39 protein-coding genes and 23 pseudogenes (2 of these 62 cut by a window edge) are annotated in these 57,671 nt (G+C 66.6%); 28 read left to right on the top strand and 34 right to left on the bottom strand.

Annotated elements, in window-relative coordinates:
* Nucleotides 1-742 (top strand): annotated as a pseudogene (locus tag T428_RS28375) (competence/damage-inducible protein A); its annotated part reaches 507 nt to the left of the window's first position; the annotation flags it as partial.
* Nucleotides 743-745: 3 nt separating this feature from the next.
* On the opposite strand, the gene T428_RS0115145 reads toward T428_RS28375, so the two are convergent.
* Nucleotides 746-2,017: an MFS transporter gene (locus T428_RS0115145; RefSeq protein ID WP_425412041.1), complete on the bottom strand. Its 1,272-nt coding sequence runs from the start codon at nt 2,015-2,017 to the stop codon at nt 746-748.
* A 56-nt stretch (nt 2,018-2,073) separates the two neighbouring features.
* Here T428_RS0115145 and T428_RS28370 point away from each other — a divergent pair.
* Nucleotides 2,074-3,140 (top strand): annotated as a pseudogene (locus T428_RS28370) (amidohydrolase family protein).
* A 78-nt stretch (nt 3,141-3,218) separates the two neighbouring features.
* A pseudogene (locus T428_RS32065) lies at nt 3,219-3,609 on the top strand (phage holin family protein).
* Between the two features lie 4 nt (nt 3,610-3,613).
* Here T428_RS32065 and T428_RS28365 read toward each other — a convergent pair.
* Both T428_RS28365 and T428_RS35470 read right to left on the bottom strand, forming a co-directional pair.
* A complete protein-coding gene (locus tag T428_RS28365) occupies nt 3,614-4,087 on the bottom strand; it encodes an enoyl-CoA hydratase-related protein (RefSeq protein ID WP_281173872.1) in 474 nt (157 codons plus the stop codon).
* Nucleotides 4,084-4,395: an enoyl-CoA hydratase/isomerase family protein gene (locus tag T428_RS35470; RefSeq protein WP_281173871.1), complete on the bottom strand. Its 312-nt coding sequence runs from the start codon at nt 4,393-4,395 to the stop codon at nt 4,084-4,086. Before T428_RS35470 ends, T428_RS28365 begins: the two co-directional genes overlap by 4 nt.
* Before the next feature lie 268 nt (nt 4,396-4,663).
* On the opposite strand from T428_RS35470, the gene T428_RS0115125 reads away from it, so the two are divergent.
* Nucleotides 4,664-5,068, top strand: coding sequence for an anti-sigma factor antagonist (locus T428_RS0115125; protein ID WP_036468158.1), 405 nt, complete (start codon nt 4,664-4,666; stop codon nt 5,066-5,068).
* Here T428_RS0115125 and T428_RS0115120 read toward each other — a convergent pair.
* The 3 genes and pseudogenes from T428_RS0115120 to T428_RS28360 all read right to left on the bottom strand — a co-directional run bounded on the left by T428_RS0115120 (nt 5,052) and on the right by T428_RS28360 (nt 8,574).
* Nucleotides 5,052-6,017 (bottom strand): FAD-dependent oxidoreductase, encoded by a 966-nt coding sequence (locus T428_RS0115120; RefSeq protein ID WP_025737152.1) that lies wholly within the window; start codon nt 6,015-6,017, stop codon nt 5,052-5,054. The genes T428_RS0115125 and T428_RS0115120 overlap by 17 nt on opposite strands.
* A gap of 19 nt (nt 6,018-6,036) precedes the next feature.
* The gene (locus T428_RS0115115) at nt 6,037-6,594 is read right to left on the bottom strand and encodes an Rv1352/Rv1906c domain-containing protein (protein ID WP_025737151.1); all 558 of its coding nucleotides are present in this window, start codon (nt 6,592-6,594) and stop codon (nt 6,037-6,039) included.
* A 28-nt stretch (nt 6,595-6,622) separates the two neighbouring features.
* Nucleotides 6,623-8,574, bottom strand: a pseudogene (locus T428_RS28360) (flavin-containing monooxygenase).
* Between the two features lie 243 nt (nt 8,575-8,817).
* Here T428_RS28360 and pstS point away from each other — a divergent pair.
* The 3 genes and pseudogenes from pstS (at nt 8,818) to T428_RS28350 (ending at nt 11,784) form a co-directional block, all read left to right on the top strand.
* Nucleotides 8,818-9,929: pseudogene (gene pstS, locus T428_RS28355) on the top strand (phosphate ABC transporter substrate-binding protein PstS).
* Nucleotides 9,930-10,046: 117 nt separating this feature from the next.
* Nucleotides 10,047-10,541, top strand: coding sequence for a hypothetical protein (locus T428_RS0115100; protein WP_025737150.1), 495 nt, complete (start codon nt 10,047-10,049; stop codon nt 10,539-10,541).
* A 117-nt stretch (nt 10,542-10,658) separates the two neighbouring features.
* A pseudogene (locus tag T428_RS28350) lies at nt 10,659-11,784 on the top strand (nitronate monooxygenase).
* A gap of 17 nt (nt 11,785-11,801) precedes the next feature.
* On the opposite strand, the gene T428_RS0115090 reads toward T428_RS28350, so the two are convergent.
* From T428_RS0115090 to T428_RS28345, 3 genes and pseudogenes are all read right to left on the bottom strand, one after another.
* Nucleotides 11,802-11,996: an Rv1893 family protein gene (locus T428_RS0115090; RefSeq protein WP_025737149.1), complete on the bottom strand. Its 195-nt coding sequence runs from the start codon at nt 11,994-11,996 to the stop codon at nt 11,802-11,804.
* Nucleotides 11,997-12,041: 45 nt separating this feature from the next.
* The gene (locus T428_RS0115085; RefSeq protein ID WP_025737148.1) at nt 12,042-12,344 is read right to left on the bottom strand and encodes a hypothetical protein; all 303 of its coding nucleotides are present in this window, start codon (nt 12,342-12,344) and stop codon (nt 12,042-12,044) included.
* Between the two features lie 5 nt (nt 12,345-12,349).
* A pseudogene (locus T428_RS28345) lies at nt 12,350-12,734 on the bottom strand (hypothetical protein).
* Between the two features lie 299 nt (nt 12,735-13,033).
* Between T428_RS28345 and T428_RS28340 the strand changes: the two are divergent.
* From T428_RS28340 to T428_RS0115065, 3 genes and pseudogenes are all read left to right on the top strand, one after another.
* Nucleotides 13,034-14,255 (top strand): annotated as a pseudogene (locus tag T428_RS28340) (cytochrome P450).
* 45 nt (nt 14,256-14,300) lie between these two features.
* Entirely contained in the window at nt 14,301-14,840 is a 540-nt protein-coding gene (locus tag T428_RS0115070; protein ID WP_036468156.1) for a YceI family protein, read from the top strand.
* A gap of 91 nt (nt 14,841-14,931) precedes the next feature.
* A complete protein-coding gene (locus tag T428_RS0115065; RefSeq protein ID WP_025737146.1) occupies nt 14,932-15,861 on the top strand; it encodes an SAM-dependent methyltransferase in 930 nt (309 codons plus the stop codon).
* A gap of 22 nt (nt 15,862-15,883) precedes the next feature.
* On the opposite strand, the pseudogene T428_RS35785 reads toward T428_RS0115065, so the two are convergent.
* Nucleotides 15,884-16,930, bottom strand: a pseudogene (locus T428_RS35785) (DUF7159 family protein).
* 603 nt (nt 16,931-17,533) lie between these two features.
* Between T428_RS35785 and T428_RS0115055 the strand changes: the two are divergent.
* From T428_RS0115055 to T428_RS28325, 4 genes and pseudogenes are all read left to right on the top strand, one after another.
* Nucleotides 17,534-18,523: an esterase family protein gene (locus T428_RS0115055; RefSeq protein ID WP_025737145.1), complete on the top strand. Its 990-nt coding sequence runs from the start codon at nt 17,534-17,536 to the stop codon at nt 18,521-18,523.
* An 83-nt stretch (nt 18,524-18,606) separates the two neighbouring features.
* Nucleotides 18,607-19,152, top strand: a pseudogene (locus T428_RS28330) (chorismate mutase).
* A 95-nt stretch (nt 19,153-19,247) separates the two neighbouring features.
* Nucleotides 19,248-19,658, top strand: a complete 411-nt coding sequence (gene rpfC, locus T428_RS0115045; RefSeq protein ID WP_036468106.1) for a resuscitation-promoting factor RpfC — start codon at nt 19,248-19,250, stop codon at nt 19,656-19,658.
* A 37-nt stretch (nt 19,659-19,695) separates the two neighbouring features.
* Nucleotides 19,696-19,941 (top strand): annotated as a pseudogene (locus tag T428_RS28325) (SRPBCC family protein); the annotation flags it as partial.
* A gap of 2,109 nt (nt 19,942-22,050) precedes the next feature.
* Here T428_RS28325 and T428_RS32055 read toward each other — a convergent pair.
* Together T428_RS32055 and T428_RS33645 are read right to left on the bottom strand one after the other, a co-directional pair.
* Nucleotides 22,051-22,635, bottom strand: a complete 585-nt coding sequence (locus T428_RS32055) for an adenylate/guanylate cyclase domain-containing protein (protein WP_245604939.1) — start codon at nt 22,633-22,635, stop codon at nt 22,051-22,053.
* The gene (locus tag T428_RS33645; RefSeq protein ID WP_025737142.1) at nt 22,635-23,300 is read right to left on the bottom strand and encodes a GAF domain-containing protein; all 666 of its coding nucleotides are present in this window, start codon (nt 23,298-23,300) and stop codon (nt 22,635-22,637) included. The genes T428_RS32055 and T428_RS33645 overlap by 1 nt, the downstream gene beginning before the upstream one ends.
* Nucleotides 23,301-23,602: 302 nt before the next feature.
* Between T428_RS33645 and T428_RS31245 the strand changes: the two genes are divergently transcribed.
* Nucleotides 23,603-24,151, top strand: a complete 549-nt coding sequence (locus T428_RS31245) for a hypothetical protein (protein ID WP_025737141.1) — start codon at nt 23,603-23,605, stop codon at nt 24,149-24,151.
* Nucleotides 24,152-24,290: 139 nt separating this feature from the next.
* Here T428_RS31245 and T428_RS0115015 read toward each other — a convergent pair whose 3' ends face one another.
* The 7 genes and pseudogenes from T428_RS0115015 to bfr all read right to left on the bottom strand — a co-directional run bounded on the left by T428_RS0115015 (nt 24,291) and on the right by bfr (nt 31,231).
* Nucleotides 24,291-24,725, bottom strand: coding sequence for an SRPBCC family protein (locus T428_RS0115015; protein WP_025737140.1), 435 nt, complete (start codon nt 24,723-24,725; stop codon nt 24,291-24,293).
* Nucleotides 24,725-25,560, bottom strand: a pseudogene (locus T428_RS28315) (lysophospholipid acyltransferase family protein). The gene T428_RS0115015 and the pseudogene T428_RS28315 overlap by 1 nt, the downstream one beginning before the upstream one ends.
* 94 nt (nt 25,561-25,654) lie before the next feature.
* Nucleotides 25,655-26,784: pseudogene (locus T428_RS28310) on the bottom strand (amidohydrolase family protein).
* Nucleotides 26,772-28,036, bottom strand: a pseudogene (locus T428_RS28305) (type I glutamate--ammonia ligase). Before T428_RS28305 ends, T428_RS28310 begins: the two co-directional pseudogenes overlap by 13 nt.
* Before the next feature lie 13 nt (nt 28,037-28,049).
* Nucleotides 28,050-28,544, bottom strand: a complete 495-nt coding sequence (locus T428_RS0114995; RefSeq protein WP_025737139.1) for a carboxymuconolactone decarboxylase family protein — start codon at nt 28,542-28,544, stop codon at nt 28,050-28,052.
* Nucleotides 28,545-28,586: 42 nt separating this feature from the next.
* Nucleotides 28,587-30,565: pseudogene (locus T428_RS28300) on the bottom strand (MDR family MFS transporter).
* 177 nt (nt 30,566-30,742) lie between these two features.
* Nucleotides 30,743-31,231 (bottom strand): bacterioferritin, encoded by a 489-nt coding sequence (gene bfr / locus T428_RS0114985; RefSeq protein WP_025737138.1) that lies wholly within the window; start codon nt 31,229-31,231, stop codon nt 30,743-30,745.
* 219 nt (nt 31,232-31,450) lie between these two features.
* On the opposite strand from bfr, the gene T428_RS0114980 reads away from it, so the two are divergent.
* Nucleotides 31,451-31,660: a (2Fe-2S)-binding protein gene (locus tag T428_RS0114980; protein ID WP_025737137.1), complete on the top strand. Its 210-nt coding sequence runs from the start codon at nt 31,451-31,453 to the stop codon at nt 31,658-31,660.
* Between the two features lie 40 nt (nt 31,661-31,700).
* On the opposite strand, the pseudogene T428_RS28295 reads toward T428_RS0114980, so the two are convergent.
* From T428_RS28295 to T428_RS28290, 4 genes and pseudogenes are all read right to left on the bottom strand, one after another.
* Nucleotides 31,701-32,457: pseudogene (locus T428_RS28295) on the bottom strand (enoyl-CoA hydratase/isomerase family protein).
* A 37-nt stretch (nt 32,458-32,494) separates the two neighbouring features.
* The gene (locus T428_RS0114970; RefSeq protein ID WP_025737136.1) at nt 32,495-32,938 is read right to left on the bottom strand and encodes a TIGR03618 family F420-dependent PPOX class oxidoreductase; all 444 of its coding nucleotides are present in this window, start codon (nt 32,936-32,938) and stop codon (nt 32,495-32,497) included.
* A gap of 9 nt (nt 32,939-32,947) precedes the next feature.
* Entirely contained in the window at nt 32,948-33,649 is a 702-nt protein-coding gene (locus T428_RS0114965) for a hypothetical protein (protein WP_025737135.1), read from the bottom strand.
* A gap of 27 nt (nt 33,650-33,676) precedes the next feature.
* Nucleotides 33,677-34,606, bottom strand: a pseudogene (locus tag T428_RS28290) (hydrogen peroxide-inducible genes activator).
* A 110-nt stretch (nt 34,607-34,716) separates the two neighbouring features.
* Here T428_RS28290 and T428_RS0114955 point away from each other — a divergent pair.
* From T428_RS0114955 to T428_RS0114945, 3 genes and pseudogenes are all read left to right on the top strand, one after another.
* The gene (locus T428_RS0114955; protein ID WP_025737134.1) at nt 34,717-35,304 is read left to right on the top strand and encodes a peroxiredoxin; all 588 of its coding nucleotides are present in this window, start codon (nt 34,717-34,719) and stop codon (nt 35,302-35,304) included.
* Between the two features lie 14 nt (nt 35,305-35,318).
* A pseudogene (locus T428_RS28285) lies at nt 35,319-35,867 on the top strand (alkyl hydroperoxide reductase).
* Nucleotides 35,868-35,888: 21 nt separating this feature from the next.
* Nucleotides 35,889-37,202, top strand: coding sequence for an alpha-amylase family glycosyl hydrolase (locus T428_RS0114945; RefSeq protein ID WP_025737133.1), 1,314 nt, complete (start codon nt 35,889-35,891; stop codon nt 37,200-37,202).
* Here the strand turns inward: T428_RS0114945 and T428_RS0114940 are convergent.
* The gene (locus T428_RS0114940; protein WP_036468104.1) at nt 37,199-37,654 is read right to left on the bottom strand and encodes a DUF1810 domain-containing protein; all 456 of its coding nucleotides are present in this window, start codon (nt 37,652-37,654) and stop codon (nt 37,199-37,201) included. The two genes, T428_RS0114945 and T428_RS0114940, sit on opposite strands and share 4 nt — an antisense overlap.
* Between T428_RS0114940 and T428_RS0114935 the strand changes: the two genes are divergently transcribed.
* The 3 genes and pseudogenes from T428_RS0114935 to T428_RS32050 form a co-directional block, all read left to right on the top strand.
* Nucleotides 37,653-38,888 (top strand): alpha-hydroxy acid oxidase, encoded by a 1,236-nt coding sequence (locus T428_RS0114935; protein WP_025737131.1) that lies wholly within the window; start codon nt 37,653-37,655, stop codon nt 38,886-38,888. The genes T428_RS0114940 and T428_RS0114935 overlap by 2 nt on opposite strands.
* A 122-nt stretch (nt 38,889-39,010) precedes the next feature.
* Nucleotides 39,011-39,559: a CGNR zinc finger domain-containing protein gene (locus tag T428_RS0114930; RefSeq protein ID WP_025737130.1), complete on the top strand. Its 549-nt coding sequence runs from the start codon at nt 39,011-39,013 to the stop codon at nt 39,557-39,559.
* Between the two features lie 122 nt (nt 39,560-39,681).
* Nucleotides 39,682-39,954 (top strand): annotated as a pseudogene (locus T428_RS32050) (DUF72 domain-containing protein); the annotation flags it as partial.
* Here T428_RS32050 and T428_RS32045 read toward each other — a convergent pair.
* From T428_RS32045 to T428_RS28270, 3 pseudogenes are all read right to left on the bottom strand, one after another.
* Nucleotides 39,927-40,933 (bottom strand): annotated as a pseudogene (locus tag T428_RS32045) (NAD-dependent epimerase/dehydratase family protein); the annotation flags it as partial. The pseudogenes T428_RS32050 and T428_RS32045 overlap by 28 nt on opposite strands.
* A gap of 110 nt (nt 40,934-41,043) precedes the next feature.
* A pseudogene (locus tag T428_RS32040) lies at nt 41,044-42,527 on the bottom strand (acetyl-CoA acetyltransferase).
* A 10-nt stretch (nt 42,528-42,537) separates the two neighbouring features.
* Nucleotides 42,538-44,929, bottom strand: a pseudogene (locus tag T428_RS28270) (CaiB/BaiF CoA-transferase family protein).
* Nucleotides 44,930-45,047: 118 nt separating this feature from the next.
* Between T428_RS28270 and T428_RS0114905 the strand changes: the two are divergent.
* The 4 genes and pseudogenes from T428_RS0114905 (at nt 45,048) to T428_RS0114875 (ending at nt 49,998) form a co-directional block, all read left to right on the top strand.
* On the top strand, nt 45,048-45,944 hold the full coding sequence (locus tag T428_RS0114905; protein ID WP_025737126.1) for an undecaprenyl-diphosphate phosphatase: 897 nt from the start codon (nt 45,048-45,050) through the stop codon (nt 45,942-45,944).
* A gap of 48 nt (nt 45,945-45,992) precedes the next feature.
* A complete protein-coding gene (locus tag T428_RS0114900) occupies nt 45,993-46,841 on the top strand; it encodes an SDR family oxidoreductase (RefSeq protein WP_025737125.1) in 849 nt (282 codons plus the stop codon).
* Between the two features lie 46 nt (nt 46,842-46,887).
* Nucleotides 46,888-49,187: pseudogene (locus T428_RS28265) on the top strand (phosphoketolase family protein).
* Nucleotides 49,188-49,224: 37 nt separating this feature from the next.
* On the top strand, nt 49,225-49,998 hold the full coding sequence (locus tag T428_RS0114875) for a CPBP family intramembrane glutamic endopeptidase (protein WP_025737120.1): 774 nt from the start codon (nt 49,225-49,227) through the stop codon (nt 49,996-49,998).
* On the opposite strand, the gene T428_RS0114870 is transcribed toward T428_RS0114875, so the two are convergent.
* The 7 genes from T428_RS0114870 to modA all read right to left on the bottom strand — a co-directional run bounded on the left by T428_RS0114870 (nt 49,995) and on the right by modA (nt 55,707).
* Nucleotides 49,995-51,029 carry a zinc-binding alcohol dehydrogenase family protein gene (locus T428_RS0114870; protein WP_025737119.1) on the bottom strand — a complete coding sequence of 345 codons (1,035 nt, stop codon included), beginning with the start codon at nt 51,027-51,029 and terminating at the stop codon, nt 49,995-49,997. The genes T428_RS0114875 and T428_RS0114870 overlap by 4 nt on opposite strands.
* A gap of 54 nt (nt 51,030-51,083) precedes the next feature.
* A complete protein-coding gene (locus tag T428_RS0114865; protein ID WP_025737118.1) occupies nt 51,084-51,362 on the bottom strand; it encodes a GlsB/YeaQ/YmgE family stress response membrane protein in 279 nt (92 codons plus the stop codon).
* Nucleotides 51,363-51,527: 165 nt separating this feature from the next.
* Nucleotides 51,528-51,827, bottom strand: coding sequence for a GlsB/YeaQ/YmgE family stress response membrane protein (locus T428_RS0114860; protein ID WP_025737116.1), 300 nt, complete (start codon nt 51,825-51,827; stop codon nt 51,528-51,530).
* 77 nt (nt 51,828-51,904) lie between these two features.
* Nucleotides 51,905-52,894, bottom strand: a complete 990-nt coding sequence (locus T428_RS0114855; protein ID WP_025737115.1) for an alanine and proline-rich secreted protein Apa — start codon at nt 52,892-52,894, stop codon at nt 51,905-51,907.
* A gap of 108 nt (nt 52,895-53,002) precedes the next feature.
* Nucleotides 53,003-54,121, bottom strand: coding sequence for a sulfate/molybdate ABC transporter ATP-binding protein (locus tag T428_RS0114850; RefSeq protein ID WP_025737114.1), 1,119 nt, complete (start codon nt 54,119-54,121; stop codon nt 53,003-53,005).
* A 3-nt stretch (nt 54,122-54,124) separates the two neighbouring features.
* Nucleotides 54,125-54,919, bottom strand: a complete 795-nt coding sequence (locus T428_RS0114845; protein ID WP_025737113.1) for an ABC transporter permease — start codon at nt 54,917-54,919, stop codon at nt 54,125-54,127.
* Between the two features lie 2 nt (nt 54,920-54,921).
* Entirely contained in the window at nt 54,922-55,707 is a 786-nt protein-coding gene (gene modA, locus T428_RS0114840; protein ID WP_025737112.1) for a molybdate ABC transporter substrate-binding protein, read from the bottom strand.
* 256 nt (nt 55,708-55,963) lie between these two features.
* Between modA and T428_RS0114835 the strand changes: the two genes are divergently transcribed.
* Entirely contained in the window at nt 55,964-56,641 is a 678-nt protein-coding gene (locus T428_RS0114835; RefSeq protein WP_025737111.1) for an SDR family oxidoreductase, read from the top strand.
* Between the two features lie 274 nt (nt 56,642-56,915).
* On the top strand, nt 56,916-57,671 hold the 5' portion of the coding sequence (locus tag T428_RS0114830; RefSeq protein WP_025737110.1) for an NAD(P)/FAD-dependent oxidoreductase. 633 nt of this gene lie beyond the right edge of the window; only the first 756 of its 1,389 coding nucleotides appear in the window; its start codon is at nt 56,916-56,918; the stop codon falls past the right edge of the window.

Below are 57,671 nucleotides of genomic sequence, written 5' to 3'. Positions count from 1 at the left end.
ACAAGGCCATCGAGACGCCCGCGGCGCAGCAGGCGATCGCGGGCCGAACGATCTACCGCCAGGAGACCATCCGGATGTTCGGGCTGCCCGAGTCCGGGCTGGCCGAAACGCTGCGTGACGCACAGCATGCCGTCGCCAGATTCTCCTCGCTGGAGATCACCACCTGCCTGCGGCGGGGCGAGATCGAAATGGTGACCCGCTACGAGCCGGAGGCGGCGCCGGCCTACGCCCAGCTGACCCGGCTGCTGCGCGACCGGCACGCTGCGCAGCTGTACTCCGAAGACGGATCCAGGTGGACGACCTCGTCGCGCGGTTACTGTCCGGGCGCCGGATCGCGACCGCGGAGTCCTGCACCGCGGGGCTGGTGGCCGCCCGGCTGACCGACCGGCCCGGATCGTCGGCCTACGTGATGGGCGGCGTGGTCAGCTACTCCAACGACGCGAAGATCCAGCTGCTCGGCGTCGACGCGGCGCTCATCGAGGCGCACGGCGCGGTGTCCGAGCCGGTGGCCGAGGCGATGGCGGCCGGCGCCCTGCAGCGCTTCGGCGCCGACACCGCCGTGGCGATCACCGGTATCGCCGGACCCGGCGGGGGAACGCCGGACAAGCCGGTGGGGACGGTCTGCTTCACCGTGCGGCTCGCCGAGGGTCGCACGGATACCCGGACCCTGCGGCTGCCGGGTAATCGCTCCGATGTCCGTGAGCGGTCGGCGACGGTCGCGATGCACATGCTGCGTCGCTCTAGCTCACTTGACTTCCGTTGGGAGAAAAGCGGTTTCGGTGGTACCGAAGCGAATACCGGTGGCATCCTTGCCGATCAGCGTCAGTATCGCCACGGTCAGCAGCACCGGCACGATCGTGGCGGTCAGCGCGAACGGATAGCCGTGGGACTCGGCCAGCGCCTCCTGGATCGGCAGGTTGAACGCGGCGAGCAGACTTCCCAGCTGATAGGTCACGCCGGGATAGAGGCCGCGGATGGCGTCGGGCGACATCTCGGTCAGGTGCGCCGGGATCACGCCCCAGGCGCCCTGCACGCAGACCTGCATCAAAAACGAACCCAGACACAGCATCGCCGCGGTCCGCGAGTAGGCGAACATCGGGACGATCGGCAGCGCCAGGATCGCACAGAACACCACGGTGTTGCGGCGGCTGAACCGTTGCGACATGGAACCGAAGAACAGGCCCTCGACGATGGCACCGATGTTGTAGACCACCACGATCCATTTGACCGTCACGCTGTCCAGGCCCGCGCCGTGATTGGCCGTCGAACCCAGGAACGTCGGGTAGACGTCCTGGGTGCCGTGGCTCATCCAGTTGAAGGCGGTCATCAGCAGCACCAGGTAGAAGAACCGGCGCACGATCTTGCCGTCGCGCAGCACGTCGGTGACTTTGGTGTTGGTGAGCTTCATCTGATCCTGGGCGGCTTCCCACACCTCGGATTCCTGCACCTGGTAGCGGATGATCAGGCTGATCAGGGCCGGGATGATCGACAGGCCGAACAACCAGCGCCACGACCACCCCATCCAGTCCATCACCACCAGCGATCCGATGCTGGCCAGCAGATAACCGAAGGCGTAGCCCTCCTGCAGCAGACCGGAGAAAAAGCCTCGCCGCTCGACCGGCACCTTCTCCATCGCCAGCGCGGCGCCCAGCCCCCATTCACCGCCCATGCCAAGGCCGTACAGCAATCGCAGGATCACCAGGATGGTGAAGTGGGGCGCGAACGCGCACAGGAAGCCGACGACGGAGTAGAAGATCACGTCCACCATCAGCGGCGTTCGGCGGCCGACCCGGTCGGCCCACAGCCCGAACAACAAGGCGCCCACGGGGCGCATGACCAGAGTCGCCGTCGTGATAAACGCGACCTCGGCCTTGCTGTGGTGGAAAGTCTTTGCGATGTCGGCGTAGACGAACACGACGATGAAGTAATCGAAGGCGTCCATCGTCCAGCCCAACATCGCGGCAAGGAACGAATTTCGCTGGTCGGCGCTGATCCGTTGAGTTGTCACGTCAAGCATCGTGGCGCACCGCGAGCCGTTTGACCATCCAACACGTGCGAGTAGATTGCGATCACATGCGCATCATCGATGCCGATGGACATGTCGCCGAAAATTCCTCGCTGGCGATCGAAGCGATCAAGCGGTGGCCCGACCACGTAAAGCCCAGCACCGACCGGCGGCTACGGCTGATGATCGAGGGCCGCAACTATCCGGAGGATCGCGGCCCGGGCGCCGGGTGTCCGCCCGAACACGGGATCAGCAAGTCGCCCAACATCAACTGCTCGTCGGCCGACGGTGTGCTGGGGGACGCCGACCGCGATCACATCGACACGATGGTGCTGTATCCGAGCCTGGGGCTCTGCGCGCCCAGCCTCGAAGACCCGGAATTCGCGGCCGGTTTCGCGCGGCTGTACAGCCGGTGGATCGCCGACTACTGCGCCTCGTCGGGTGGCCGGTTGCGCGGCGTGGCCGTGACACCGATCGAGCACGGCCAGCGGGCCATCGACGTGATGACCGACGCCAAGGAGCTCGGGCTGGTGGCGAGGCTGGTCCCGCCGGCGCTGAAGACCCGAAACCTGGACCACCCCAATCTCGACGCGTTTTACGCCGCCGCGGTGGAACTGAACATGCCACTGGGCATCACGGCGCCCCGGGGATTCACCTGCCCAAGATCGGCGTGGACCGCTTCACCAACTACATCCAGGTGCACTGCATCAGCTTTCCGTTCGACCAGATGACGGCGATGACCGCGATGGTCTCGTGCGGGGTCTTCGAGCGCCACCCTGGGTTGTGAGTCGCCTTCCTCGAGGCGGGCGCCGGCTGGGTCCCGTTCTTCATCTCCCGCCTGCACGAGCACTACGAGAAACGCGGGGATTGGGTCGAGCGCGGCTGGCGCCGCGACCCGCACGAATACCTCAAGGCGAGCAACATCTTCGTGACGTGTGAGCCCGAAGAACCGATCCTGCCCGGCGTGATCGACGTGCTGGGCGCCGACTTCATCATGTTCGCCAGCGACTACCCGCATTGGGACGGGGAGTGGCCGGAGAGCACCAAGCACCTGCGCACCCGGGCCGACATCAGCGAAGCGGCGCGGGAGAAGATCGCGGGGCGCAACGCGCAATGCTTTTACGCACTGAACTGAGCTCCCCGCCCGCCGAACGGGCCTGCCCCCCAGTCAATTCGATGCCGACGGCGACCGCGGGTGGCAGGATCTTCGGGCATGGGCCCTTTTCTGCTACGCGCCGCATTGACCGGTTTTGCCCTCTGGATCGTCACCCAGTTCGTGCACGGGCTGAGCTTCGTCGGCGGCCAGACTCCGCTGGAGCGAATCGGCATCATCTTCGCGGTGGCCGTGATCTTCGGACTGGTCAACGCGTTCATCAAGCCAATCGTTCAGTTCTTGTCGATTCCGCTGTACATCCTGACCCTTGGTCTCTTCCACATCGTCGTCAACGCGTTGATGCGCTCGAATCACCGAACACACCACGCACTGGGGGCTGGCGATCGACCACTTCTGGTGGACGGCGATCTGGGCCGCGATCCTGTTGTCGATCGTGAGCTGGCTGCTGTCCCTGGTGGTCCGCGACGTCGACCGGCACGCGCGCCGCTGATCGATCAGCGCGCCTGCCACCGCGGCGGGCGTTTTTCGGCGAATGCGCGCGGCCCCTCCTTGGCGTCCTCGGTTGCGAAAACCCGATCGCTGTGCCGAGTTTCGTTGTCGTATGCCGACTCGAGATCGAGCGTCAGCCCCTCGACGGCGGACTGCTTGGTCGCAAAGACCGCCAACGGCGCGTTGGCCGCGATCCGCTCCGCATAGTCGTAGGCGGTGTCCATCAACTGCTGCGCCGGGACTACCTGGTTCAGCAGCCCCATTTGCCGGGCTCGCTCGGCGTTCACCATGTCGGCGGTCAACAACAGTTCCATCGCCAGGGCGTAGGGGATCTGGCGTGGCAGCCGCACCGTGCTGCCCCCGCCGGCGAAGAGCCCGTGTTTGGGTTCCATCACCGCGAATCGCGCTTCGGGCACAGCGACGCGAATGTCGGTGCAGCCCAATATTTCAAAGCCACCGGCGATACACGTACCATTCACCGCGGCAACGATCGGCTTGTAGATCGGGAAACGGTGCAGGACGGCATGGATGGCGTCGAGGGCATCCCATCCCTCGGGTTTGGGAACGTCGCCGGTGAGTTCGGGAATGAATTTCTCAGATCGGCGCCGGTGCAGAAATCCTGCCCGACGCCGGTGACCACGGCAACCCAGGCGCCGTCGTCGTCACGGAAGTCGGCCCATGCGTGAGCCAAATCGCGGAAATGTTCCATATCCAGCGAGTTGCGCGTCTCGGGCCGGTTGATCGTAATGGTGGCAATATGAGCGTTAAGCGCATAATCGATGCTCACGGGTGTTCCACCGTTTCGGTTCGTCGTTGCTACCGTCACTGAAATAGTAAAAGTTTCAGTGACCTTCGCCCGCCAGCCAGGCGCAGGCAAACTGGCCGATTTACGCAATTTCACTCGGTAAATCGCAATTGCACATACGCTTAGCAACGACGTGAAAACCGACGGGGATCGGTTTGACCACAACCCTGCCGACCTTAATTGGAACAAGGACGGCGTCGCCCGATACAGCCCACGACGACGGGATGTCGCAGAGATGGACGATGCCTCAATGGGAATCGCACGGCCCGACAACGGGTCGTATCTTGGCCATGCGCCAAGCGGCCTGCGCACGGTCACCAGGCGCACCGGTTCCTCGGTAGTCGTCCACGTCGGCGGTGACATCGACGCCAGCAACGAGACCGCGTGGCAAGATGTGCTGAGCCGCGGCGCCGCCGAAACAGTCGCACCCGGTCCGTTCGTGGTCGACGTGTGCGACCTCGATTTCATGGGGTCGTGCGGCTACGCCGCGCTGGCGCACGAGGCGGCGGAATGTCGCAGTCGCGGCGTCACACTGCGACTGGTGACCAGCCAGCCCATCGTGGCCCGAACCATCGCCGCGTGCGGACTGCATCCGTTGCTGCCGACGTACGCGACCGTCCAGATGGCGCTCTCGCCGGTCAGCGATCAGGGCTGACCAGCCGCACCACGTCGCGCGCGCAACCCCAGGACAACGTCACGCCATTGCCCCCATGCCCGTAGTTGTGGATGCAGCGCGCCGCCCCGAGCGGCTCGACTTCCAGCCGCACCGACGGACGATCGGGTCGCAGCCCGGTAATCGTCTCGATCACCTCGGCCTCGGCAAGCCGCGGCTCGATCTGGCGGCAGCGCGCCAGGATGCGCTCGGTGATGTCCGGCTCCACGGTGGTGTCCCAACGATCCGGGATGCTGATCCCGCCACACACCACCCGGTGCGGATGCGGGAAGTAGCAAACCCATTCCAGGCCACTGTTGATCTCTAGAAACAGTTGCCGCAGACCAGGATTGGCGAGCACGACATGCTGGCCGAACAGGGGCCGCACCGTGTCGTCGCGCGCCAGCGCCCGGGCGCCGAGGCCGGAACAGTTGATCACGATCGGCGCCGCCTCGGCGGCCTCGGTCAGCGACTGCACGGGGTGCTCCTCGATCTCGCTGCCGGCCGCGGCGAGCCGGCGCGTGAGGTAGCCGAGGTAGTGCGGCATGTCGATCATCGGCAGCGTCGCGCGAAATCCGGTCCGATAGCCCTGCGGCAATTCGGCCGGTTCGGCCGGCCGCAACTCGGGGATCAGCTGTGCCGCCGACGACATCGCCTCGGCCGCGGTCAATTCGCCGACGCTGAGCGCCGGCGCCAGCTGCACCCCGGTGTCGGGATCGGCGGCGAGGTCGCGAAACACTCCCAGCGAATATTCGGTCCAGGCCAGGGTTTTGGTGGCCCGTTCGTCCGGTCGCGGTGGAGCCCAGACCGCGCCGGCCACTACCGACGTGGTCTGCGCGGGCATCGCGGCGGTCCACACCCGCACCGGCCACCCGGCTTCGGCCAGACACAGGGCCGAGGTCAGTCCGCTGACTCCGGCACCGACGACGACGATCTGCTGCGCGCTGGTCACGACGCCACGCTAGCCGTCGTCAGGTGCCGGGGACGCGCATTCCGTTGGGGCCGAGCAGACCGTTGAGAGTGCCCAGGGTGCCCTGCAATTGGGCCCCCACGACCGGATCGGGGACGGTCGCGGGCACCGGGGCATCCGGGGTCAGCTGCCAGGGCTGGCAACCGTCGGTCTTGAACGCCTTGTCGGTGGGTTCGATCTTGACCACCTGGGGCTTTTTGGTGAGCGAGTTGTCGATCAGCGCGCCGTCCGGGTTGGCCGTCCGCTTCCAGTAACAGGTGCCGTCGCCCACCGGGCCGCCGCTGCTGTAGATGCCCGGCACGATGTCGGTGCCCACCGCGTACAGGCCGTCTTTGTCCATGACGGTCTTCGGCGCGCCCCCGGGCGGTGTGGGTGAGGGTGATGCCGACGGCGACGCCGCGGGAGCCGGTGCGGGCGGCGCTGACTGGCTTGGCGAAGGCCCGGGTGCCGGACCGCGGGTATCGTCGGGATCGGCACTGGCAACGACGGCCGACGCCGCCCAGCCGCCGATCATCAGGCTCGCCGCAACCAACCTCGCCGCGATCGGTACTCCACCCATAGCCATCGAGGGTACTGGGGTCGAGAACCTAATTCACGTCGCTGACGCCTAGGGGAGCCAGACTGCGGTGTCGCACAATAAAATCAGACCAATCGGGCTCCCGGACCGCGGCCCAGTACTCGTTGAGGCGCCACGGGCTGACGGTGTGGATCTCCCCGTCGGCGTTCTTGAAGTAGGAGTGTTTGACGGCGGGATGCGACCACACCATTTTCTTGATCTGGGTCTGCGTCCGTTGGTGCCAGTCGATCGCTGCGTCGGGCTTGGGCTCGATCGAATGCACCTCGGCGTCGGCCAGCCGCGCCAGGCACTGGTCGATGTAGCGCATCTGCAGTTCGGATTGGAAGATCAGGCTGCCGCCGTGCGCGAGGTGGGCTCCGGGCCCGTAGATGATGAAGAAGTTGGGGAAATCCGGAACCGTGATGCCCAGGTAGGCATACGGACGGCTTCCCCACATCTGGTGCAGGTCAATTCCGTTGCGGCCAGTCACTTTTAACGGCCACAGCACGTCGGTGTGCCGGAATCCGGTGGCGTAGACGACGATATCGGCCCGGTGCTTTACACCGTCTTCGGTGACGATCCCGCGCGGGGTGATCCTGTGGATCGGCGTGCGGACCAGTTCGACGTTGTCGCGCTGCAGGGTCTTGAGCCAGCTGCCGTTGTCCTGCAGGGTTCGTTTGCCGCAGGCGGGATAGTCGGGTATCACCTTGGCCAACAGTTCGTCGTCGTCGATCTGGCTGGTGATCCACTGCGAGAACATCATGGCGGCGGCGGCATTGACGTCGCTGACCGCGTCGTCGCCCGTGTAGTTCGGGTCGCCTTCGGCGGCGTCTAGGCCCTTGTCCGATCCGGGCCATAGCACCAGAAACCGGTACCACCGTCCGTAGAACGGCAGGTTGGTCATCGCCCAGCGCACGCCGTCGCCGACTTCGTCGGTACATCGCGTTCGGAAACATCCACTGGGCGGTGCGCTGGAACACGGTGAGGTGCTCGACGTCTTCGGCAATGGCAGGCGCGATCTGGAACCCGCTGGCACCCGCGCCGATCAGGGCGACCCGCATACCGCTGATGTCGACCGAGTGATCCCAGGCCGCGGAGTGAAAGGCCGGCCCCGCGAAGCTTGCGGCGCCGTCGAATTCGGGGATCTGCGGCCGATTGAGCTGCCCGACCGCGGTGATCAGCGCGGGCCCGAAGCGTGCTGGGCTGTCCGTCGGCAGCGCGCAGCGAGACGCTCCAGATGCCCTCGTCGTCATTCCACTCGGCGGCCAGAACCTCGGTGTTCCAGCGGATGTACTCGGCCAGGTTGTGCTTGTTCATCACTTTGGTGAAGTAGTGCTGCAGTTCGTCCTGCTCGGCGAAGAAGTGTGTCCACTCGTTGTTGGGTTCGAAGCTGTAGCAATAGAAGTGGTTGGCCACATTCACTCGGGCACCGGGATAGCTGTTCTCCCAACATGTTCCGCCCGGGTCGGCGTTCTTCTCCACGATGGTGAATTCGATGTTGGCTTGTCGCAGCCGAATACCGGCCAACAGGCCCGATTCCCCGCATCCGATCACGAGCACCGGCAGCTCGGCGGCCCGCTCGGGCGGTATCGCGGCGGGCCGGCGCGGGTCGGTTCCGTCAAGGTCCAGTTCCTCGGCGACCAAGGACTGGTAGTCGTCGGGAACGTGCTCGCAGGCCGCCCAGTCGATCATTTCCCGGATGAGCTCGGGGCTCAGCGGCTCCGGCTCGGGGCAGCCGCGGTCGCGATACTCGGTGATGACCGCCAGCGCCTCGGCGCGGGCGCGGGCCTTGTCTTCCTCGGACATGAACCCCTGCACCTCGTTGAGGAAGATGCCCATCTGCTTGTAGTCGCGGATGAACCGCGGGTCGCCGGTGATGTGGACGAGCGACAGCAGCAACGTGGGGATGCTGACATCCTGCAGGGCCGCCGCGATTTCGGCCGTCGACGTGGTGAAAGGGCGCCCGGAGTAGGGGCTGCGCATCGAGCCGATCCTTTCGGTGGACGAGAACCCTATTACGCTACTCATCGTTTCGTAATTGGCAGCACTACGCTACCCGCTGGCGGCGGAGCGGATCAAGAGTCGTCACCGCATCGTCCGCCGATGGCAAATTTTCCCGGGTACATCGCTTGTTAATATTTGCCTCGTGACTGCCTGAGCTGGCTGGTTAGAGCACCGCGGACGCGCGGCGCCTATCCCGTTTCGTCGCGACAGATAGGAACGGAATTGAAGCGCAACCGATTTGACGCCGCGTTAAGTGTCGCGGTCAGCGGTGTACTGCTGTTATCGGGATGCGGCGGCGACGAAAATACCGCCGCGAATTCGACAACCGCGACGTCGCCGGTGACGGTGAATTGCGGCGGGAAGGCGACGCTGAAGGCGAGCGGGTCGACGGCGCAGGCCAACGCGATGACTCGGTTCATCAAGGCGTTCGAACAAGCCTGCCCCGGCCAGCCCCTGGACTACACCGCGAATGGCTCGGGTGCGGGGATCAGTGAATTCATCGGCAACCTAACCGATTTCGGCGGCTCGGACTCACCACTGGCCGGCAATGAGTACGCCGCGGCCCAGCAGCGTTGCGGCGCGCCTGACAGCCTGCGACGGTGTGGTGACCGGGCCGATCGCGATCACCTACAACGTCAAGGGCCTGAATTCGCTGATTCTCGATGCCCAGACGGCCGCGAAGATCTTCAAAGGGGCCATTACGACGTGGAACGATCCAGCGATTCAAGCGCTCAACAAGGGTGTGACGCTGGCCGCCGAGCCAATTCGCGTCGTGTTCCGCAGTGACCTGTCCGGGACCACGGATAACTTCCAGAGGTACCTCGATGCGGCATCCGGGGGCGTGTGGGGCAAAGGCTCCGGGAAGGCTTTCAACGGTGGGGTCGGCGAGGGCGCCAAGGGCAACGACGGCACCTCGTCGGCGGTGAAGGCCACCGAAGGGGCGGTCACCTAACAACGAGTGGTCGTTCGCCGAGGCGAAGAATTTGAACATGGCCAAGATCGTCACCCCGGCCGGTCCGGACCCGGTGGCGATCAGCACCGACTCGGTGAGCAAGACGATTGCGGGCGCCGCCGTGATCGGCCGGAACAACGACATGGTGCTCGACACCGTGTCGTTCTACAACCCCACGCAGTCGGGCGCCTATCCGATCGTGATGGCGACGTACGAGAGCGTCTGCTCGAAGTATGCGGATCCCCAGATCGGCACGGCTGTGCGCGCATTTTTGGAAAGCGCGCTCGGCGCCGGCCAGCACGGCTTGGCGGACAACGGTTACATACCGATTCCCACCGAACGGAAGTCGTGGTTGTTGGCTTCGGTCAACGCCGTCGCGTGATACTCGCCGGCCGCCGGCCTGCTGGGAAACAATAAAGCGACTCGTTGTCCGCGAGCAGTCACCGGGTCGACCGCGTGAGTCGGCGATTGCCCAGCGCTGAAGCGGAGGTGGATGCCCATGGCTCCCCTACTCACGGCCTGCAGCGGGTTCCTCTTCGCCGTGCTGTGGATGGATTTGATGTTCGACGTACAGGTTCGCGCCCATCGGTCCGCGGGCGACGAACTGCCCGAGCCGGTGCTCGCCTCCATCACGGCGTATTACCACCGCGCCACCACCGCATCGCGACCGATGAGCCGGCTGATCGCTCTGGTCATGCTGATCCTGTTGGGAGCGTTGGGGTTTCAGGCCACCCTCGGGCGCGATCCCGTATGGCTACTGGTGCTCTCGGCCGGGCGGGCCGGGATCCCGATGATGCTGGCGCTGACGCAGACGGTGCCCGACGCGATTCGGCTGGGGCATCGCTGCGATAACGTGGCCGAGCAAAGCCACCTGGCGCGATCGGTCTGTCGCGACCACCTCGTCTGCGCGGGGTGCATCCTTGCCTTCCTGGTGCTGTGGGTTGCCCGCACGGCCTTCCTGGTGCTGTGGGTTGCCCGCACGCTGGTGGTCTGACCGCACCGGGCAACGCGTCGTAGTCGTGAGGCGCTGATCGGGGGCCGCCGGCCACGTCATGGGCGCGGGTACTAAACTAGAACACGTTCCAATTCGGCCAGCATCCCAGGAATTGTAATGCACACCCCTATTTGCGACGAACTCGGCATCGAGTTCCCGATCTTCGCCTTCACGCACTGTCGCGACGTAGTGGTGGCGGTCAGCAAGGCCGGGGGGTGCTCGGCGCGGTAGGAGCTTCACCCCCGAGCAGTTGGAGATCGAGCTCAACTGGATTGACGAGAACATCGGCGACCATCCGTACGGCGTCGACATCGTGATCCCGAACAAGTACGAGGGCATGGACTCGAACCTGTCGGCCGAAGAGCTTGCCGAGACGCTGCGCAAGATGGTTCCCCAGGAACATCTGGACTCGGCAAGAAGATCCTGGCCGACCACGGCGTGCCGGTCGAGGACAGCGACGGCGACACCCTGCAGCTGCTCGGCTGGACCGAGGCGACGGCCACGCCCCAGGTCGAGGTGGCGCTCAAGCACCCGAAGGTGAAGATGATCGCCAACGCGCTGGGCACCCCGCCGGCGGACATGATCAAGCACATCCACGAGGCCGGACTCAAGGTCGCCGCGCTGTGCGGCTCCCCATCGCAGGCGCGCAAGCACGCCGACGCCGGCGTCGACATCGTCATCGCCCAGGGCGGCGAGGCGGGCGGACACTGCGGCGAGGTCGGCTCGATTCGTGCTGTGGCTGCAGGTCGTCAAGGAGGTGGCCCCAATTCCCGTGCTCGGCGCCGGCGGCATCGGCAGCGGCCAGCAGATCGCCGCGGCGTTGGCGCTGGGCTGCCAGGGCGCGTGGACCGGCTCGCAATGGCTGATGGTCGAGGAATCGTCCAACACCCCGGTGCAGCAGCAGGCCTACGTCAAGGCCGGCAGCTGCGACACCGTGCGCAGCCGCTCGTTCACGGGCAAGCCCGTCCGCATGCTGCGCAACGACTGGACCGAGGCATGGGAGAAACCGGAGAACCCGAAGCCGCTGGGGATGCCGTTGCAGTACATGGTTTCCGGCATGGCCGTGCGCGCCACGAACCGCTACCCCAACGAATCCGTTGACGTGGCGTTCAACCCCGTCGGTCAGGTCGTCGGGCAGTTCACCAAGGTGGAGAAGACGTCGACGGTGATCGAGCGCTGGGTGCAGGAGTACTTGGAGGCGACGAACACGCTCGATCAGCTGAACGAGGCCGCCAGCGTCTGACGGCGACTACGCGTCGGCTAGTCCTCTGCCACGTCGTACTTACCGCCGCCGGTAAAGACCTCCCTGGTTCTTTCCACGGCGTGAGTCGCGATGTCGATCGAATTCTCGACGATGCCGCTGACCCCGCCCTTGAGGTCGCCGCGGATGATGTCGCCGGCGTTGGTCGCGATGTCCTTGACCGCGTCCACGGCGTCTCTGGGGTTGACCGCCACCGGAGTCTCCTATCGTTGCCGGGCTTTGATGTCGACTCTAGAGGGTCAGTAATTCACCAGGGAGCGCCAATAGTCCTCGGGGATCTCAGCGCCGGAGCGCAGGATTCGCGCCAGCCCGACGGCCATCGCGATGCCGAGCAGTCCCAGCCACAGCCCCGCCAATCCGATCACCGCCCAGAGGGCGGCGGTGACCGCGGGCCACGGCGACAAGATCGCGAGCAGCGGGGCGAAGAAGAAGCCGGCCCCGATGTACCACGCCGAGCCGGCCCGGTCGGATGCCAGCACGAATCGCAGCCAACGGGGAATCGGGCTTTCACTTGGCCGTCGTGCCGGCCGACGTTCGCGCACGGTCGTTATCCCGACGGCGGAAAGAACCCCGCGCCGGTAACCAGCCCTCCTGCCATCCTTGCTCGCCCAGGCAGAGCATGGGCAGTCCGCGCTCCGACTGGGCCGCGGACACTTGGCCCCGGCCTGCTGGACGCCGTAGAGCGGATACGAGATCACCCAGTAGCCCGTGGTGGCCGCCGGGAACTGGTTAGGCGGCGGGAAATGGCACGCTTCGGCCTGGCCGCTGGGGCCGCGCCCGAAGATGAAGCGTTCGTAGTTGTCGCACGGTTCGCCCAGCGAGGCCTGAGAGTTCATGTTCGGGACGTCGCCCTCGTAGCCGGCCGCCGCACTGGGCGCCACGCCGACGGCGCCGGACGTAACCGCAGCGACGACGAGTACCTCGCGGATCATGTGCCTCCCACCCTTCCGTTGCGGCCACTCCGCTCGTTGTGCCCGGTGACCTGGACAAAAGCATATCGATTGTGGTCCAGGCCACAAGTCCGGGGCAACCATCCGTCGGCGCCGAATCCGCCGCCGGGGCCCGCGCCAAACCGTCCGAACGCCCGGACGGCGCCGCCAAACCTCATCGCTGCTGAACATGTTGCAATTCGGTCGGTCGATGTTGTGTCAGTCCTTCCCAACGGTGGTGTTGCAGTGGTTTATTTGGCACTAGACATACGACTAGAATACTTCGTATCGAGGAGTGGGCCTTGTCAACTAACGAGACGACCACCAAGCCGATCCCGAACCTGCCTCCGGGCTTCGATTTCACCGATCCGGACATCCACGCCGAGCGCCTGCCGGTGGAGGAACTGGCCGAGCTACGGCGCACGGCGCCGATCTGGTGGAACGAGCAGCCCGACGGCTGCGGCGGATTCGACGACGGTGGCTTCTGGGTGGCGTCCAAGCACAAGGACGTCAAAGAGGTTTCGTTGCGCAGCGACGTATTCTCCAGCCTCGAGAACACCACGCTGCCCCGCTACAAGGACGGCACCGTCCAACAGCAGCGGGAAACCGGCAAGTTCGTGTTGCTCAACATGGACGCACCGCAGCACACCCGGCTGCGCAAGATCATCTCCCGGGGTTTCACTCCCCGGGCCGTCGAGCGGTTGCGCGACGACCTCAACGTGCGGGCCCGCCAGATCGTCGCGGCGGCCGCCGCGGAGGGTTCCGGCGACTTTGTCGAGCAGGTCTCTTGCGAGCTTCCGCTGCAGGCCATCGCCGGGCTGCTCGGGGGTGCCCCAGGAGGACCGGATGAAGCTGTTCCACTGGTCCAACGAGATGGTGGGTGACCAGGACCCCGAGTTCGCACGCAACGACGCGATGGGCGCCTCGGTCGAACTGATCACCTACGCGATGCAGCTGGCCGCCGACCGCGCGCAAAACCCCGGCGAAGACATCGTCACCAAACTGATCGAGGCCGACATCGACGGGCACAAGCTCTCCGACGACGAGTTCGGCTTCTTCGTCATCCTGCTGGCGGTGGCCGGCAACGAGACCACCAGGAACTCCATCACCCAGGGCATGATGGCCTTCACCGACTTTCCCGATCAGTGGGAGCTGTACAAGGCCGAACGCCCGGCCACCACCGCCGACGAGATCGTCCGCTGGGCCACCCCGTCACCTCGTTCCAGCGCACCGCCCTGGAGGACTACGAGCTGTCCGGCGTGCGGATCAAAAAGGGGCAGCGGTTTCAACATCCTGCGCAACCCCAACCCGCACGTGGGATTCGGCGGCACCGGGGCGCATTACTGCATCGGGGCCAACCTGGCCCGCATGACGATCGACCTGATGTTCAACGCGAGCGCCGACGCCATGCCCGACCTGAAATCCGCCGGTACACCGCAGCGGTTGCGGTCCGGCTGGCTCAACGGAATCAAGCACTGGCAGGTGGACTACCAGACCAACGGAAAGTGTCCTGTCGCCCACTGAGACCCGCGCCCACGGGATCGTGAATACAGTCGGTCCGTGACCGACTTGTGGACCCTGGACGCCGCCGACGGCGAACTGCTTCTGCGTACCGGTGTCAAGGGCCGGGCCGCCCGGATGGGCCATCGCCTCACGATCGCGATGACACGCTGGCGGGCCACCGTGCGATGGGCCGGCACGCATCCGGCCGCGGCCGAACTCACCGTCGAGGTGGATTCGTTCGAGGTGGTCGGCAGCCAGGGTGGCGTCAAAGGGCTCTCGGGTCCCGAGAAGGCGCTGGTGCGCTCGAACGCGTTGAGTTCGTTGGGTGCCGATCGCTGCCCGGAAATCCGCTGCACCGCCGACGACATCGAAGAAAGCGAAAACGGCTACCGGTTGCGTGGCACGTTGCAGATTCGGGGCAAACAGCGCGAGCACGTAATCGACTTGCACACCGAGGATCTCGGCGAATCCTGGCAACTGTCCGCCGAATCCACGGTTCGGCAGTCCGAGTACGGCATCAAGCCGTACTCGCTGCTGATGGGCTCGGTGCAGGTCGCAGACGAGGTGGCGCTGTCTTTCACCGCGGTTCACGCCAAGGACGATTGATCTCCACTGGCGGTACTGGCCGGCGCGGGTATCCTCGATCAGGATTCATTAACGCCGCTAAGTATCTATTGCCCCGTCGAAAGGGAACGAAATGCCTCGTACGGAAGACGATTCGTGGGACCTGGCGACCAGCGTCGGTGCGACCGCCACCATGGTGGCCGCCGGCCGGGCCGCCGCCACGAAGGCCGACAAGCCGCTGATCCACGACCCCTTCGCCGAGCCGCTGGTGCGGGCGGTGGGAATCGAATTCCTCGCGCGTTGGGTCAACGGGGATATCACGGCGGCCGACATCGACTCCGCCGACGAGGCGTGGGGATTGCAGCGGATGGCCGACCTGATGAGCGTCCGGACGCCGTACTTCGACGCGTTTTTCCGGGATGCGATGGACGCGGGCATCCGCCAGGCGGTGATCCTGGCGTCGGGACTGGACGCGCGGGCGTTCCGGCTGTCTTGGCCGGCCGGGACGACGATGTTCGAGATCGACCAGCCCGAAGTGATCCAGTTCAAGAACTCCACGCTGGCCGATCTGGGTGCGCAGCCGACGACGGAGCTGCGCGCGGTGCCGATCGACCTGCGACACGATTGGCCAACGGCGTTGCGCGAAAAGGGTTTTGACCCTTCGGCACCCAGCGCATGGATCGCCGAGGGGCTGCTTGCGTTCCTGCCCCCGGATGCGCAGGATCGCTTGCTGGACAACATCACCGGGCTCAGCACCCGAGGAAGTCGGCTTGCCGCCGAGATCTTCGGCAACAAGCCGGACGAAAACGGTGAGCCGGCACCGGATTTGATTGCGATCGCCGGCGAGCGTTGGCGCGCACACGGATTCGACGTCGAACTCGCCGACCTGCGCTACGACGTCGAGCGCAACGATGTTGCCGCATACCTGGGTCGGCACGGCTGGCAGACGGAAACAAAGACGCTCAACGAATTGTTCGCCGCCAACGGTCTTCCTGAAATACCTGCGAGCGCAGGCAGTTTGGCCGACGGCACGTACTACTGCACTGCGATCAAGCAGTCCTAGACAGCGGGGGCGTTGCAGCCGCTCAAGGTTGCGTCTCCGGGTCACCGGTGTCGCCCGGGATGTGTTCGAACACTCTCGTCAGGTACGGTTGCGGACCGTTCGGGTCGGACGGCTGCTCGGTCGGCGCGCTCTGCTCCGGTGCGCCGGCGTTCGAAACCGGTTCGCCGGTGGCGGCCGGCCGTGGTTCGGCCACCGGTGGTGCGACCGCGGGCGTTTTGGCTTCGGCGATCTGGGGTGTCTGGGCGTGCTCGACGTGCTTGCTCCGGGCGTGTCCCGCGTCGGGAGCGAGCTGGATCCCCAGGGTAACCGCCAGCGACGAGACGAACGTGATCGCACCGGCGGCCAACGCGGTCACGGCCCCCGCGTAGGACAGGTGTCCGGGCCGACGCGGCGACGGGGCGGCCGCGGGCTCGCCGACTTCAGGGATCAATTCCTCGTCGGTGAAATCGGTGCTGCGTGCCGACGTCAGCGCCGCGTCCCGCGCGACCGTCACCTGGGCCATGGTCTGCGCGAAAACCGGTACCGGCAAAGCCTTTTCGAGCTGCCAGCAGAATCCGTCGATGTCGCTGTCGGCGCCGACGACAACCACGCCGCCCGGACGGCAGCCGCTGCGGTCGAACATTCCGGTCAGCGAGGAACGCGGCCCGTCGAAGCCGCCGTTGATGCGCTTGACGACCGTTTGGGTGTCACCATCGTGCGTGTCTCGTATCCGACGACGGGTGCGATCGTCCGCGCCAAAGTCTCGACCGCCTCGAGCAAGCGAACCGGCACCACATTGTCGAACCCGGCGTCGGTCAATGCCTCCAACAGCAGCGCGGCCTGGGCGGCCGCCTCGTCGGTCCAGGTCACCCCGACAACGCGCAGATGATGATCGCCGGCGGTGGTCTGCGCGTCGACCCGCAAGACCTCATTGTGCCACCTGCTCAGCGGTGCTCACGGCGGCTATGCCGTCCTCGGCGTAAAGCGCCGTTTCCTGGTGGTCCAGGATGGTGCCGTCTGTGCCGTGTCCCTCGGCGAGGACCCACCCGAAGGTGGCCGGCGTCAGTGATAGCCCTAGTACCGTGTCCAAAATTCGCACCTCAATCGTCTCCGGAATCCGCGGCCCCGCCGAGGCACCGCGCACCATAAAAGTCCGCGGTGCGGTGAATCGAGAGGGCCGGACAGGACCGGGTTAGCGTTCGGTCTCCATCGGCTTGCTCCGAGAGAGCCTACGCGGTCCCGAAGGGTTCGGCCGCACCGATCTCGTATCCCGGAGAAACGCGCACGTTCCCCACATCGGCCCGGAAATCGAACTAATTGTCAACCGTGTCAAGTAAGGCGACCGTGGGTCATCGGACGCGGTCCGCCGTCGTACCACGCGGCAATGCCACTAAGCGCCGAACCGATTGACCGGCATCATAGGGCGTGTCGAAATCGGCGGACCGCCCTCAATTGACAACGTTTGTAGCCCACGTTGTCCCACGCCACTGTCCGGGCGCGTTCCTGTCGCCGCAAGGGCTGCCCAAGCGGGCAGCAGCGGTCCCGATCGGTTATCGCACTCACGTTATTTTCGGGTGGCGGCCGAAACAAAACTGGGATGACAACGCGTCCCAATCGACATTTGAGCTATTCACACGGTAAATTCTGCCGAGGGCACCACGCGACGACATACGACCGAACAAGGGGCGCAGGTATGACAGACGTGAGCGAGAAGATCCGCGCCTGGGGGCGTCGGCTCGTGGTCGGTGCGGCAGTGGCTGTGACCCTGCCGGGTCTGATCAGTCTTGCCGGCGGCGCGGCGACCGCGAGTGCGTTCTCGCGGCCCGGCTTGCCCGTCGAATACCTCCAAGTGCCGTCGGCCGGGATGGGCCGCAGCATCAAGGTCCAATTCCAGAGCGGCGGCGACGGCTCACCCGCGGTGTACCTGCTCGACGGTCTGCGGGCCCAGGACGACTACAACGGCTGGGACATCAACACGCCGGCGTTCGATTGGTACTACAAGTCCGGCCTGTCGGTAGTGATGCCGGTCGGTGGGCAGTCCAGCTTCTACACCGACTGGTACCGCCCGGCGTGTGGAAAGGCGGGCTGCTCGACCTACAAGTGGGAGACGTTCCTGACCAGCGAGCTGCCCGGATATCTGTCCTCGCAGAAGGGCGTCAAGGCCAACGGCAGCGCCGCGGTGGGGATCTCGATGGCGGGCGCCTCGGCGATGAACCTGGCGATCCACCACCCCGACCAGTTCATCTACGCCGGTTCGCTGTCCGGCTACCTCAGCCCGTCCACCGGCCAGGGCTGGATCGGTCTGGCGATGGGCGATGCCGGGGGCTACAAGAAGGAAGACATGTGGGGCCCGGACAACGACCCCGCGTGGCAGCGCAACGACCCGTTGGTCAACGTCGGTCAACTCGTCGCCAATAACACCCGGCTCTGGGTGTACTGCGGCAACGGCACTCCGAACGAACTGGGCGGTGCCAACTTGCCGGCCATCTTCCTTGAGAGCAACTTCATGGCCGGCGTCAACAAGAAGTTCCAGGACGCCTACAACGCCGCGGGCGGCCACAACGCCGTCTTCAACTTACCCGCCTACGGCACCCACAGCTGGGAGTACTGGGGCGCACAACTCATCGCGATGAAGCCCGACCTGCAAAGCAGCTTGGGCGCTCGCCCCGGAGGCGGCGGATAATCGCGGGGGCTCGTGGAACTTCGCTACTGCGCTTGACGACAATCGTCAGGCGCAGTAGCCCGTTAAGGGCATTTCTCACCGCGCTGCCGGCCGCCACCTTGCTGGCAACACCGACGCGAGCCGACACCGGTGCACTGACCGAGCTGGTCGATGCCGCCGCGCAGCGATTGCAAGTCGCCGAGGCGGTCGCCGCCTACAAATGGAATGCGCACGCTGCCATCGAGGATCCCGATCGCGTGCAGCAACAACTGGCCAAATTGAGCGCCGACGCCGTCGGCGAACACATCGACCCGAACTACGTCACCCGAGTATTCGGCGACTAGATCAACGCCACCGAAGCGATCGAGCACACCCGGTTCGCGCAATGGAAACTCGACCCGTCGAGTGCGCCCGCCAACGCACCCGAGCTGTCGGTGTCACGGTCGATGATCGACGGCCTCAACCAGACGATGCTGAACCAGATGGTGGTCCACTGGGATCTCCTGCACTCGCCGGGATGCGTCCCGCTGCTCGCCGCGGCGAAAGCCGCCGTCACCCGTGCTCGCGCGTTGGACCGGCTCTACCAACAAGCGCTGGCGCTGGCGACACAGTCCTATTGCGCTCAACTTCTCGCCGCCGGCGGGCGGTAATCCCGATTTCATTGCCATAGAAATGCCATAAATTTCTTATCTCGTGAATCAATCAAAACGGTAACGCTTTCTGCACACATGCCGAATTGCTTGACATGGGAAACTTGGGGAAGCCTCTCGTGAAGTACGCCGTCGTCGGCGGGTTCATCGCGGCGACGCTTGGCCCGGCGACCGCCGAAGCCGGCGCGGCGCCCACACCCAACTGGGACGCGATCGCGCAGTGCGAGTCGGGCGGCAACTGGCACGCCAACACCGGAAACGGCGCCTACGGCGGGCTGCAATTCAAGCCGGCCACCTGGGCAGCATACGGCGGCGTCGGCAATCCCGCCGCGAACTCGCGTGAGCAGCAAATCGCGGTTGCCAACCGGCTTTTCGCCGACCAGGGTGTGGAGCCCTGGCCAAAGTGCGGTGCCGCGTCCGGCCTTCCGATCGCGTGGTACTCGCACCCGGCGCAGGGCATCAAGGAGATCATCAACGGCCTCATCCAGGCGGCCGTCCCGCACTGATGATCAAATCGAACGCGGCCTAGGTTCACGCCCGGGTATGTGTTTGGATCGGGCCATGGAAGGTTCGGCGACAGTACATATGGTGGCACCTGCGGACAAGATCTGGAACCTGATTTCAGACGTTCGCAATACCGGAAAATTCTCGCCGGAGGTTTTTGAAGCCGAGTGGCTGGGTGATGCGACCGGCCCAGCCCTCGGTGCCAAATTCCGCTGCCACGTCAAGAGAAACGAGATCGGGCTGGTTCATTGGACGACGTGCAAAGTCACCGCATGCGAGGCCAACCTGATTCGCGGGAAGACCCGCGGCGCCTCGGGCCTGATCTGAAACGTCGCCCTTTCTCGTCGACGCATCGACTTAAGAGGCCATCAACGGCGCCATTCCGCCGTGCCCGTCCCAACCGACGAGGGCACGGAGGGTGTTTGCTGCGTGCGTAATGCGGGGCGCGCCTGCGGGTCACCGTCGCTGCGCTCGGCGACCGCCGTGGTTGCTCGCGGACACCCGGTCCGGCAACCTGTCTTGACCACAGTGTGCACCGATTCGGGGTCGGCAGGCGGTGCGGATCGCCGCCATGCCAGCTACCACCCGCGCGAGGTAGGGAATGGCGGTTATCGTTTCCGATGCCGCTGCCACTCGGGTTTTGTCTGGCCCGGGTAAGACGGCATCGCTTCATGCCATGCGCATCCAGCAAAGTCGATATCGCACGGATCCCAGGCCTTGGCTCCCGTCATGGCCGCCAGCTGCTCGCTGGTGCGTTCGCCGAACTCGTTCTAGATCTCGTCCGAATTCCACGATGCGCATTGTTTTTTCGGAAACGAAAATTTGCGCCAAGACTCATTGTTTCGTGATCGGCGGCCGGATAACAGTGCATGTCAAAGCGATTTCTAGGCGGCCGGGGGGCACGGATATCGGTCAGCTCACCAACACGGGCAGATTACTTCTTGGTAAAGCTGGCATGACTAGTGGGTCTCGGGTTACTATCGACACCGGCCGAATCGGGTCTGAATGCGATGGTGGGCGGCGCTCATCACCATATCGATGTAAGCCCCGCCCCCATTGCCGGCGGCCGGCCGAAGCCACTGTCGAATACGTCCGTGACGGCGATGGCAAGGTCATCCGCCGGCGAGTGTGCGACATCAACTGTCGATACGGCGACTTGCCCGGGCAGTGAAATTCCCCCGCACTGGGGCTAGCCATCGTGCTCGCCACGAGAATCGGCGCGGAAAGCTGTCGCGACGACCCGTCGTCACATCGCCCAGCGGCTCACCGTAGGCGCGAAGTGGGCTCCTCGCGGCCACGCGCATACGGGGTAGGCACCCGGCTTTCGGCGGCGCCGGGCCTGCATCCCGTTGCGCCAGCCCATTTCCCGGTGATCTTGATTTGAAATGCATTGCGCTGCAATGCATTTACATACGACATACCAGTTCCCCGAGAGCCTGCCCGGAACCGTATCGATTGAATGCGAGTCGCAAAAAAACTTTCCGGAGATTTCGGGAAAATGCTCGTGATCAAGCTCTTTCGCGTCGTATTGTACGTGTGTCTCGGGCAACGGATCGACTCTCTATTACAGATTGTCCTCAGACGAACGGGGGTAACACCATGACACGTCTCAGCAGTAAGCTTGTCGTCACCTTGATCCTGGGCTTCACCGCCCTTACGGCATCAGGGTGCACGATTCCGCTCACCATCGACCCAGGCAGTTCGGGTTTGGTCTTCACCGGTTAGTACGCGTTTCTTCACTCGTGGGGTGAGTCCGCGATAATCCCTGTGCGAGCGGGGATTATCGCGGATCCCTCGCTATAGCCGAGTTGGGGCGCGGTCACTCGCGGCCGGCTGCATCACGAATACGGCTTCCCCGGAACGGCTTTGGTACGCCGCGCTTTAGCGCTAGCTAAAAGACTGTCCGACTTGGGATTCGGTAAGTTGTTGTGTCACACGGTAGTTGCATCGTCTCGCCCAGTAAACGGGCCGTGCGAGTCGAGCCAGCCCTGCGCCTCGGAAATCCCGAGACGCAGGGGACTCAATAACCATGTAGTGCAGTCGCTTTCGGCACGCGCCGGCGGCTAGCCCGGAACGCAGGTGGACGGGCTGCAATAAATGGTGAGTGGGACAGTGCATCCCGATGTGGTGAGTGCGGTAAAGCCAAGTACCAAAGCGACGATGACTTTGCTAGTGCTACGCGACAAGGCAGTTCCCCCGTCGTATTGAGCGATCTGTGCCAGATCTATTGACTTGTCTGATTTCAAATCCCGAGATTGCTATTGTACGTCGTCAAGCCCTCTGAGACAAAGGATTTCGAATTTCGGACCACTGTATTGCCTAGCCGCACCGTGGCTAAACGAAGGTATCGTTCTGACGGCGACAACGGGTTTCGGTCCTGCCAAAATTCGATGGCTAGAACAAATAGTATGGCAAGCGTGTGAAATGCGTTGCTATACCGCTAATTCGTGCAGCACACAAAGCCGGACCGGGTCGCGCTTGCCCTTGACCTTCACCCAGCCGTGCCGGCTGACGCGGGCGGTCATTCCGAGCGCCGCGGAGGTGCTCGGGCCAACCACTACCTGACCCGGCTCGCTGACCCGGCTCGGCCAAGTTCTGCAGACGTGCGGCCAGATTCATGGTGTCGCCGACCGCGGTGAAGCTGCGCATCTGCTCGGCTCCGATGTTGCCCACCAGGGCCGGCCCGGTGTTGATTCCAACCCGGAATCGCGGCCAGTCCGCGCTCACGCTGCACTCGGCCGCCGCTTCGACGACCGAGTGCAGCGTGAGCGCGGCACCTGCCGCCCGTACGGCGTGGTCGGGCTGCCGGGTCGGAGCACCCCAGATCGCCATCACGGCGTCGCCGACGAACTGCAGGACGGTACCCCCCGACTCGAGAATGACGGGCACAACCGCGCCGTAATAGGTATTCAGCATGGTCACCACCTGATCCGGCGAGGTGGCTTCGGCGAACGGGGTAAAGCCATGCAGATCGGCCATCAACACGGTGACCTCCGTGATCGCGCCACCCAGCCCGGCTTGATCCGGGTCGCGAGCAGCGCGGTCGCGACCGCCGGCGACATGTAACTACGGAATAGGCCGTCCAGGTGGTGGTAGAGGCGCGCGTTCTCCAACGCCATCGAGGATTGGGTAGCGAACGAGCGCAGCAGCGCTACGTCGGCGTCGTCGAACTCACCGTCGGGTCGAAACGCCTCGATCACGCCGGCGACCTGCCCCTTGACCATCAGCGGCAGCTGCAGCGCGCGGTCCCCGACCGTGGCGTCGCAGAAACTGAGCTCGCCGTCGCGCATCAACCCGAGGCGAAATCGGTCACCGGGGAAGGCATCGGCGATCGACGCCATCACCCGGCCAAGTAACGCGTCCTCGTCCTGGATGACGCTGGATTCTCGGCCCAGGGCGATCAGCGTGCCCAGCTTGCGGACACGCTCGCGCTCGGTGCCGAGCGCCTCCGCGCCGCGCTTGAGGACGGCGACCTGTTGTTCGGACAGCTCGAAGCGATCGGCCAGCCGGGCCGCGGCGGCGCCGGGCGCCACCTGATCGCCACGCTCGCGGCGCTGTAGCACCTCGACCATCTCCTCCAGCGCGACGGCGTAGTCGCGACGCAGATCGGCGATTGTCTGCTGGGTGGCCAACGAATCGAACAAGCCTCGGACCGAGCCTTCCCGGCGGAATTGAACCCGCGCTGTAGGCGATAAAGCAGAACGCCAGCGTCATCAACACGTGCCACAGCCACCACGACGCGTGCCAACTCATGCCGAGGGCCAACGCCACCGACGCCTCCGCCAGCAACACGAAGGCGCTGAGCACCGACAGGACGACCACCGTCGGGCGTCGCCGATAGATCGGGAAGTAGGCCAGTGCCGCCACCGAGAACAGCACCCCGCCGGCCAGCGCCCCGAGCTGCTCGATGCCCTCCAAGACCGCTTGATTCGGCAGCCGGTCCAGCATGCCGTCCGCGATCAACACCGCGGATGCCGTCATCAAGATCCAGACCAGCGCCGACAGGCGCCGTCGCCATGTCCAGAGGCGCGCGTTTCGTGCGGGGGTGAAGTTGATCGAGGAAGCCAGGGCGATCAGGCCGGCCAAGATCAGGCCCATCCTCGTCGGCAACATGAACTCCGCGTCGGAGGTGTCCATCAGCACCCCGGGAGTGAACACCGCGTGCACACCGAAGAAGCCGGCGGTCGTGGTGAACACCAGCGACACCAGCCAGAGGCGGGCATCGTCGCGGGCGCGGGCCTCGCGGCCTATCAGGACGCCCAGCACCACACTGACCAGCGCCGCCGACAGCACCAACACGAAGTGGGCCGGCCGGGTGTCCCATTCCAGGTCGACTTTGGGGATGTCGAGCAGCAGCCACAACGCCAGCATCGGAAGGGTCATGTGCATCAGCCAATTCGCGGTGCGCATCCGCGATCCCGGGCGTGCCGTGCCGCTGCGCATCCCCGGCCAGCCACGCCGGCCGATCCGCCGGCTCATGGCCTGCATCAAATAAGCCACCCCCCTCGTTGGATTGCTCGAAGCACCCGCCGCGCTCGGGTTGGTTCGATTCCAGCAAACGGCCCGTGGCAAAGCGAAATTCCCGCTCACCGGCGTCTGGGGTGACAATCCGCGATGTCGGCGCAGCGGCCGGATCAGGCCTCGGCGAGGTGCTTGAGGCACCTGAGCGTGCCGGATAGCATGCGGCCGACCTGACGCACCGCGATCCGATCGGCGATGTAGCCCAGTATTCCGCCGGGTGCCTGATACGACAACCGGAAGGTCGCTTTCGTCTGGCCTTCGGCGCCGTCGCGCAGCCGAATTCGGCCGCGCAGCGCGACGCCGGTGATGCCCACCCACGCCAGGTCGCGGCGCTCGTCGAATTCGACCACCTCGACCAGGCCGCCAACGGGCACCGACCCGATCTTCCAATGCACGGTATAGCGGGCACCCACACCGGCGGCCCGATCGTCCGCGGATTCCCAACGCTCCAGGTTGGTCATGAACCTCGGGTAGCAGTCGGGGTCGCTGACGATTTTCCAGACGGCGTCGCGATCGGCCTGGATGAGGCAGCGGCGTTCGACGCGCATCAGCCGAGCACCGGTAAGCGACGTTTGGCGGCGAGGCGGTCGACGGCGTCCTGCAGGCTGGCGACGACCTTGTCGTGCACCGCTTCGTCGTCGTGGTCGTCGACGTCGATGGGTTCCTGCACCTCGATCACGATCTTGGTGGGCAGCGGAATGTGGCCCGCCAGATCGCCGATGTTCAAGCCCCAGGGCATGCCAACGATATCGGAATACTCTTGAGCCACAGCAACTTATCGGCCAGCAATGCCTTGGCCAGTCACTGCCCGCGGTTGAGGAACAGCGCGCTCTCCTGGCCTCCGACGCTGGCGACCGGCACGATCGGCACCCCCGCCTCGCGGGCCAGCCTCACGTAGCCCATCCGCCCGCCGAAGTCGACCTTGTGCCGTTCCCACGACGGCCGGAACACCTCGTAGTCGCTGCCGGGGTAGACCAGCAGAGCGGCGCCGGAATCCAAAGCCAGCCGGGCATTTTCGGGGTTGGCGGCGACGGTGCCGAACTTGCGCAGCCAGCCCAGCGGCGGTGCCGAGACGACTAGGTTGTGGGCCAGTTGGTAGAACGGCCGCTCGACGCCGAAGTACGAACAGAACGCCAGGGTGAATACGAAGGTGTCCGGAGGCACGTTGCCACCACTGTGGTTGCCGACCAACAGCACCGGACCTTCGGCGGGGATTCGATCCAGCCCCGTCACGTCGGCGCGGAAGTACAGCGACGCCAGCAACCAGGTGCCCGGTAGTTGGTCACGGATGTAGTCGGGATCCCGCTGGTCGAGATCGGCTTTGGGGACCCTGAACACGACCTGCCTACGGGTCCAGTCGATTGCCTCCCCGACGAGCCCCATGTCAGTGTCCTGTCCCTCGCGTGTCTCGGGACCGACTACCCGGATTGCCGGGATTTCACACGGGCCATTTGGCCCAGCGAGTTTGGTCGGGTTGTTACCGCTGCGGCGCGTCGAGGTGATAGACCCGAGCGGCGTTGTGATGCGCAATCAAGTCGACCACCCGGATCGCATCGGCCTCGGACCATTCGCCGTCGTCGACGAATCCGCCCAGTACTCGCCGAATACCGTTGCGCCACAACCTTGCACCCAGATAGTGCAGTTCGGCCGGCCCGAAGCCGTCCGACGAATACAGGATCTTGCCGAACGGTGCCATCTCCAGCAGCCGGGCGATGAACGCCGGTGCCCGAGCGCCCAGGTAATTGATGCTCAATCCGCCGTCGAGGTAGACGTTGTCGAAGGCCTGCGCGAGGTAGCCGGCCTCCCGCTCGTAGGGGTAGCAGTGCAGCAGCATGATCGGGGTGTCGCCGGATTACCGCAGGAAGTCAAGCAGATACAGCGGATTGGTTTTATGCAGATCGCAGTCGCGGTCCCCGAAGCCGACATGCAAATGCAGCGGCTTGCCCAGCCGCAACGCCTGATGCAGCCCCAGCAGAACGCGATCCCGTAGCCGGGTCCCGCCGGCCGCACGCCACCGGTCGGCGGCCTCGGCGACTTCGGCCGCGCCCGGCTCGGTCAGGTCGCCGTCGAATCCGCCCCGGTAGGCCAGGATGGACTTGGTGCCGACGGCGGTTGCCGCACGCCGGTGCAGGATCTCTTCGAACGCCGACGCGTAATCGCCGGGCACTCGTGCGGCCTGCTCGGCCACCTGCTCGAGGCGGACAATCTCGTGGGCCCGGTTGCCGGACAGCGCGGTCAGCCCCGAGATATCGGTGGTGCCGGCGTCGATTCCGGTGTCCACCAGACAGTCGCTGACCCCGGCGGCCGGCAGAAACTTCCGGGCCAGCTCGCTCTCGGTGAATTCGCTGCGACGCTCCCAGTAGGCCTGCGGGTCAGCGTGTTCGGCAATCCCAGAACGGGGCCGCAATGGGCACGCACCGCGTAGCCGAGCTGGGAGTCGAAACCGGAGTCGGTCCGGGGTTCGGTGTTGGCCTCGTTGAGGGAGTTCTCGAACCGTCGCCGGTCCCCCGGCTCTACCCAGCAGCCATGCACGTGGTGGTCGATCAGAGCCACTTCGTCGATGTGGCGCGTGAGAGCCGACGAGGCAGCCACCGCTACAGGCTCCATGCCGTCCGGAATTTGTCGGCCAGTTGCTCGGGGTCGAGGTCGCCGTAGTGCTCGTGCTCCCAGCGCCGGACCGCGACGACCATGTCCACCGCGACATCACCCAGAATGGAGCGCAGCAGCTCTGAATTATCCAGTGCGGCAAGCATATCCGCTTGGGATCGGGCAAGGCTGTCGATACCCGCGCGGCGGCGCTCGGAATCGGAGAGTTTCGCCGGGTCGACGGTGGTCTCCGGGGGTAGTGGTGCGTTGCGGCGGACTCCGTCCAGGGCCAGCCCGAGGATCGCCGCCGACGCCAGGTAGGAATTCGCCGACGGATCGACGATCTTCACCTCGACATTGCCCCCGTGCGCGCTGCCGGGGCCTCCTCTGACGAAACGCACTGCGGCTTCCCGATTCTCGATGCCCCGGCAGGCGTAGGCTCCCGCCCAGTTGCCCGGCCGCATGCGCAAGCCGGATACGGCGCAGGATCCCCCGGAGAACAGCGGGCCGTCCGGCTTCGTCAGCGAGAAGTGTTGGTGTGCACCGGATCCGACGCTGCCCGCAAGAGGTACCGGCGACAGGCTGATGCGGAGTCCATGGCGGCGCGCGGCGCGGCCGAGGATGATGCGCGTCAACACCAACTGGTCGGCCGCGGCCACCGGCGGCAGTGGCGACAACGAGATCTCGAACTGGTTGGCCCCGTACTCGGGATGAAACTCTCGATCCCCACACCGGCGGCCGCGGCCCCGGCGATGACGTCGCGGACGAAGGCCTCGTGTTCGAGCACATCGGCCATGCCATACTGCGCCCACAGGGTCGCCGGTAGCCGGCCGCCGTCGGGCTCCACCAGAACGAACTCGATCTCATGGCCGACGCTGGCCTCGATGCCGTCGCCGCCGAGCGCGGCCTCGATGCGGCGCAGCGTTCCGCGGTTGCAGGCGGAAACCGGCGTGCCGTCCTGCTCGAAGAACGCGGCGGGCCCCCACGCCAACCCGTCGCCGAGGAGCCGCACCGCCGAGAGGTCGATGCGCACGCGCTGATCGCCGATCACGCCGACGTCGTCGGTGAAGGCGATGCCGGTCTGGTCGATGGCGAAGGCGTGCCAGGACGGGCTGGCGCCGAGGCCGGGGTCGGCGAAGGTACTGGTACGACGGATCGGTACGGCCTTGGTCTGGGTGAGCCCGGCGGGGTTCACGACGGTGCCGATCACGGTGTCGACGCCGTCTGCCTCCAGCTGGGCAACCGCCGCGGCCGCAAGAGGCGTAGCGGTCATCGTCGGCGCAGTGCTAAGCCCGGTTGGGTAGGGTCAGCACGCAGGCCTGCCCGATGTCGAGGGTCCGCAACATCCGGCCCATCCCGACCCACAGCGCGCATGACATCGCCAGGTCGGCGAGCAACTCTTCGGAGAAGTGCTCGTTGGCCCGGGTCCAGAAGTCATCGTCGTCGCGCAACTTGGTGTGCTCGGTGCCGAACCGGTGCGCGAACTCGGCGGCCAGCCGTTCCTGTTCGCTGAAGCCCGGCCAGGTGCGCCATTCCAGCGCGTGCTCGTAAAGCTCCTCGTCGACACCTGCGGCCGGCCCGTCGGCGTCGCGGGTGTTCATGCACACGGTGCATTCGTTGTCGTGGGCGATCACGGCACGGGCGATTTCGCGGGTGCGCATCGGCAGCCGGTTCTTGGTGTAGACGGCCTGGCTGAAGTTGGCGATCGCGCCGCCGAGGTCCGGAGACTTCGTGGCCCAGCTGTAGATGTCGTCGTCAGCGAACGTTCCGATTCGGCTCATGGCGTGATGGTATGCCCGTGCCCGCGCTTTTTAGAACACGTTCTATCGGCCGCCGCCGGCCGCCTCCAGCCGGCCGGTGCTCGGCATGTCGTCGTGCCAATCGCGTTGGGCCAGAACGCGGTGGGCGATGTGCTGCAGCGCCGTTTCGACTTGGCGGCGGTCCGGACGGCCCTGATAGCTGGGTGAGCGGGACAGCTTGTCGACGATCCAGCCCAGCAGCAACGAATACACGTAGTCGACCTGCTGCACCCCCGCCGGAGTCAGCCACATCTGATCGCCGTCGCGCTGCACGTAGCCGCCCGCGACCAGCCGCCCGAAGGTGGGTTCGAGCACCTCGAACGGGATCCGCATTGAGTCGCCGATGTCGGACAGCCGGGCCGTTCCGTACATCTGCCCGAACCGGTAGATACGCATCACGCCCCACAGCCCGGCCACGTCGAGGCGGCAGTCGGGCCGCATCGCGATGCTGCGCGACCGGACTCCGGGGTCGCCGCGCAGCATGCGCGCAATCGCGTTCTCCTGCAGCCGCTCCGGAGTGTCGGTGGTCGGCATGCCGAATCCGTCGCCGAGATCGACTGCGCAGTTGTGGATGTCGCGCAACGGGATCTCGCGCAGGAACAACGCGAGGACAAAAACGCGAGGACAAACCCGAGCAGGGAGACCGGCGCCGCCCAGAAGAACACCTCGCTCAGCGACTCGGAATAGGCCGCCACGATGGGGGCGGCCACGTCGTGCGGCTGGCGATGCAGCGCACCCGGTGAACCGACCGCGGCGGGCGGTGCGCCGCTGGCCGCCAGCGCCGCGGGCATCCGGCCGTCGAGGAAATTGGAAAACAGTGAGCCGAAGATCGCGGCGCCGAACGAACTGCCGATGGTGCGAAAGAACGTCACCCCCGAGGTGGCGACACCGAGATCGTCGAAGTTCGAGGTGTTTTGCACGATGAGCACCAGCACCTGCATCGACAACCCGATCCCGGCGCCCAACACGACGAGGTACATTGACTGGACCAGCGCCGAGGTCGACGGGGTCATCCGCGACATCAGCAGAAACGCCAGCGCCATCAACGCGGTGCCGGCCACGGGAAACACCTTGTAGCGGCCGGTCTTGCCGACCAGGGTGCCGCTGCCGGTCGAAGTGATCAGCATCCCGACCACCATCGGCAGCGTGCGCAACCCCGACGTCGTTGCCGACACCCCGTTGACGTACTGCATGTAGGTGGGCAGAAACGTCATCGCGCCCAGCATCGCGAAGCCGACCACGAATGACAGCACACAGCAGACCGTGAACACCGGACTGGCGAACAGCCGGGTCGGCAGGATTGGTTGCGGGACACGGCTTTCGACCCAGACGAACGCGGCCAGCGCGACGGCGGCGCCGACGAACAGGCCGATGATCGTCGGCGAACCCCACGGATACAGGGTGCCGCCCCAGCTGGTCGCCAGGGTCAGGCTGGCGGCGCCCAGGCCGACCAACATGATCCCGCCGTAGTCGATGACCGGCTTGGTCGACGAAGCCAGCGCCGGAATGGCCGCGGCCGCAACGAATATGACGAGCACCGAGACCGGAACGTTCACACAGAACGCCCACCGCCAGGTCAGGTAGTCGGTGAAATAGCCACCCAACAGCGGCCCGACGACCGTCGTGACGCCGAAGACCGCGCCCAGGATGCCTTGGTAGCGGCCGCGTTCGCGCAACGGCACCACCTCACCGATCAGCCCGCTGGCCGTGACGGTGATGCCGCCACCGCCGATTCCCTGCAGCGCCCGCGACCCCACCAACATGGCCATCGACTGGGACAGCCCGCACGACACCGACCCGATCACGAAAAACACGATAGCGGCCTGAAATACGCGCTTGCGCCCGAACAGGTCACCGAGCTTGCCGACGAGCGCGGTGACGATCGTCGACGCCAGCAGGTAACTGGTGACGACCCAGGATTGATGGCCCGCGTCGCCCAGGTCGGCGACGATGGTCGGCAGCGCGGTGGCGACGACGGTCTGGTCGAGCGCCGCGAGCAGCATCCCGAGCACGATCGCGACGAAGATCAGGTTTCGCCGCTGCGGGGTGATCAGCGCACCGCTGGCCGCGGAATCCACGACGACGGGGTTGGCTTGGGTTCACCGCGCTCGATATTGTTTTCGGGCTCGTCATGCCTGCCTTCCCGTCGGCGTCCGATGCTAACGGGTACCCAGGAATGACTACGCGATCGAGCCCGGCGGCCGCGAGACGCACTGTGCCAAGTACAGCGGCTCGCCTAGCTTGTCCATCAGCTCCAGCTGCGTCTCCAGGTAGTCGACGTGGTTTTCCTCGTCGGCGATGATCTTTTCCAGCAAGAAGGCGCTGGTGCTGTCTTCTTTCGCGCGGCACATGATCACGCCGGGCTTGAGACGGGCCAGCACCTCGTACTCGATTGCCAGATCGGCCTCGAATTGCTCGCACAGCGTCTGGCCGATGCGCAGCGAGAACAGGCGCTGATAGTTGGGCAGGCCGTCCAGCAGCAAGATCCGGTCGGTGATCGCCTCGGCGTGGCGCATCTCGTCGAAGGACTCGGCGCGGGTGTGCTCGGCTATCTCGGTGAAGCCCCAGTTCTCTTGCATTTTCGAGTGCAGGAAGTACTGGTTGATCGCGGTCAGCTCGCTGGTCAACTGCTCGTTGAGCAGATGCAGAACGTCCGGATCCCCTTGCATGATCACTCCTCCGGTGGTCGGGGCTGTCGGTGGCTGGGCCCGGCAGGTGGCTGGGCTGGAGCGCACCGCCGGCCAAGCAGCACTTTGCCACGCAGATTGGAATTGTTCCAGCAAGGTATGGCTGCGCTCACTAGCCGGTATGGCATAAGTTAGGATCGTCTAACCTATTTAGGATAGACTCCCCAAAGAGGCTTCACGGTGACTATGGGAGGTGTGCCGATGTACGTCTGTCTGTGCGTCGGCGTCACCAACCACACCGTGGCCAAGTGCGTGGCCCGTGGCGCGGCCACCTCCAAGGAGGTGGCCGCGGCCTGCGGGGCGGGTGGCGACTGCGGGCGATGCCGGCGGACGTTGCGGGCCATCATCGAGGCCGCAAAGCAAGTTGAGCAGCAAGCCGATGCCCAACTGGCACCCGCGGTGTCGCTCTAGCCAGCTGACGCCTCATCAATTCCGTTGCCTCTCAATGCTTTTAACTATTTTTTCGGTCCGCGAATGACGCCAGAGCCGCGGCGTTGGCCTGCGCGCCCATCAGCTCGGCGAAATGGGCATTCTCCCGCGCGGTCGCGGTCGCGATCCCGGGCCGGATCGGTTCTGTCATCGTGTGTTTGACGGCCATCAGGCTCGAAACCGGCCGGGACGCCAGGATTTCGGCATACCGACGGGTTTCGGGCAGCAGCTCTTCGGGTTCGCAGACCCGCCAGACCAGGCCCATTCGCAGGGCCTCCTGCGCATCAACCCACTCCGAAGACATCAACAAACATGCGGCGTTCTGCCGGCCGACCAACCGCGGCAGCAGATACGACGAGGCCGCCTCGGCGGGCCACGCCAAGGCTGGTGAACGGACACTTCAGCCGCGCCGTCGACGACATGAAGGCCAGGTCGGCGTAGCCGAGGATGGTGGCGCCGATCCCCACCCCGACACCGTTGACGGCGCAGATCAACGGCTTGGGAAACGCGCTCAGTGCGTCGATCATGCCGGGGAATCCGTGTTTGCCGACGAGGAAGTCCGGGTCGGTGATGCGGGCCTGCATCTCGGCGAGATCGGTGCCGGCGGAAAAGCCGCGCCCGGTCCCGGTCAGTATGACGACCGCGATCTCCGGGTCGTCGGCGGCGGCCAACAGTGCCTCGGCGGTGGCGTCGTACAGCGCTTCGTTGAAGGCGTTGAGCGCCTCGGGCCGGTTCAGCGTGAGGGTGCGTACCCGGTTGGTGTCATCGATCAGCAGCACCGCTGCAGCCTAAACCTCGCGGTGCGGGCGCCGGGGCTCAGCCGTTGCTATACACGCGGGTGGGAGCGATCAGCACCACGGCCCGGCGTTCCAGGGCCATCACCCGGTCGTACTCGTCCCAGTCGTCATGCGTTCCGCCGGCGGCGGTGAAGACCTCGCGAAGCAGTAACCGCAACTGGTCGGAGTCGGCCAGCCAGGGCTGCGCGTTGTCGGGTCCGACCAGCTCCGCGTATCCCTCGGCGGTCGCCCACTGCCAGCCGTTGCGGAACGTGGCGGCCAGTTGCGGCCGGGCGCGAAGGTTGGCGAGTTTGACCTTGCCGTAGGTAGTGAAGCCGAGGACCGGCTCACCGGTGCGCGGATGCGGTAACAGTCCGACATTGACCAGCGACGCCTGCACGGTTCCGTCGGCACGAACCGTCGAGATCACCGCCAGTCCGCTTTCCCCCGCCGCCAGCGCCACCGCGTCCTCGAGTGTCGTCATTTGCCGTCCTCACGTTCCAAAGGCTGCCTTGAACACGTAGCGGCTGGTCGGTACCGTGTTGATGTTCTCGTTGGCGCCGAATGCGGTTGTGCTGGCGACCATCTGGCCCAGCCGGTCCTGCAGGTCGTCATCGTCGGCGGCCCCGCAAAACACCTTGAGATCGGTGACCGCTTCGATCGGGAACAACTCCTCGACGATCGCGGCGATTCCCGGCGCGTCGGGGGTGCGGGCTCGCACCACCCAGTTCTGGGTGTAGCCGAAGGTCGACTGCGTCTCGATGGCCACCGAGGTGTGGTGCAGCTGCCAGCGGTCCAGCCAGGTCGCCTGGTCCAGCTCTGGGGGCCGGCGCAGTAGCGCGATGTTAGCGAAACCCGTTGCGCGGGAACCAGGTTCGCCGCCGGGAAAGGGCAGCGGGACGGACTCGGTCACCAGGTAGGCGGCCAGCTGCTCGCATTCGGCCGCCAGCAGTTTCAGCGCCGCGGTCAGCCGCGCGCCGTAGCACTGCTGAGTCCACATGCTCACCACCGCACCGGCCGGCGGGTCCATCGTCGTCAGCGTCATCAGCGAGTGCCGCACCGCGGCGTCTCGCACGTTGACAGCCAGACCGGGCAGGCCCAGATCTAGCAGCGCCTCGGCGACCGGGCCTCGTTGACGGGCACACCAGTCGTCGTCGGAGTCGGCCGGCCGCACCACCGCGATCACCTTTTCCATAGCTGGCAACCTACCGCTGGTGCCGGCCTATTTGACCAGGCGCAACTGCTGTTCGCTGCTCACCGACTCGCCGATGATGGCGGCGAGCCGCCGAAAGGGTTCGTCGCGCCCGCTGGACGCGCGGAACACCAGGCCGATTCGCCGGCCCGGGCGTGGAGCAGCGAACTGCGCGAGCCCGAGCTGGCTGCGCGCGGCCTCGACCGGTGCGGCGCTTTGCGGGATCAGGGTCACCCCCAGCCCGCCGGTCACGCATTGCACGGCGGTTGCCAGCGAAGCGGCCCGAGTGTCGGCGAGTTCGGCCCGGACACCGGCCTACTGGCAGACGTCGAGCGCCTGGTCGCGTAGGCAGTGGCCCTCGTCCAGCAGCAGCAGCGGCAAGTCCGCCAACGCCGACGCCGGTACCCGGCGCTTGCCGGACAGCCGATGTCCCGGTGGTACCGCGAGCAGGAAGTCCTCCTCGTAGATCGGCACCTCGGTGATTCCCTTGGTGCCGTCGGGCAGTGCGATCAGGGCTGCGTCCAGTGCCCCGCCGCGCAGCGCCGTCAGCAGGCGTTCGGTCTGGTCCTCGACCACCCGCAGGGTCAGTGCGGGCAGGCGTTCGGCCAGCCCGGCCAGCACGGTGGGCAGGACGTAGGGCGCCACCGTCGGGATCATCCCCAGCCGCAGGGTGCCCTGCAGCGGATCCGTGGTGCCCGCCGCGGCAGCGGTGAACGCTTCGGCCGCCTCAACCACGGCGTGGGCCAGCGGCAGCAGGTGCGTACCTTCCCGCGTCAAGCGGACACGCCGGGTCGACCGTTCGACGAGATGGGTGTCGAGGCCCGCCTCCAGTGCCGCCAGCGACTGCGACAGCGTCGACTGACTGACGCCCAGAGCCGTTGCGGCACTGCCGAAATGGTGTCTCTCGGCAATCGCGGCGAACGCGCGTAGCCCGGCCAGGGTGGGCTGAAAACTCTTAATCGGTCATGGCCATAAATATAGTGTGATATATCACCTTTACTTCAGACACCGCTCCGGGCAACATGGTGGAAGACCAACTAATCTTGACTAATTCCAGATAAGGAGCGGACATGGCACTGCTTACGATCGGCGATCAGTTCCCCGCCTACGAGCTGACCGGGCTGATCGGCGGCGACCTGTCGAAGGTCGCCCCCAAGCAACCCGAGGACTACTTCAAGACCTTCTCCAGCGACGACCACGAGGGCAAGTGGCGGATCGTGTTCTTCTGGCCCAAGGACTTCACCTTCGTGTGCCCGACCGAGATCGCCGCGTTCGGCAAGCTGAACGACGAGTTCGAAGATCGCGACGCGCAGGTGCTCGGCGTCTCGGTGGACAGCGAGTTCGTGCACTTCCAGTGGCGTGCCCAGCACGCGGACCTCAAGACGCTGCCGTTCCCGATGCTCTCTGACATCAAGCGTGAACTCTCGCTAGCCACCGGTGTGCTCAACGCCGACGGCGTCGCCGACCGGGTGACCTTCATCGTCGACCCGAACAACGAGATCCAATTCGTCTCGGCGACCGCGGGTTCCGTGGGGCGTAACGTGGACGAGGTGCTGCGGGTCCTGGACGCTCTGCAATCCGAGGAGCTGTGTGCCTGCAACTGGCGCAAGGGCGACCCGACGCTGAACGCCGGCGAGCTGCTCAAGGCTTCGGCCTAGATCTGGAGACTGCGATGAGCGTCGAGAACCTGAAGGAAGCCCTTCCGGAGTACGCCAAGGACCTCAAGCTCAACCTGGGCTCGATCGCCGCACCACCGTACTGGACGACGAGCAGCTGTGGGGCACGTTGCTGGCGAGTGCGGCAGCAACGCGAAACACTCAGGTACTGGCCGAGATTGGGGCCGAGGCCGCCGACAACCTGTCGGCCGAGGCGTATCAGGCAGCGCTGGGTGCCGCGGCGATCATGGGTATGAACAACGTGTTCTACCGCGGCCGCGGGTTCCTCGAGGGCAAGTACGACGACCTGCGGGCCGGACTGCGGATGAACATCATCGGCAATCCCGGCGTGGACAAGGCGAATTTCGAGCTCTGGTCGTTCGCGGTGTCGTCGATCAAGTGCCGTCGATCAACGGGTGTTCGCACTGCGTTGTCGCGCACGAGCACACCTGCGCGAAGCCGGCGTGGACCGCGAGGTGATCCTGGAAGCACTCAAAGCCGCCGCGATCGTTTCGGGTGTGGCACAGGCGATTACCGCCGCCGAGACACTGGCCGGCGTCGGCTGATCGTCACTTCGTGACCCGCGGATGACGCCAACCTGGGTTCGACACGCAATTTGGTGGCAGGTCTATCCCTTGGGGTTCGTGGGAGCGTTTCCCACCCCCGAGGGATCGACCGCACCGGGTCCGGACGAACACCGGTTGCGCCGGCTAGTCGAATGGTTCGACCACGCCATCGAGCTGGGGGCGTCCGGAATCGCGCTGGGGCCGGTGTTCGCCTCGCGCACACACGGTTACGACACCATCGACCATTACCGGATCGACCCCCGGCTCGGTGACGACGGGGATTTCGACCACCTGATCACCGAAGCGCGGGCCCGCGGCTTGCGAGTGCTGCTCGACGGCGTCTTCAACCATGTCGGGGTGGACTTCGGCCGCTACCGCGAGGCAATGCACGACGGCACGGCCGCGGACTGGTTTCGTGGCCGTGCCGGGCGATTTCACACCTTCGAGGGCCATTCCGAGCTCATCACCCTCAATCACGACAACCCGGACGTCGTCGACTACGCCGTCGACGTGATGGCGCACTGGCTGGACCGCGGCGCCGCCGGGTGGCGGCTGGACGCGGCTTACGCTGTGCCACCCCAATTCTGGGCTGCGGTGTTGCCGAGCGTGCGCGAGCGGCATCCCGACGCCTGGTTCGTCGGCGAACTCATCCACGCCAACTATGCGGCGATCGTCGAGCAGGCCACGTTCGACTCGGCCACCCAGTACGAGCTGTGGAAGGCGATCTGGAGCAGCCTCAACGACGGCAACTTCTTCGAGCTGGATTGGGCGCTGCAGCGGCACACCGAGTTCCTGGCCCACTTCGCGCCGCTGACGTTCGTCGGCAATCACGACGTGACGCGCATCGCCAGCCGGCTGGTCAATCTCGATCACCTGCCGCACGCGCTGGTGCTGCTGTTGACGATCGGCGGGGTGCCCAGCGTGTACGCCGGCGACGAGTTCGGCTTTCGCGCCGTCAAAGAGGAACGCTACGGCGGTGACGACGCGGTGCGGCCGGAATTCACCTCGCCCCCACTGCAATTGGACGACTTCGGCGCCAGGATGTGGCGGCTGCACCAGTTTCTGGTCGGGTTGCGCCGTCGTCACCCGTGGCTGCATGCCGCCACCACCAGGTCGCTGCGGTTGGCCAATCGGCACTACGTCTACGAGACGCGCAGCTGCGACGACGTGCTGTTGGTTGCGCTCAACATCGACGATGAGCCGCTGCGTCTGGTGCTGCCGGAACTGGGCCCGGCGCAGGCCGAGGTGGTCGCCGGATCCGCGGCCCCACCCGGCGACACCGTCGGCGAGGTGACCCTCGAGCCGCACGGCTGGCGAATCCTGCGGCCGGTTTAGCCGTGCAGCTGGGCCAGCGTCAGGGCGTCCTGCTTGCCGCCGTAGTAGTTTTCTAGCAGCGTGATGAAGTCCTGATGGTCGTCGGTCGCCAGGCCGAACAGCGTCATCGACGAGCGCAGCTTCAGATCGTCGGGTGAGCCGAAGATCTCGGTGATCGAGCGGCCTCGCACCTGATTGACCAGTCGGGTGCACTCATGCAGCCGCGGCCCCAACACCTCATGCGCCAGATACGCGCGGGCCTCCTGCAGCAACGAGATGCCGTAGTGCACGGCCGTCGGGCTGCTGCCGAGGCCGTGCAGCTGCGGGAAGATGTACCACATCCAGTGGCCCCGTTTTCTGCCGTTGCGCAGCTCTTCGACGACCGACGGGGAGACCGGGGTTTGCGCGACAACGAAGCGTGTCAGATCGAAGGGATCGTCTGCCGAGTCCCATATGACTATGGTGACATACATGGCGGTCAAACGACGCATGCCCAAAGCCCGCGACCTGGCCCCGCTGCTGCAGTTCAAGCGGCCTGTCTTCGATGCAACCAGGCGCCGGCTCGACGCGGCATTCACGATCGAGGATCTGCGGCGCATTGCCAAACGCCGTACCCCGAAGGCGGCATTCGACTACACCGACGGCGCGGCCGAGGAGGAGCTGTCACTCGCGCGTGCGCGACAAGCCTTCCGCGACATCGAGTTTCACCCGACGATCCTGCGCGACGTCTCCCAGGTGACCGCCGGCTGGAACGTGCTGGGTCAGCGGGTCGCCCTGCCGTTCGGCATCGCACCGACCGGTTTCACCCGGTTGATGCAGACCGAAGGTGAGATCGCCGGCGCCGCCGCGGCGGCCAGGGCCGGCATCCCGTTTTCGCTGTCGACGCTGGGCACCTGCGCGATCGAAGATCTGGTGACCGCGGTCCCCCACGGCCGCAAATGGTTTCAGCTGTATATGTGGAAGGACCGCGAGCGGTCGATGGCGTTGGTCAAACGTGCCGCCGCTGCCGGATTCGACACCCTGCTGGCCACCGTCGACGTGCCCGTCTCCGGGGCGCGGTTTCGCGACAACCGCAACGGCATGACGATCCCGCCGTCGCTTACGCTGCGCACCGTGCTGGACGCGGTGCCGCACCCGAAGTGGTGGTTCGACGTGTTGACCACCGAGCCGTTGGCATTCGCGTCGCTCGATCGCTGGCCGGGCACGGTCGCCGAGTACCTGAGCACGATGTTCGACCCGAGCCTGACTTTCGACGACCTGGCCTGGATCAAGGAGCAATGGCCGGGCAAGCTGGTGGTCAAGGGAATCCAGACGCTCGACGACGCGCGTGCCGTGGTCGACCGGGGCGTCGACGGTATCGTGCTGTCCAATCATGGTGGCCGCCAACTGGATCGGGCTCCGGTGCCGTTCCATCTGCTGCCGGTGGTGGCGCGCGAGCTGGGTAGGGACACCGAGATCCTGGTGGATACCGGCATCATGTCCGGCGCCGACATCGTGGCGGCGCTCGCACTGGGGGCGCGGTGCACGTTGGTGGGGCGGGCCTATCTCTATGGGCTGATGGCCGGCGGCGAGGCGGGTGTCACTCGGGCGATAGACATCCTCGAAAGTGGTGTGCTGCGCACCATGCGGCTACTCGGTGTGACGTGCCTCGAGGAGCTCTCCCCCGTTCACGTGACGCAGCTGCGCCGGCTGGTTCCCGTCGAGTAGGTGGTCTCCCCGCCGAGCGCGCGATTGGGCGCGCGTTCGACACCGAGCGTGAAGCTGGCCGAACGCTCGGCCCGTCGATCGTTCCGCTAGCGCCAGGCCGTGAAACCCTTTAAGGTGGTTACGTGAAATTCGCGTATGTGTGTGGGCGGTCGTGCCTCAACTTCGCGGGCACGCTCCGGCATCGGCACACCGAACCCGAAGAACGGCTGACAACTCCCGAGATCCTCTCGGAATGGGCCGTGCAGGCGGGGCTGCTGGATGCCGGCATCGACGTCAGCGCCGACGATCTCGCCACCGCCATCGAGGTGCGCGAAGCGATCTACCGGACCGCCACCGCGCTGCTGGACCGTCGCGCGCCGGAGCCGGCCGATGTCGCACTGCTCAACGAGCAGGCATCGCGACCCCGGCTGACCCCGCGCCTGCTCCCCAGCGGCGACACCTGCCGCGAGGGCACCGCGCCCCAGCTGATCGCCACCTTGGCCGCGGATCTGCTCGACCTGCTCGCCGGCCGCGACTTCGGCGACGTCAAACGGTGCGCGCACTCGAACTGCTCACTGCTCTACGTCGACTCGTCCAGGGCGAAAAACCGCCATTGGTGCGGCATGGCGACCTGCGGCAACAAAGCCAAGGTCCAGGCGTTCCGGGCCCGCCAGCGCGCGTCGGCCACCTGACCGCCACCGTCGGGAACAAAAGCCACCCGCCAAAGGTTGAGCGCAACAGACTAAACCTTCGGAGTATTGATGTCTGAATCCAAATCAATGCCGGTGCTGTTCGTCGCCGGCACCATCGTGTTCACCCGTCGTGGAACGACCCGGTCATCTACCGGTTGTTGGAACAGCACCGCGCCGCGTACGTGGTGATGAGCGGCGCGGGCCTGGCCTGCATACCGCGCGCCACCACCGACCTGGTCTACATCCGCATGCACGGTCCGGATTCGGACCCGATCTATGCCGGCTGTTATCCGGACCACGAGTTGCGGTGCTGGGCCGACCGAATCGCCGAGTGGGACCGCGACGGCAGGGACGTGTGGATGTACTTCAACAACGACCTGGGCACCCCGACGTAGGGCCGATGACCGAACACCGCGATGGCCTGGCTGCCCCATTCGTCGTCCACCACACCGCCGAGCATGAGCGCCTGGCCCATCACCCGGCTGGCGGTGCGCAGTCCGCTCAGTTGAACATCCAGGGTTATCGGCGTCAGCGGCCCCGGCAGCGCCTCGGCGAGCCCGTCGGTGGCGAAGACCGGGAACCGTGGGTCGATGCGGTCGTCGAACTCGCCCTCGATGCCCTGCGGCGCGGCACTGCGCAACTCGTCGGACGGCGCGGGGCGCGGCAGCACTTCCACCGGAAGCGCCATCTGCGCGCCATGGTCCGTCGCGCCGTCGGCGCCGAGTCTGCGGCCGACCAGCCCCCGCGCGGTGTCGGCGACCGCGTCGAACGCCGGCCAGCCGAACTCGAACTGCCAATCCTCTTGTGCGGCAATGGTATCCACCGGCGGAATCGGTGTCGGCCAGGCGCGGATTCCGTGGCTACGGGACCGGGGGTCGACGGCGCGCAACACAGCACCCGCATCGACTGCGCCGAGATCTTGGTGCGCAGCACGGTGGCCACCGCGCGGCACACCATCCAGTCCAGCTGGCGCCCTACCGGCGGTGCGATCCGGATGATCAGGTTCGGTCCCAGGCTGGTGGACACCAGGTCCTCCGCCGGCTCGTACACCTCCGGCGCGCCCGCGGCTTGCGATACGAACAACAACCGGGCACCCGCGCGTCCGGCCGCATGCGTCACATAGGCCACACCGTTGATGCCGGCGCTGCCAGGTGCGTCGGGCTCGACCGGGGACAGATGGATCACCGCGTCGGCTTCGTCGGCCAGCTCTTGCAGGATCGGGTCGCTCAGCGATGCGCTGACAAAATCGACCGCCGGGTCCAGACGGGCGTCGGGGTACTCGCCGATGCCGGCGATCGAATGTCCGGCAGCAATCAGTTGCCGTGCAACCAGCCGTCCGACGGTGCTGGTGGCGTCGGTAACCAGGATGTGCACCTGGCCTCACCTCCCCCAACGTCCACTTCGACAATATGCGCGCCCGTATCGCCACGCGACTGTAACGGCGATAACAGTGCTGTTGGCCCGGTCTTTTATTCCCGCCCGGCCTACCGCAGCGTGGCGTGAGCGTCCGAGGTGACGGCAACCTTCGCACCGGCGATGTCCGCGTCGACGATCCCGACGCCGCGTCGGGATCGTCGATAACGGCCAGTGCCCGCGACCCGTCGGGTGTGCGCACAGCAACGAAAGCCTTCTCCGGTTGCCCGTCGCGATCGAACGGTGTGGTCCACGCTTCGACGGTGCCGACGCCTTCCCACTGAACCAACCCCTTCCGGGTCGGTTCCCGCTCCACCACGGATTGCGAGTTCTCCCAACGGAATTCGGCCGGCGGTTCGGTGCTGTAGACGCCGAAGCTGTGCTTGGTCAGGTAACCGCCGTTGGCGGTGATCAGGGCCCGCCGGCCCGGATTGGCCACCAGCAGTTCGGCCACGGTGGCAATCGAGTGCATCACGTAGTTGCTCCACGGGCCGCCGGCAAACGTCAGGCCACCGGTGACGGTCAGCGGACGAGCGGGGTCATCGGTGGGCAGCCCCACTCGGCGGCCGCCACCTGCACCGCGGACGGAAAGCAGGAGTACAAATCGACATGGTCGACGTCGTCGATACCCAGGCCGTCCAACTCCAGCGCCCGGGCGCCGGCGATCCGGATGGCCGCCGACCGGTGCAGTTCGTCGCGCTCGGCGATCGAGGGCGTGTCGTACGCGTCGGTGCCCGCATGCGGGTAGACCCACCGATCCTCGGGGACGCCGAGGCGCTTGGCCCGCTCGACCTACGTCAGGATCAGCGCGGCGCCCTGATCGACCATGTTGTTGGAGTTCATCAGCTTGGGGTAAGGGCCAGCTGATCATCCGGTAGCGCGGTCCCGGCCGCGAGATCTCCGCGGCGGTCGCCGGCTCGCGGATCCACGCGTGCGGATTGCCAACCGCGACGGCGTTGAAGCGCGCCCACAGCTCGCCGATCCGGTCACGATGGTCGGAGACCGACTCGCCGTTCGCGATGCGCAGGGACTGCTCGAACAGCGGATAGACGTATGCCGGGCGGTCCAGCCGGATTTTGATCTCGGCGTCGCCGGCCATCGGCACGTCCTCGCCACTGACTTGCGCCATCGGCACGGACTCGTCCTGGGCCGTCCATCGCAGCCAGGCGCCCTTGGCCCGCAGGCCGCGCCGGGTGCGCCAGGCTTCGGCGCCGGTGAGCAGCACCACGCCGGTGCGGCCCCGCTGGATGTCCAGGCAGGCTTGATTGAGCAGCGTCTGCGGCACGTTGCCGCCGACCGGTCTGTAGAGCGTCGTGAACTCCCCCGCGCCGATGCCGGTGCCGACCAGCAGCCCGGCGTCGCGGTAGGTCGCGGACAGAACGTTGACCACCCGGACGGAGTCGACGGCCTCGAGCACCCGGGCGTTCGCGGCTTGTCGGGCCGCGGCGACCATCAGGTCGACGGGCTCGACCGAACGTGTCTGCGGGTCGATCTCGTCTCGGTGGTTGACCTGGCCATAGCCGATCAGCACCGGTGTTGTGGGGTCGACGGGCATGCGAACGAACTTATCGTGGCGGCGCCGCGGTCTCGAACAGCACGCGCTCATCGAGCAGCCGGTCGATCTCCTCGGTGCCCATTCCGAGCAGTTTCGCGCAGAGCTCGCGGGTGTCCTGACCGGGCAGGGGCGCCGGACGTTGTGGGGCCGGCGGAATGTGGCGAAACGGCGCCGGTCCGGTCTCGGCCGGCAGCGGGCGCTCGACCAGCGGATGCACCATGTCGCTGAGCAGCTTGCGCTCGACTAGCTGAGGATCGTGCAGGACGTCCGGTGGCCGGTTCATCGGGCCGGCCGGAATGCCGGCCGCCTGCAGCGCCGCGGCGGCTTGTATCGGGGGCTGCGCGCTGGCCCAGGCCGAAACCGCTTGCACCAACTCCGCGCGATGGGCCGCCCGTGACTGCCCGGTCGCGAACCGCACATCCTCGGCGAGGTCAGGCAGTCCCAAAAAAGTTGTGAGACAACGCCATTCGCTATCCGAGCGGATGGAGATGACGCACGATTCGTCGTCGCCGGCGCTCGGGTAGACCGCGTGCACGCTGGTGTCGTCGCAGACCTCGGCGACGCCGGCCCCCGCCGCCGCCTGCGCGACGTAGAGGGTGTCCAGCTGATTCATCACGACCTCGGCATGCGAGATGTGCACGTGCGCCGGCGCGCCGGTCCGATCGCGCCGGATCAGCGCGGCCAGCGCGGCGATCGGGGTGACCGCCCCACGATGTGGTCGGGGAAGATCGTCGTCGCGTCGTAAAACGCATGCCGGGCCCCGACCGCGCGCGCCTCGTCGGACGCTTCCTCGGAGGTCCACAGACTGGTCACGCCGGTGGTGGCGCGCACCAGCGGGCCGTAGCCCATCCGCCTGCTCCACGGCCCCCGGTTCCCGAATGCGCTGCTGCCCGCGAGCACGATCCGCGGGTTGATCTCGCGCAGGGTGTCGAACGAAAACCCAAGTGAGGTAAGGGTTCCCGGCTTGAAGTTGGCGAACACCGCGTCGGCTTGGGCGACCAGTCGGCGGAAGATCTGCTTGCCCCGCTCGCTGCGCAGGTCCAGACCCAGCGCCAGGTGGTTGCGGTGCGTCCAGGCGAACGACTCGCTCATCACGGCGCCGGCCCGCGATTGGCGCAGTCCGTCGGGATAGTCGGCGTTTTCGATCTTGATGACCTGGGCGCCCAGGTCGCCGTAGAGCCGGCTCAATTCGCCGCCGGCGACGATCACGCCCAGATCGAGAATCCGCACGTTGCGGAACGGATACTCGCCGGGCCGGCCCGACGGTGCCGGGGTTACCGGGGCGGCCAGCCAGCGCGGCTGGTCGGCGCCGGCGGCCGGGGCGGGCGTGCGGAAGCCGCAGCGTTCGTCGTCGACCACGAAGTACCCGGTGGGCACGTCGGTGCGCACCCCGGGCACCAGCTCGGCATGGGTGATCGCACCGACGGCCTGGAAGTGCTCGGAGGCCAGGATGCGCGACGGTGTCAGCACTGCCGAGATCGGGACGCCGTGCGCCTGTCCCGCGGCGACCAGCTCCTTCATCGTCTTGTCGGCGAACAGCGCGTCGACCAGCACGCTGAGCCGCGGCCACGCGGCGAACCGGGCGCCGAGCGTGTCGAACTTCGGGTCCTGGAACTCCGCCGGCTCCCCCAGCCAGCGGCGCAGGCCGCGCCACTGCCGCGGCGCCATCACGCAGAGCCGGACATAGCTGTCCCGGCACGGACAGATCGGGTAAGCGTCCTGGTTTTTCGGGCGTCCCCGTCACGCGCTGGTGCGCTGCCCGGCGGTGGCCTGCCCGTGCACGCCGAACGCCGGGTCCAACGCCATGACGACCGCGTCGAACCGCGAGAAGTCAATGTAATCGCCTGTGCCGCAACGCAATTTGTTGTAGTAGGCGACGAGCGCGGCCCACGCGGCCTGCACGGCGGCGGTGGCCGAGGCGATGCCGTCGGGCAACAGCACCGGGGTGCCGACGGTCGGTCCGGACCGCGACAGCACGCCCGACATCGCGAACAGCACCGGGTCGGTGGCGCGCCACGACGAGCGCGGACCGCTGGCCCCGAAGTCGGTGATCGACAGCACGACTAGTTGCGGGTAGCGCTCGGCCAACTCGGCGGCCGCGGCGCCGAACGCTGCGCCCCCTGCGTCGACGACGATGTCGGCGCAGGGGGCGAGGTCGAAGAACGTGTGCCGGTCGTCGTCGTCGCGCGAATCCAGCACCACGCTGCGCTTGTTCGCGTTGTGCACGGCGAACGGGATGCTGGCTCCGGCCAGCGTCGGCCGCCGATGGCGAGTCGGGCTGCCGCCCGGCGGCTCCACCTTGACGACGTCGGCGCCCAGTCGGCGAACAGGCGGGTCACCGTGTCGGTCACGCCGCCGGACAAGTCGAGAACGCGCACCCCGGCGAGCAGCCTGTCAGCCATTGGCCCACCGTACCGCCGTCAAATGCACGGCCGCTCAACCTGGTTCGGATGTCGGTCGCCGACCGGCTACGCTGCGGAAGTTTGTTGTCGGACATACCGGAAGCGAGATATCGGGTTCGTGAGTACGCACTTGAGTTACGTCGAGGCCCTGTTGGTCGGCGCGGCGCAGGGTGTGACCAAACTGTTCCCGGTCTCCAGCCTCGGCCACTCGATCTTGGTGCCGGCGCTGATCGGCGGCGAATGGGCCCGCGACCTGGACGTCTCGGCACCCAAGTCCCCGTACCTGGCATTCCTGGTCGGCCTGCACGTCGCCACCGCCGCGGCACTGCTGGTGTTCTTCTGGCGCGACTGGCTGCGGGTGCTGACCGGATTCGTCTCCTCGGCGCGACACCGCCGCATCCAGACGCCCAACGAGCGGTTGGCGTGGCTGCTGGTGGCCGCCACCGTCCCGGTGGCGCTCGCGGGGCTGTTCGGAGAGAAGCTGTTCCGCACCACGCTCGGCAAACCGATTCCCGCGGCGGCCTTCTTGCTGCTCAACGGAATCGCGCTGTATGCGGCCGAAGTGCTGCGCCGCCGCGCCGACTCGGTGGTCGACGGTGACGGGCACGGCGGCGAGGCCGTCGACCACCGGCTCGCGCAGCTGCCGTTGCGCCGTGGCGTGCTGATCGGCTCCGCTCAGATCCTCGCGCTGCTACCGGGCATCAGCCGATCCGGCATCACCATCGTGGCGGGCCTGTGGCGCGGCCTGTCCCACGAGGACGCCGCTCGCTTCTCTTTTCTGCTGGCCACGCCGATCATCCTGGCCGCCGGCGTGTACAAGATCCCCGAGCTGTTCGGCCCGCTGGGCGCCGGGATCGCCGGCCAGATGCTGGCCGGCAGCCTGGCCTCGTTCGGCTGCGCCTACCTCGCGGTCCGCTACCTCACCCGGTACTTCGAGACCCGGACCCTGACCCCGTTCGCGATCTACTGCGCGCTGTTCGGTGCCGGCAGCCTGGCTTGGCTGACCTTCGGCTGAACGGCGTCCGTCGTTGCGTCGCCGGAAGCCGAGTGCTGTGCTGAGGGGATGGCAGACACGGCATCTCTGGGCCTGAAAGTGCGGGGCAAGGTCATCGTGATCACCGGCGGCGCACGGGGAATTGGACTGGCCACCGCGACCGCCTTGCACAATCTGGGCGCCAAGGTCGCGATCGGCGACGTCGACGAGGTGAAGGTGAAGGAGTCCGGCGCGGCGCTTGGCCTCGACGTGTACGGCAAACTCGATGTGACAGAACGGAATTCGTTTTCGGAATTTCTCGATACGGTGGAACGTCAACTGGGCCCGATCGACGTGCTGGTCAACAACGCGGGCATCATGCCGCTCGGCCGGGTCGGCGACGAGCCGGATTCGGTCACCCGCCGCGTCCTCGACATCAACGTCTTCGGCGTGATCCTGGGCACCAAGCTGGCCATCGAGCGCATGGTCCCCCGCAAGCGCGGACACGTCATCAACGTCGCTTCCCTGGCCGGCGAGACCTACGTCCCCGGGGCGGCGACCTACTGTGCCAGCAAGCATGCCGTGGTTGGCTTCACCGACGCCGCGCGGATCGAATACCGCTCGACGGGCGTGAAGTTCTCGCTGGTGATGCCGACGTTCGTGAAAACCGAACTCATCGCCGGGACGTCCGGCGCCAAGGGCATCCAAAACGCCGAGCCCTCCGACGTCGCCGACGCGATCGTCGGGCTGGTGGGGCACCCCAAACCGCGGGCGCGCGTCACGAAGATGGCCGGCGCGATCATCGCGTCACAGAAGTTCCTGCCGCGCCCGGTGGCGGAGGGCATCAGCCGCCTCCTCGGTGGCGAGCAAGTCTTCACCGACGACGTCGATTTCGAGAAGCGCAAGGCCTACGAGTCCCGCGCTCGTGGCGAGGAGTGACCTTCGCTCCTGGCGGCGCCGCGCGGCTTCGCGGACAATCGGGCGGGTGAGCCGGCAAACCCCGACATCAGCGCCCGAAGCACTCTCCGACGACGAACTCACCCTGATCGACAAGTATTGGTGTGCCGCCAATTACCTGTCCGTCGGGCAGATCTATCTGCTGGACAATCCACTACTCAACGAGCCGCTGGCGGCCGAGCACGTCAAACCGCGGCTGCTGGGACACTGGGGCACCACGCCCGGCCTCAACCTGATTTACGCGCACCTGAACCGGATCATCCGCAATCGCGACGCCAACGTCATCTACATCACCGGGCCCGGTCACGGCGGCCCGGGTCTGGTCGCCAACGCCTACCTGGAAGGTACCTACACCGAGATTTACAGCGGTATCGGTGAGGACACCGAGGGGCTGCGAAAGTTGTTCCGTCAGTTCTCCTTTCCCGGCGGCATCCCCAGCCACGTCGCCGCGCAGACCCCGGGATCGATCCACGAAGGCGGCGAACTCGGCTACGCGCTGGTGCACGCGTTCGGCGCGGCGTTCGACAACCCCGATCTGGTGGTCGCGTGCGTGATCGGCGACGGGGAGGCCGAGACCGGCCCCCTGGCGGCCCGCTGGCACTCGAACAAATTCCTCAACCCCGCCGTCGACGGCGCGGTGCTGCCGATCCTGCACCTCAACGGCTACAAGATCGCCAACCCGACCGTGCTGGCCCGGATCCCGCACACCGAGCTCGAATCGCTGATGCGTGGCTACAGCTACCGGCCGATCACGGTCGCCGGTGACGACCCCGCCGCCGGGCACCGAGAGCTGGCCGGTGTGGCCGATGATCGTGCTGCGCACCCCCAAGGGCTGGACCGGGCCCAAGCAGGTCGACGGCAAGCACGTCGAGGGCACCTGGCGCGCACACCAGGTGCCGCTTGCCGAGACCCGCGACAACCCCGCGCACCGCGCGCAGCTGGAAGAGTGGCTGCGCAGCTATCGGCCCGACGAGCTGTTCGACGCCCACGGCGTGCTGCGTGCGGAGCTGCGCGAGCTGGCGCCGACGGGCCCGCGGCGGATGAGCGCCAACCCGCACGCCAACGGCGGCGTGCTGCTGCGCGAGCTGGATCTGCCGGACTTCCGCGACTACGCGGTGCCGGTCGACGACCCGGGCGCGTCGATGCACGAGGCCACCCGGGTGCTGGGCACCTTCCTGCGCGACGTGATCACCCGCAATCCGGACCGCTTCCGGCTGATGGGGCCCGACGAAACCGCCTCCAACCGGCTGGCGGCCGTGTTCGAATCCACCGGCAAGGTGTGGCTGTCGAAAATCGAGCCCGACGACGAGGGGCTCGCGCCGAACGGCCGCGTGATGGAGGTGCTCTCCGAGCATCTATGCCAGGGCTGGCTGGAGGGCTACCTGCTGACCGGGTGGCACGGGTTGTTCAACTGCTACGAGGCGTTCGTGCACATCGTCGACTCGATGCTCAACCAGCACGCCAAATGGCTGTCCACCAGCCGCGAACTGCCCTGGCGCCAGCCCATCGCTCGCTGAACTACCTGCTGAGCTCGCACGTATGGCGTCAGGACCACAACGGCGCCTCGCACCAGGATCCCGGCTTCATCGACCTGGTCGCCAACAAGCGCGCCGAGGTCGTCCGGGTCTATCTGCCGCCGGACGGCAACACGCTGCTGTCGGTGGCCGACCATTGCCTGCGCAGCCGCGACTACATCAACGTCATCGTCGCCGGCAAGCAGCCCGCGCTGGCCTACCTCGACATGCACGACGCGGTCGCGCACTGCACCCGCGGCCTGGGCATCTGGGAGTGGGCCAGCAGCGCGAAAGGCGAACCCGACGTGGTGCTGGCGTGCGCCGGCGACGTCCCACCCAAGAGGCGCTGGCCGCCGCCGACATCCTGCGCCGCGAGCTACCGGACCTGACCGTGCGACTGGTCAACGTCGTCGACCTGATGCGCCTGCAGCCGGACTCCGAGCATCCACACGGGTTGCCGGACCGGGAATTCGACGCGTTGTTCACCCGCGACAAGCCGGTCATCTTCGCCTACCACGGCTATCCGTGGCTGATCCACCGGCTGAGCTACCGCCGCGCCAACCACGCCAACATCCACGTGCGCGGGTTCAAGGAGCGCGGCACCACGACGACGCCGTTCGACATGGTGATGCTCAACGATCTCGACCGCTTCCATTTGGTGATCGACGTCATCGACCGGGTGGACGGCCTGGCGGGCCGGGCCGCGCTGCTGCGCCAGCGGATGGTCGACGCGCGGCTGGACGCTCGCCGCTACACCTGCGAGCACGGGGAGGACGACCCGCGGATCGCGCACTGGAAGTGGGAGTCGATCTGACCTGGGCGGCAAGCACGCGCAGGTAAACTCGGCGGCGATGTCCGAGCCCGCCGCAACGGCTTTCGATCCCGTTGACCTCCACCCGGTGGTGTCGCAATTGTCGGCGCTGCACCGGCTGCGGCTGTATTTCGACATCGGCGTGGTCGTCGCGGTGTTGGTCGGCACGAATCTGATCGCGCATTTCACCACGCCGTGGGCGAGCGTCGCGACGGTGCCGGTGGCCGCCGTCGAATTGGTGGTGTTGATGCGCGCCATCGGTCTGGATTGGGTCGACCTCGGGCTGGGGCGCGAGCATTGGCGCTCCGGGCTCGGTTACGCGCTGGCCGCGGTGGCGGTGGTGGCGTCGGTGATCGGTGTCGGCGTGCTGCTGCCGGTGACACGGCCGATGTTCCTGAACAACCACTACGCGACGGTCTCGGGCGCGCTGATCGCCTCGATGGTCATCATTCCGCTGCAGACCGTGATCCCCGAGGAGCTGGCCTTCCGGGGCGTGCTGCACGGCGCGCTGCATCGGGCGTGGGGATTTCGCGGGGTCGCGCTGGTCGGTTCGTTGCTGTTCGGCTTGTGGCACGTCGCCACCTCGCTGGGCATGACCAGCAGCAACGTCGGGTTCACCCGGTTGTTCGGCGGCGGGTTCGCCGGGATGGTCGCCGGGGTGACGCTGGCGGTGCTGGCGACGGGCAGCGCGGACTTCGTGTTCAGCTGGTTGCGGCGGCGCAGCGGCAGCCTGATCGCGCCGATCGCGCTGCACTGGTCATTGAACGGGCTGGGCGCGTTGGCCGCGGCCCTAGTCTGGCATCTGTCGACCTAACCGCTGGGCCGCAGCACCGCGGCCCCCGCGATGCGGCCGTCGGCCAGATCGCGCAACGCCTGATCGGCCTGATCGAGTGGGTATTCCGGCGTCGTCACCTCGACGCGATGGCGTCCCACGAAGTCGAGAAACTCCCGCGCGTCGGCCCGGGTGTTCGAGGTGACCGAGCGAATCTGTCGCTCCTGGAACAAGTGCCGCTGATAGTTCAGCCCCGGGATATCCGACAGATGGATACCGGCGATCGCCAGCGTGCCGCCGCGATCCAGCGCCTCGCAGGCGGGCAGCACCAGATCGCCAACGGGGGCGAACAGGATCGCGGCGTCCAGCGGGACCGGCGGCGGATCCGCGGCCCCCTGCGCCGAGGTCGCACCAAGTTCGAGCGCCAGCTCCCGGGCCCGCTCACCGCGCGTCATCACGTGCAGCTCGGCGCCCTGGGCCAACGCGACCTGCGCGGTGATGTGCGCGCTGCCGCCGAAGCCGTAGATGCCCAGCCGGCCACCCGCCGGTAGCTCGGCGCGCAGCAGCGAGCGGTATCCGATGATGCCGGCGCACAACAGCGGCGCGAGTTCGCTGTCGCTGTAACCGCTTGGCAGACGGTGCGCGAAAGCGGCTGGCACCGTGGCGAATTCGGCGTATCCACCGTCGGTATCCCAGCCGGTGTAGCGGGACTCGGGGCACAGGTTCTCGTCGCCGCGCCGGCAGTACTTGCACACCCCGCAGGTGTGGCGCAGCCAGGCGATGCCGACCCGGTCGCCTACCTTGAATTCGTCACCGGCCGCGCCGACCTCTGAGCCGACCTCGACGACTTCGCCGACGACCTCGTGGCCGGGGGTGACATGCTCGCGATGCACCGGCAGGTCGCCCTCGGTGACGTGCAGGTCGGTGCGGCACACGCCGCACGCCAGCACGGCCACCAGCAATTCCGAAGGCGCCGGCCGCGGCACCTCGGTGGTCACCCGCTGCAGCGGGTCGGTGTGCATCGGGCTGGGCCGACGCACCCGCCACGCCTTCATCGTTGCCGCAGAAGCCATCACCCCATCATGCCGCTGCGCCTCGTCGATGCGCAGCGGCAAAAGACCTTGTCTCTACAGGGTCTTGGTGCGGGAGGTGGCGAACTTGTAGATCAGCAACAGGATCACCGCACCGACCAGCCCACCCAGGAATGCGTGGTTGATCGGCGGGGTGATCGTGAAGTGGTGCGGCGGGAAAACCACGCTTCCGAGCGTGCCGCCGACGTACGAGCCGACGATGCCGAGCAGCGCGGTTGCGACCCAGCCCATCGGCTGCTTGCCCGGCACCAGCAGTCGCGCAACCAGGCCGACGATCAGACCCAGGACGATCAGCCAGATGATGTGCATGACCATGACCGGCTCCTTACTATTAACTTACAGTGGGACGTGGGCCGTATACCCCGTCGGAGCCGACTCAACCGCTTCGGCGAAATAGCATTTCCGCTGCCGGAATTCGACGCGAGCCGCAGACCAGCAGTCCGCCGGCGGACCGCCGATCGTTATTTGCCACAGGCGGCTTCAGCTCTTGCGCACCAACCCGACGATCCACAACAGGATCACCGAGCCCAGCAGCGCGGTGAAGAAGGTGAAGATCCGGCCGCCGGCGGCGGTGTCGAAGAAGAAGCTCAGCAAGAAGCCGCCGATCAGCGCGCCGACGACACCGATCACGATGTTCATCAAGATTCCGGACCCGGAACCCTTCACCAGCTTGCCTGCGGCCCACCCGGCCAGGCCGCCGATGATGATGTAACCGATCACGCCGACGCTCGTCGTCGTGGTCGATTGGGCCAGATACTCGGCGGTTGCCATGACATCCATGCAAGTCTCCTCGCGATTCGGCTGCCCGAGCTCAGCCTAGGATTCCGGGCAGTCGTCCCGGTACACCCTGTGTGTGGCTAGGTAGTAAACGATGTCTGTTGCGGTGCCGGGCTCGGCGTCGGAGTGACCTCGCTCGCGGGGGCTCCCGGAGCCGGTGGCGGAGCGCCTGGAGCGGGCGCCGGCGCGCCCGGAGCCGGCGCCGCCGGCGGTGGGGTGAAGGGCAGGATCGACTCGGCCAGCGCCGAGGCGCCGACCTTGTCCACCGGGTTGTTGCTGGTCCCGAGCCACACCACGAACCAGCGCTGGGGCGGTCCGGCGGTGGCCGCATTGGGAGCGCTGACGACGCCCGTCCAGATCTGGCCGTTGGGCTTGCTGGGATCGCTGAACTTGACCTCGTAGAACGACGAGCTGCCGGTGATCCCGTTGGCACCGGTCAGCGGGCCGGACTCCTGATTGATCCGGGTGCCCGGGTACGGCATGAAGAACTCGCCCATGTCCGAGCCCAGCCGGACGGCGGCCTTGGCGTCGTTGGCTTCTGCGCTGGCATAGAGCTTTTGGTCCAGGCGACCCATCACAATGCGCGTGTCGTTGGCTACCGGCGCGGGCTGACCGGGTTGTGGCGGCGGACCGATCATCTTGCTGAGCAGTGCCGAGCCGTAGTCGAGGTGCGACGCGTCCGACTCGGCCCAGCCGCCGGGTAGCAGGTAGCTGAACCCGCCGACGGCGTTGGTGATGCGGGCGGCGTTGGGGTCGACGGGCGGGGGCGGCGGTGGAACGGGCGCGTTCGGGTCACCCGGTGCCGGTTGCCCAGCGGGTGCCGATTGCCCAGCGGGTGCCGATTGCCCAGCGGGTGCCGATTGCCCAGCGGGTGCCGGTGCGCCGGGCGCGGGCGCGGCGGCCGGGGGCGGTGCGGTCGTCGTTGCCGGAACCGGAGTCGGGACCTCGGGATCGGCGTTCGCGGGCGCCGGCAACGCGAGGGTGACGGCACTGGCACTGGTCACCGTGGCGATCGCCAGCGTCGCCCACAAACCTTTGCGACGTGTCGAGTTGAAGTCCACCTGATCCATGGCGACGAACCTACCGCGTTACCGCTGTGACGCAAGGGTGCCGTGCGGGCGATGCCAGGCGGTTTTCCCGATGTTGCCGGAGCGCAACCTGACCGGAGTCCACGCAGTTCACCGCCGGTCGGGGTGTCGGGATGCGGCCGGATACAACGCCACTTCGAGCGCTTTGACCGAGAACCACACCCGCTCCCCGGGTGTCAGCCGCAGCTCGGCGGCGGCGTCGACGGTGATCTCGGCGGCCAGTCCCGGGGCTCCGTCCGGCTGCTGTGCACCGCTCACCACGACGGCGGGTCCGCGAATATCGAGCTCCGCGACGGTGACGTCGACGCAGTTACGCGGGCTGCCGTGCGGTAGGTCCCGGTACACGGACACCGCGGTCGGCGGGAACACCGCGATCGCGTCTTGGCCGCTGGTCAGCTCGGCGCCCGGCTGCTCGGCCGGGGTCCCGTACCAGCGAGCACCCGCGCGGGTCCGCAGTGCGCCGTCTCCGCCGATGGTTCCGTTGACGAGGTTGACGCCGGCGAGGCGAGCCCCGAAATGGCTGCGCGGGGCGGTGAGCACCTCGGGCACCGGCCCGACCTCGGAGATCTTCCCGCCCTCGAGCACCAGCGCCCGATCCGCCAGGGGGAACACGTCCAGCAGGTCGTGGGTGATTAGGATGACCGCGCAGCCGCTGCGGGCGACCACCGTTCGCAATACCGACCGGATGGCCGCGGCAGCACCGACGTCCAGGCCGGTCAGCGGCTCGTCGAGCAGCAGCACTTCGGGTTCGGCGGCCAGCGCCCGCGCGATCGCCACCCGCTGCGCCTGACCGCCGGACAGCTGCCGGGGTTTGCGGTCGGCGAACTGCGCGGCGTCCACTTCGCCCAGCCAGCGCAGGGCCGTCTGCTTCTGCTTGGAGAAGTGGAAAAGGCCGCGACGGCTGTGCGGCCCGAATGCCACGTTGGCCGCGACGCTCATGTGCGGGAACAACAACGGGTCCTGCAGCAACAGCCCGACCCGGCGGTCGTGCGTCGCCACGTCCACCCCGGCAGCGGTGTCGGTCAGCACCCGATCCCCCAGCCGCACCAGGCCCTCGTCGGGGTGCACCAGCCCGGCGATCACGTGCAGGGCGGTCGACTTGCCCGCCCCGTTGGGCCCGAGCACCGCCAGCACCTCGCCGGCAGACACCGAGAACTCCACGTCCAGCTGCCGGTCCGCCACGACCGCCCGAAGCCGCAACTCGCTCACCGGCTACCTCGCGGCTGTCCCGGTCAGCCGGCGGGCACCCAGGCCGAGTACCACCAGCGCGGCCACGGCGACGAGCAGAATCGACAGGGCCACAGCGGCATCCGCGTCACTCACCCGTTGCAGGTAGATCTCCAGCGGCAAGGTGCGAGTGACGCCCTGTCGGGAACCCGCGAAGGTCAGCGTCGCGCCGAACTCCCCCAGCGAACGGGCGAATGCCAGCACCGCGCCAGACGTCAGGCCCGGTAGCAGCAGCGGCAGGGTGACCCGCCACCACACCGTGCTGGGTCGCGCCCCGAGCGTGGCCGCGACGACCTCGTAGTCGGATCCCGCGGTGCGGGCAGCGCCCTCGAGGGAGATCACCAGGAACGGCAACGAGACGAAGGTCTGCGCCAACACCACGGCGGTGGTGCTGAATGCGATGCTGACGCCGGCCGCCTCCAGGTACTGCCCGATCAGTCCGAGCCGGCCGAACGCGTACAGCAACGCGATGCCGCCGACCACCGGCGGCAGCACCAGCGGCAACAGGATCAGCGGCCGCAGCAGTCGGACCAGCGGCGTCGTGCTGCGGGCCAATACCAGCGCCATCGGCACGCCCAGCAGCACGCACAGCACCGTGCTCGCGGCCGCGGTCTTGAGACTGAGCAGCAGCGCCGTCTTGGACGACGAGCTGGTGATCAGCGACCAGAAATTCGGCCAATCGACCTTGATCGCGATCGCCAGCAGCGGCAACACCACGAAGGCGGCGCCGGTGGCGGCGGGAACAAACACCCACCGCGGCAGAGTCGTGGGCCGGCGCACGGTTAGGGTTTGGCGAAGCCGAACTGCGCCAGGATCTTCTGACCCGCGTCGGACGTCACCAGGGTCACGAACTTCTGCGCCGTCGCCGGTTGCGGCGCCTTCTTCAACACCCCGAGGGGATAGACGTTGACCGCGCCTGCGGCCTCGGGGAAGTTGACCTTCGCCACCTTGTCTTTTGCGCTCTTGGCGTCGGTGACGTAGACCAGCGCGGCGTCGGCCTGAGCGGTGGTGACCTTGTTGAGGACGTCGGTCACGCTGACTTCCTCGCTGACCGGGTTGAGGTGTCCGCCGGTGCTGTCTTCGATGCGTTGGGTCGCCGCCCCGCAGGGCACCGGCCGCTGGCAGATCACCACGCTGGTGCCCGGCCTGGCCAGATCGGCGAAGGAACCGATGTGCTTCGGATTGCCCGGCGTCGTGACGATGACCAACGTGTTGGCGGCGAAATTCGTCGGGTTCCCAGCCAGCAGCCCGGCCTTGACGACGGTGTCCATCTGAGCGGTGTCCGCCGACGCGAAGACATCGGCGGTCGCCCCCTGAGTCAGCTGGGTGGCGAGTTCGGAGGAGCCGGCGAACTCGAATTCCACGCCGCTTCCCGGATTGTCGGCCTTGAATTGCTGCCCGAGCTGGGTGAACGCGGGCTTGAGCGAGGCCGCGGCGAACACCATGATCGAGCCCGGCGCCGACGACGAGGGAGCGGGCGGCGACGACGACGGCTTCGAGCTACACGCCACCACACCCGCGACGAGCACCGCGGATACCAACCCGGCCAGGACCCCGATCCGACGCATGGACAGACCCTAGCCTGGGGTGGGTTAAGCAGGGACGACCAAACAGTTATCGAAAATTGTCCGCGCGTCGCGGCGTCCTTAGTTTCCCCTTAAAACTACTGTCCAGTAACATTCGGCTAGATTGACGCCATACGCGCTGAGATCCCAGGCATCGGCCCGGGGGCGTGACACCATCGGAACCACGTTCACATCGTCGGGCACAGCGTTACCGCTGGTGAATGCCGGGGTCTGGGTTCGATGTCGAACACGAGGAGGTATGGCATTGGAGGTGCTGGTCACCGGCGGCGACACGGATCTGGGGCGCACCGTAGCCGAGGGATTTCGCGATGGCACCCACAAGGTGACCCTCGTGGGTGCGCGGCGCTGCGACCTCGAGATCGCTGCCAAAGAGCTGGACGTCGACGCGATCGTCTGCGACACCACCGACCCGGCCAGCCTTGAGGAGGCTCGTGGGTTGTTCCCCCACCACCTGGACACCATCGTCAACGTGCCCGACAGCGGCTGGAGCGACGGCGACCCGCGCACCTACTCGCTGTCGGACACCGCAGCGGTGTGGCGCAGCTCCCTCGAGGCGACCGTGCTGTCGGCGGTGCTGACCGTGCAAGCCGTCGGTGACCACCTGCGCTCCGGTGGTTCCATCATCAGCGTCGTGCCGGAAAACCCGCCCGCGGCAAGTGTCGACGCCGCGATCAAAGCCACGTTGTCGAGCTGGATCTCCGGGCAGGCCGGCGTGTTCGGAACCCGCGGGATCACGGTCAACGCGCTGGCCAGCGGCCGCAGCACTCAGGCCGGATACGACGGCCTGTCGCGCACCCCGCCGTCCGTCGCCGACGAAATCGCCCGGTTGGCGCTGTTCCTGACGACCCCCGCCGCCCGGCACATCACCGGCCAGACACTGCACGTCAGCCATGGGGCGCTCGCGCGTTTCGCCTAGGGCGGGTACGGTTTCTCGACGCCGGTGTGAGCTTTAGTCTCGCCGCACCTGGGTACTCACCAGGGGTCATCACACCGCCGCCGCAGCTGTTCGTCTGTAACCGACGTCGTAGTCGGCGGCGGGTATGACGCGAATCACGTTGGTGCGACCAGCGGTAACGGCTTGGTGTGGTTGATTGCACAGGCTGCTACCTGGGTTTCGCCGCGGCGTGATGACTAGCGTTGTAGCTAACTTGACCGCGCACTACGAGGCCCCACCAGGAGCATCCACAGTAATGAGCCCCCAGCAGGTAGCTACAGCTGAACCGAAGCGACGACACCGAGTTGTCATCATCGGATCGGGATTCGGCGGACTCAACGCGGCAAAGAAACTCAAACGGGCCGACGTCGACATCAAAATGATCGCCCGCACCACGCATCACCTGTTCCAGCCGTTGCTGTACCAAGTCGCCACCGGGATCATCTCCGAGGGTGAGATCGCCCCGCCAACCCGGGTGGTGCTGCGCAATCAGCGCAATGTCCAGGTGCTGCTGGGCAATGTCACCCACATCGACCTGGCCAACCAAACCGTGGTCTCGGAGTTGTTCGGCCACACCTACGAAACTCCCTACGACAGCCTGATCGTCGCCGCCGGTGCCGGCCAGTCGTACTTCGGCAACGACCACTTCGCCGAATTCGCGCCCGGCATGAAGTCGATCGACGACGCGCTCGAGCTGCGTGGTCGCATCCTGAGCGCCTTCGAGCAGGCGGAGCGGTCGAGTGATCCCGAGCGCCGCAAGAAGCTGCTGACGTTCACCGTGGTCGGTGCCGGACCGACCGGCGTCGAAATGGCAGGGCAGATAGCCGAATTGGCCGAGTACACCTTGAAAGGTGCGTTCCGCCATATCGATTCGACGAAGGCACGGGTGATCCTGCTCGACGCCGCCCCGGCGGTGCTTCCGCCGATGGGCGAGAAGCTCGGCGAGCGGGCCAAGGCACGGCTGGAGAAGATGGGCGTCGAGATCCAACTGGGTGCCATGGTCACCGACATG

It is taken from the genome of Mycobacterium genavense ATCC 51234, assembly GCF_000526915.1.
In the GTDB taxonomy this organism is placed as follows: Bacteria; Actinomycetota; Actinomycetes; order Mycobacteriales; family Mycobacteriaceae; genus Mycobacterium; species Mycobacterium genavense.
The sequence above is the reverse complement of the archived record's forward strand: the minus strand, read 5'-3'. Positions and strand labels throughout refer to the sequence as shown.

Bases quoted from the DNA above. Each gene is read 5' to 3' on its own strand.
- T428_RS0115145 (WP_425412041.1), bottom strand. From the start codon at position 2,017: ATGCTTGACGTGACAACTCAACGGATCAGCGCCGACCAGCGAAATTCG.
- T428_RS0115125 (WP_036468158.1), top strand. From the start codon at position 4,664: ATGGGAATCGCACGGCCCGACAACGGGTCGTATCTTGGCCATGCGCCA.
- T428_RS0115115 (WP_025737151.1), bottom strand. From the start codon at position 6,594: ATGGGTGGAGTACCGATCGCGGCGAGGTTGGTTGCGGCGAGCCTGATG.
- T428_RS0115100 (WP_025737150.1), top strand. From the start codon at position 10,047: ATGGCTCCCCTACTCACGGCCTGCAGCGGGTTCCTCTTCGCCGTGCTG.
- T428_RS0115065 (WP_025737146.1), top strand. From the start codon at position 14,932: ATGCCTCGTACGGAAGACGATTCGTGGGACCTGGCGACCAGCGTCGGT.
- T428_RS0115055 (WP_025737145.1), top strand. From the start codon at position 17,534: ATGACAGACGTGAGCGAGAAGATCCGCGCCTGGGGGCGTCGGCTCGTG.
- rpfC (WP_036468106.1), top strand. From the start codon at position 19,248: ATGGGAAACTTGGGGAAGCCTCTCGTGAAGTACGCCGTCGTCGGCGGG.
- T428_RS32055 (WP_245604939.1), bottom strand. From the start codon at position 22,635: ATGGCCGATCTGCATGGCTTTACCCCGTTCGCCGAAGCCACCTCGCCG.
- T428_RS31245 (WP_025737141.1), top strand. From the start codon at position 23,603: ATGCCGTCCGCGATCAACACCGCGGATGCCGTCATCAAGATCCAGACC.
- T428_RS0115015 (WP_025737140.1), bottom strand. From the start codon at position 24,725: ATGCGCGTCGAACGCCGCTGCCTCATCCAGGCCGATCGCGACGCCGTC.
- T428_RS0114995 (WP_025737139.1), bottom strand. From the start codon at position 28,544: ATGAGCCGAATCGGAACGTTCGCTGACGACGACATCTACAGCTGGGCC.
- bfr (WP_025737138.1), bottom strand. From the start codon at position 31,231: ATGCAAGGGGATCCGGACGTTCTGCATCTGCTCAACGAGCAGTTGACC.
- T428_RS0114980 (WP_025737137.1), top strand. From the start codon at position 31,451: ATGTACGTCTGTCTGTGCGTCGGCGTCACCAACCACACCGTGGCCAAG.
- T428_RS0114970 (WP_025737136.1), bottom strand. From the start codon at position 32,938: ATGACGACACTCGAGGACGCGGTGGCGCTGGCGGCGGGGGAAAGCGGA.
- T428_RS0114965 (WP_025737135.1), bottom strand. From the start codon at position 33,649: ATGGAAAAGGTGATCGCGGTGGTGCGGCCGGCCGACTCCGACGACGAC.
- T428_RS0114955 (WP_025737134.1), top strand. From the start codon at position 34,717: ATGGCACTGCTTACGATCGGCGATCAGTTCCCCGCCTACGAGCTGACC.
- T428_RS0114945 (WP_025737133.1), top strand. From the start codon at position 35,889: ATGACGCCAACCTGGGTTCGACACGCAATTTGGTGGCAGGTCTATCCC.
- T428_RS0114935 (WP_025737131.1), top strand. From the start codon at position 37,653: ATGGCGGTCAAACGACGCATGCCCAAAGCCCGCGACCTGGCCCCGCTG.
- T428_RS0114940 (WP_036468104.1), bottom strand. From the start codon at position 37,654: ATGTATGTCACCATAGTCATATGGGACTCGGCAGACGATCCCTTCGAT.
- T428_RS0114900 (WP_025737125.1), top strand. From the start codon at position 45,993: ATGGCAGACACGGCATCTCTGGGCCTGAAAGTGCGGGGCAAGGTCATC.
- T428_RS0114875 (WP_025737120.1), top strand. From the start codon at position 49,225: ATGTCCGAGCCCGCCGCAACGGCTTTCGATCCCGTTGACCTCCACCCG.
- T428_RS0114870 (WP_025737119.1), bottom strand. From the start codon at position 51,029: ATGGCTTCTGCGGCAACGATGAAGGCGTGGCGGGTGCGTCGGCCCAGC.
- T428_RS0114865 (WP_025737118.1), bottom strand. From the start codon at position 51,362: ATGGTCATGCACATCATCTGGCTGATCGTCCTGGGTCTGATCGTCGGC.
- T428_RS0114860 (WP_025737116.1), bottom strand. From the start codon at position 51,827: ATGGATGTCATGGCAACCGCCGAGTATCTGGCCCAATCGACCACGACG.
- T428_RS0114855 (WP_025737115.1), bottom strand. From the start codon at position 52,894: ATGGATCAGGTGGACTTCAACTCGACACGTCGCAAAGGTTTGTGGGCG.
- modA (WP_025737112.1), bottom strand. From the start codon at position 55,707: ATGCGTCGGATCGGGGTCCTGGCCGGGTTGGTATCCGCGGTGCTCGTC.
- T428_RS0114835 (WP_025737111.1), top strand. From the start codon at position 55,964: ATGGCATTGGAGGTGCTGGTCACCGGCGGCGACACGGATCTGGGGCGC.